This is a genomic window from Virgibacillus chiguensis, from assembly GCF_900129865.1.
Classification (GTDB): Bacteria; Bacillota; Bacilli; order Bacillales; family Amphibacillaceae; genus Virgibacillus; species Virgibacillus chiguensis.
In genome coordinates, this window is sequence record NZ_FQXD01000001.1 from 403,701 (window position 1) to 461,371 (window position 57,671).

Consider the following 57,671-nt stretch of genomic DNA (forward strand, 5'->3'; position numbering starts at 1 on the left):
TGGTAAAAATAGTTCTGCTCCTGTCACTACTGCTGACATTGCTTTTTCAGGGACATCGATCTCTTCCATAATGGTTAATTCACTTGTGTTACAAAAACGTTCTAAATAGTGACGCTCTTCTTCTAATTCCTTCACAATAGATTCACTCTCCGCTTGGATGAGTAGTTTAACTTGTTTTGACATTGGTGTATCTACTTCTGCACGAATATTACGGACAGCTTTGATAATCGCCACTAGTCGCTTCATTTCATTTGCTGCCTGTTCATCATGGAATGCATCTCTTGGCTCCGGCCAAGCGGCAACTGTGATAGAATCTCCTTGATGTGGTAACTGTTGCCAAATTTCTTCTGTAATAAACGGCATAAATGGATGCAACATACGCATCGTTTGATCTAAAACATAAACGAGCACAGAACGTGTTGTTTGTTTTTGAGTTTCGTTATCTCCATATAATGGTATTTTTGCCATTTCAATATACCAATCACATAGTTCATCCCAAATAAAGTTGTATAATTGACGACCAGCTTCGCCAAATTCATATTTATTGTTATTTCTAGTTACATGTTCAATTGTTTCATTTAAACGGGTTAATATCCATTTATCTGCCAAAGATTTTTCGCCTGTTAAATCAATATCTTCATACGAAAAATCGGCTAAATTCATTAAAGAAAAACGAGAAGCATTCCACACCTTATTCGCAAAGTTCCATGTTGCTTCTACCTTTTCCCAATGAAAGCGTAAATCTTGACCAGGGGTAGAGCCAGTCAATAGGAAATAGCGTAATGAATCTGCACCATATTTATCAATGACATCCATTGGGTCGACACCGTTGCCTAACGATTTACTCATTTTTCTTCCTTCAGCATCTCGAATCAATCCGTGGATCAAAACATCATCAAACGGCTTTTGATTCGTAAAATGCTTCGATTGAAAAATCATTCGTGAAACCCAGAAGAAAATAATATCATAACCTGTTACGAGAACCCCAGTTGGAAAATATCGCTTGTAATCTTCTGCTTCTACATCCGGCCACCCCATGGTTGAAAAAGGCCATAAAGCAGATGAAAACCAAGTGTCTAATACATCTTCATCTTGTTCCCAATTTTCTATATCGTCGGGAGCTTCCTTGCCGACATAAATTTCTTTTGTTTCTTTATGATGCCAAGCTGGTATGCGGTGCCCCCACCATAGTTGGCGAGAAATACACCAATCACGAATATTTTCCATCCAATTTAAATAGGTTCTTTCAAAACGCTGTGGAACAAAATTAACTTTGTCACTTCCTGCTTGTAGCTCGATTGCAGCATCTGCTAATGGTTTCATTTTTACAAACCATTGCGTAGATAAGTATGGCTCTACGACAGCGCCACTTCGTTCGGAGTGACCAACTTGGTGTACATGGTCTTCAATCTTAAATAGTACACCTTGTTCTTTCAAATCATGAACAATTTGTTTTCTGCACACAAATCGGTCCATTCCTTCATAAATACCAGCATTTTCGTTCATCGTTCCATCTTCATGCATAACTAATACTCGTTCTAAATCATGTCTATTCCCAACTTCGAAATCGTTTGGATCGTGAGCAGGCGTAATTTTCACTGCACCAGAACCAAATTCCATATCTACATACTCATCTGCAACAATTGGTATTTCCCGACCGACGATGGGCAAAATAGCTTTTTTGCCAATTAAATGGCTATATCGGTCATCATCAGGGTGAACAGCAATCGCAGTATCACCTAACATTGTCTCTGGACGTGTGGTAGCAATTTCGATTTTCTCATCACTATCTTTTAACGGATAGCGCATATGATAAAATTTGCCCTGCACTTCTTCATAAATCACTTCAATATCGGATAAAGCCGTTTTTGTATCTGGATCCCAGTTTATAATATATTCTCCACGATAAATTAAACCTTGTTCGTATAACTTTACAAATACTTCTCTAACTGCGTCTGACAAACCTTCATCAAGCGTAAACCGTTCACGTGAATAGTCTAAACTAAGTCCTAACTTTTCCCATTGTGAACGAATAAACGCAGCGTACTCTTCCTTCCATTCCCAAGCCTTTTCGAGAAATTTTTCTCTACCTAGCTCATAACGATTCGTACCTTGTTCTTTTAGCTTTTCTTCCACTTTTGCTTGTGTAGCAATCCCAGCATGATCCATACCAGGGAGCCATAATACATCATATCCTTGCATACGTTTCATTCTAGAAATGGTGTCTTGCATTGTCGTATCCCAAGCGTGTCCCAAATGCAATCGTCCTGTAACATTTGGTGGGGGAATAACAATAGAATAGGGTTCTTTCTCCATATCGTTCTTTGCTTTAAAATAGTTTCCTTCTAGCCAAAATTGATAGCGACCTTTTTCTACTTCCTGCGGATTGTATTTAGCAGAAAGTGAAGGTTTTGATTCTTGTTCGTGCATAACATGCTCCTCCTTACAATATCTTTTTTAGCAAGCTGTAGTTTCACTTATACGTTTTTGACACTTACTAAAGTGTATAAAAAAACCCTTTTGTCCTATAAAAGGACGAAAAGGGTTTGCTCTCCGTGGTACCACCTTTATTTGTATACTTCTAGTGTAGTAAAGAAACAAAGTATACACACTTCATTTGTTGATAACGGTACATAGACCGGCTTCCTTCTACTTAAAAAAGGCAGCATCTTAACCTTATTTGTTCAAAGGAGCTGTTCCTGGGCGACATTCCAGCATAATTTTTCAAGGAAACTTTCAGCCAATGATTTCCATCTCTACATGATAATTATCCTGTACTCTTCCCATTCTTTACATTTTCATTGTTTACATGCATATTATTAGAATAGCTTTATTTTATATATAATTCCTCTTTACGTCAACTGTTTCCTCACTAAAATGAAAATAGACGTTCTTTTCCGGCTCTGGAACGTTTACGTTATTGTAAGCGTTTGTGGATACTTATCTAATTGCTGGCGCTATTATCTATTCTTAAATACTAACCCGTTACATAGTAAGGTTTGCACCAAAAAGATCATTTTATACATATAGTATAGTAACATACAAATTTCTGATGTAAAGGAGAGAGTCTCATTGGCAAGATATTACCGTTACCGACTACCACCATGGGCCAGAAATTGTATTATCGTAATTGAAAGATGTACACTGCCTATATTAATTTTTCAATTGATTCGTACTTTATTTTTCCCAACCACCTTTGATGTATTTCTTCTTGGTATTATCGTTGGCATTTTTATAGCTTTTTATTTGGAATGGATTTAATCTGTTTCATCCAAATCATCTAGGTCGTCCAGATCATCTAGATCGATCGTATCAAACGTTTTTTCCACATGTGCAGAAAGGTGCAACCCAAACAGTATACGTCGAAATGTATGCTGTAAATGAATTATTTGTTTCATCATGGATGTGTTTGCTTGTTTATGATTTTTGACACAACTTAGATAAGCTTGTGGGTCTAATAATTGAATGACTAACAAATAAAGTTCTTTCTTGGTCAGTTCGTTCTCATTCATATACTTGTCAAATCCGCGCAGTAGCATATTAGTCGGAGTATCATAATGCTTTGTTTCTTCTTGAAAAAAAGCAACTAAATCAAAAATGGGATAGTCAAACCCTGCATTCTCCCAATTTATAAAATAGAGCTGACCTTGATCAACTAAAGTATGTGAAGTTTTGATGTTCTTATGGCACAAACTATAATACCAAGTCTCTTCCTGTTCTTCCAACAGCTGATCAATTCTTCGTATCGTTTCATTCAGACTATAATTAACATCTTTAAATTGCGTACAAACAAGTAACTCAAATGGGGACATAAAGCGATGTTGTTCGTACTCCTCTACAAATGTAAGTAATTGTTGCTGTAAGGTCAAGCAATGCTGTTTATACTGTTGAAAAGCTTGCTTAAACTGCTGGACTTCAACCAAATGTCGCCGTTTTGTTTTCATGTGAATCAATCCAAAACTTTGAAAGATTTTATCAATCGTGGATTGATCTAATTCTGTTTCTCGGCTTTCTTTCCAAGGTGTCACATAATAAATAAGTTCTCCTTTTTTTTCATATAACTTTCCTAGCTTCGTTAAGTAAACTGGTAAAATAGGAAAAAGATATTCTTCATATGCCAATTTATAAACTTGTTCCCACATAACGATTGTTTCTTCCGTTAGCCGGCTATGTTTCAACGCATATTGCTGGTTGTAGTCTTGCACCATGTAGAGCCGCTCTGTTTGTTTTTCTATGTAAAAAGGTCGAATAGAATAAGCATGCAACACTTCTTGTAAGGTATCCATTTTCTTCACCACCCTAGTTTCAAAGCAAACAAAAATTAGGCTCACGCCTTTACACTCTTATTATTTAGTGGGGTTTTCTTTCATAACCTGCTGGTTGTTCAGCAGCCCAAGAATACGATTTTAAAGGGTTTTTTACAAAAAAGGGAATAAGGTGGTGTATCTCCCACTTAGACTTGTTCCGCTCACATCTTCCAATCTTGAAGTAGAAGTCTTACAGCACCTTTATCCGCGATAAATTAAAGAATTCGATTATATCTGGCCTTAGAAAAACTTGGCTTGTCGCCAAATCTTATGACGAAAGCCTTTGTTTTTCTTATATTATAAACCAAAAAATCTCATACTTTGCTATAGCGTAAAATAATTTTATACCTTTGTTAATGAAAAATGAGATGCCACTACTAGCTTTTAAGGAAGCTGCAGGCAACCTTACCTCTATAATGGAGAGAGCATCATTTGTTTTTCTTTTCTGGAATATACAGTAATTGTCCTTGCGTAACATCGTAATCATCATCCAATTGATTCTGTTTAATTAATAGTAATGCAGAAACTTGATATCTTTCCGCAATAGAATCGATCGTATCATCTTCCTGTACGATACATAACCTCATGCTAGTATAATTATTTTCAGCTTTATTACTAAAAATATCTGCTAAGTAGCTGACATCCTGGACTTCATCTTGGATGTGTCGATCACCACTCGTCTGATTAATTTCCGGCGAGACAGATAACGCTTCATGGTCATTCTCATCGCCATTTTGCTTCACCTTCATCTCATTAATATTGTTAGGTTCTTCCGTAACTTCAGCTTCTGTAGCTTTTTTCCCTTGGTCATCGACGTTTAGATTATTTTGTTCTTTATTCGTTTCTACTTCTCTTTCTTGTTCATCATCTGTTACACTGCTTTTTGTTTCAGTGACTCGTTCTTCGCTTTCTGGATTTGTTTCATGAGTAGAGTCATAATCTACTTGTTCGTATTGTTCTGTCTCCTCATCTTCACCCAATTCTTCTTCATGAACATCACTAGTATCCTCTTGTTCAGAATCAAAAAATTCCTTTAGCGTTTTCGTCTCTTTATACTTCCATCTTCCTACTTCATCAGTTTGCTCACCTTTCTTATCTAGGTGCTCTGTTATTTTCTCTGGATATTCATCAGATAGTATTGTTTCTTCTTGCTCCATTTCCTTTAACCTGCTTTTTTCATCTGAACTATCTTGCTCTGGTACCGTTAGAAATGGTAAAGATGGGTTCATCTCCTCATCTTCTGTTTTATAATCTTGCTCTGATTGTTTCATTTCAAACTGAAAATAATCAGCTTCTTGCTCTCCTCGATTAGACTTATCTTCTTCTGGGGATGCATAGTTCAACTGTTCTTGCGATTCTTTTTCTCGTGCATCACTTATTTCTTGTTGTTGAATGCCATGAATTTCAATTGTTGAATAAAGTCGGAATAAGGTTGGATTGGGGATTTCATAATCAAATGTCTGAATATACACGCTTATATCGTTTAAGTTTGCAATGCGGTTTGCAGGTACAGAAATTTCTACTGGGAAGTGATGAGAAAATATAGATACTCCTTCTTCATCTTGCTCCACGGCTTCAACATAGCGTTTAGAGCCCATCACATCTTCTTCTAAATCATCTTGAAAAACGGTGTGTCTGCTTTTTTCATACTCTCCTTTTAATTCAATAACTCCTCTGATTGAAATATAGTCGTGAAATGAATGAATAGAGATGTCTGGCTCCAATGAAACCCCTCTCATTTCATTTACTTCCTGTCCTTTTTCAAAATAGAGTGTTTCATTCAATTCAAACTGAAATACGGACGCTTCATTTGTCACGGCTCTCCTCCTCTCCACCATATAGTTCATATATGATGATATGCCTTATATTCAACTATATGAATATTTTCATTAGGATATTACAAACGGTAAAGTTGATTTCCATGAAGTTAAAAACAGCTTCTTTACTACGACTTTACCAAAAATGAACCTATTTGCTTTAGCTAATGAAGGAAATCCGAAGACTAAGTTAGGAAAAAGCGAACTACTTTTTTCAAAGAGGTTGAGCAGTTGATCCAGTAGAAAGTTTTGCAACGTTAAATAACTTAGTAAGTTTATCCACAGCTGCAAAATTTTATATTCCTAGACAACAGAAAAAGACCTCACTAGCGGCATGTATACCAAAAATTACATGCTATTAGTAAAGGTCTTTAAATAAATTCTATTCTCTGGCATAGGTTGATTAAACTAAATACACACTATGAAGGCGCAACTTAGTAATAAGCTTCGTTACTCTATGGAAGCAAAAGCTGTGTCAATTGCTTTTACCGTATGTTCAATATCTTCATCTGTATGCGCAGTAGATAAAAACAGGCCTTCAAATTGTGATGGTGGAAGGAACACGCCATTTTCAATCATAGAGCGATAATATTGAGAAAAATAATCAAGATTAGCAGATTGAGCAGTTTCAAAGTTAATTACTTTTTCATTAGTAAAAAAGACGCCAACCATTGAACCCGCTCGATTAATATGCAATGGTATATGATGCTTATTGGAAGCCGCTGTAAACCCTTCTATCAATCGGTCTACTTTTTTATTTATCGCTTCATAAGATGACTCATCTAACGCTTTTAATGTCTCAAGCCCCGCGGTCATCGCTAACGGATTACCAGATAATGTACCAGCTTGATAGATAGATCCAGTTGGAGCAACTTTCTCAATAATCTCCCGTTTGCCTCCATATGCACCAACTGGTAATCCACCTCCGATTACCTTCCCGAGACATGTCATATCGGGTGTCACTCCAAAATGACCTTGCGCACATTGGTAACCTACCCGAAAGCCAGTCATTACTTCATCAAAAATAAGCACGGTGCCGTTTTGCTCCGTAATTTCTCTTAATCCTTGTAAAAAACCTTCTATTGGTGGGACCACTCCCATATTGCCGCTAACAGGTTCTACAATAACTGCAGCAATATCATCACCATATGTCTCAAAAGCATATCGCACACTTTCTAAGTCATTATATGGGACCGTGATCGTATTTTGAGCAATCGTTTTAGGAACACCTGGACTATCAGGAAGTCCAAGTGTAGCCACACCTGACCCTGCTTTAATTAACAGTGAATCACCATGACCATGGTAATTCCCTTCAAATTTTAGTATTTTATCTCTTCCTGTGTAGCCTCTTGCTACACGCAACGCGCTCATTGTTGCTTCCGTACCTGAATTTACCATCCTAACCATTTCTATGGATGGAACGCGGTCAATAACTAGCTGTGCAAGCTCATTTTCTAATACTGTCGGCGCTCCAAAGCTGGTACCTTTTTCCGCTGTTTCCTTTAATTTTGTTACGACCCGTTCATCAGCATGTCCTAAAATGAGTGGACCCCAGCTTAAAACGTAATCAATGTATTCATGACCATCAATATCTCTTATCTTAGCTCCCTTACCAGATTCCATAAAAATTGGTGACATACCTACTGATTTAAATGCACGAACAGGTGAATTAACACCGCCAGGCATTAAATCAACTGCTTCTTCATAAGCAGCTTTGGATTTATTAAAATTCATAACCAGATATCCTCCTATCTATTTTTTTCTGCTAACCATTTTGCAACATCTTTTGCAAAATAAGTTATAATTAGATCTGCTCCAGCTCGTTTCATAGATAATAGTTTTTCCATAACCAGCGCCTGTTCATCAATCCAGCCATTTTGCGCTGCAGCTTTCACCATCGCATATTCGCCGCTTACATTATAGGCAACAATCGGCAAATCAAAGTTATTCTTCATTTCTCTCACAATATCTAAGTAGCTTAAAGCTGGTTTTACAATTAAAAAGTCAGCACCTTCATGAACGTCTGATTTCGCCTCACGAAGCGCTTCTAATCGATTCGCGGGATCCATCTGGTATGTTTTTCGATCTCCAAATTGTGGTGTACTATCTGCCGCATCTCGGAATGGACCATAAAAAGAAGAAGCGTATTTAACCGCGTAAGACATAATAGGAATCTGTGTAAAACCAGCTTGATCTAACGCTTGACGAATAACTGCTACAAACCCATCCATCATGTTTGACGGTGCAATAATGTCAGCCCCTGCTTTTGCTTGGGATACTGCTGTTTTAGCAAGTAACTCTAATGACGCATCATTATCTACATCATGGTCATGAATGACTCCACAATGTCCATGAGACGTATATTCACACAAACAAGTATCTGCAATTACGAGCATTGATGGTACTTTTGTTTTAATTTTTCGTGTAGCTTGTTGGACGATCCCTTCATCAATAAAAGCGCCCGTCCCTTGTTCATCTTTTTCATTTGGCACCCCAAACAAAATAACAGCTTGAATACCAAGTTCTTCTAGTTCATCTATTTCTTCCGTAAGTAAATCCAGCGATAACTGGTATACTCCTGGCATAGAAGGAACCTCTTTTCTCATCTTTTCACCTTCAACAATAAACATGGGATAGACAAGATCGGTTTTATGCAAATGTGTTTCTCTTACTAAGTCTCTCATACCAGCCGTACGTCTTAATCTACGGTGTCTATCAAAAGTCGGTATGTTCGTCATTTTTTTCATCCTTTCTTTTCATCACATCTTGCTTTATACAATCAATCATACCATTAATTGTAAAATCTTTTGCTGTTAAAACTTTAGTAAATCCTAATTCCTTCGCCCGTTGTTCTGTCGTCGTACCAATACATACACATGGTGCGACGTTTCTCACCCCTATTAAATCGACAAATGCCTCCACTGTAGACGGGCTTGTAAATGTAATATAATGAATCTGAGTATTCGTTATCGCACATTGCAACAACGGTTTTACTTTGACATTCTTATGGGTTTCATACACTTCAAGCATTGTAAAAGTTTTATTGCTTTGTTTAAAGCGTTCCGGCAAAACATGTCGAGAGAGATTTCCTCTTACTAACAAAAAATGATCGTCGGTAGGATATTGGCTTAAAAACTCCTCTGCCATCGTCTCAGCATCAAAAGAGCTTGGGACAAAATCAGCAGAGCGACCTGTTATTTCTTTTAACTTATGATCCGTTTTATTTCCCACAACAGCAATTTTAGTTTGCACCACATTCTCTAAAGCGACAGCGTCGTGCTTTACGAACTGAAAAAAGCAGCTTACCCCATTTCCACTTGTGAAAAATATCCAATTACAATTCGACAATTGTTGTGCGAAATCCCCATTTATTGGGCGTTTACAAGTAATATTAATAAGTGGGACTTGTACTGGTTCTCCGCCTAAATCAGTAATTTTTTTCGCAAAGTCTGTTGCTTTTTCTTGCTCGCGAGTGACTAAGATTCGCTTCCCATCTAACGGTAAGCTCATTACTCATTTAACTCCTCTTTTACCTTTTCAATAATTTCCTTAGCACCGCGATTTTGTAATAACGTAGCTGCTTTCCTGCCAACTGCTTCTGGATCACTACCTTGTACCACTTCCTTTAAGACTGTTTTCCCATCAGGTGTGCCTACAAAAGCTGTCAGTACAATGGATTCTCCTTGTAAATATGCATAGCCTCCGATTGGTACTTGACAGCCGCCTTCCAACAAATGCAAAAAGGTTCGTTCCGCAGTAACCGTTCGAGCGGTATCTTCATCATGAATGGTTGCTAACAGTTTTTTCAATTCATCATCTTCCGACCGGCATTCAATAGCTAAAGCGCCTTGCCCAACTGCAGGAACACAAACATCAGGCTCTAAATACTCCGTAATTAATGTTTCACTTAAACCTACACGTTTTAAACCAGAAACAGCCAACACGATCGCATCATAATCTTCTTCCTTTAATTTTCTTATCCTTGTTTCAATATTACCACGTATCCACTTTATCGTGACATCTGGTCTGACGGCTTGTATTTGCGCAGCTCTTCGTAAACTGCTCGTTCCAACAATAGCGCCTTTAGGCAGATCTTTTAAACGTATATTTCCTTTAGAAAGAAACGCATCTCGATGGTCTTCACGCTCTGGAATAGTCGTTATAATCAACCCTTCTGGCATAGCAGAAGGCATATCTTTCATACTATGTACAGCTAAATCAATTTCTTTATTATACATAGCCTCCTCAATCTCTTTAATAAACAGACCCTTTCCACCTACTTTTGATAAAGTAACATCTAAAATACGATCCCCCTTTGTAACGATTTTCTTTACTTCAAAATCATTTTCAACCCCAGCTTGTTTTAATTGTTTAATTACCCAATTTGTTTGTGTTAATGCAAGATTACTTTTTCGTGAACCAACAACTAATTTACGCAAGTTTAATCTCTCCCTATGTTTAAAAATGAAATTTCGATAACGTACTGAATAACAAGAAATTGACTAGCAACAATAGAAAAGCAACTGTATTATACATTGCAATCGTTCTCCCTTTATACTTTTTCCATAAACGGATGACTAAGTAAATGACGTAAATAGCCAATACAAAGAAAGAACCAATTGTCTTTAAATCTACCCAGTAAAATAGAGCATCAGATACATAAGCCCACACAATTCCTAGTATAATAGCGATTAATAATAAAGGAACACCAATGGTTACTGTTTTAAATGCATAACTATCCAATTGGTTCAAGTCGGCAAACCGCCACATCCACTTAAAACCTTTTTTTTGCTTCAATAATTTGTACTGAATTAAATACATAATGGATAATAAAAAGGATAGTGTGAAAAATCCATAGGAAGTAATGGCAATCGTTATATGTGCAATAACTATTTCATGGACAAATTGGACGGCATGCTCCTGCCAATTTTTTTGCGCGTCCGTCAACAAAAAAAGCAATAGAATGAAGAAACTAAATACATTTGTAAAAAAAACAATAAAATGAACAGGAAATAGTTTATTCGCTAGTAATGATATCGTCACAAGAATCCACGAATAAAAAAACAGACTATCATTTAAGGTTACAACCGGAAAACTTTTTTCAAAGATTATTACATAGAATAAAAAAAAGGTTTGAATGATCCAAACCAAACTAAGCAACCAGAAGGCTATTCGATTTACCCTCCGGTTGTCTTGAACAAAATCGATAAAGTATCCGAACAGGCTTAATCCATAAATGATTAATATAAATTCATAAAGCCATTTTAATTCTACCATATGAGTATTCCTTTCATTATATGGTCGGCATCTTATTTAAAAGTGGGAAGGATACTTGTTTATTTTTCATTGCTTTATTTGTTTCATTTTTTTTTGCCTGCTTATCAAGCTCTGCTTGTACTTCTGCCTCGATACCGAATATGTCAATAAACAATTGAAGTGATTCCTTTGATCGGTCACCTACCGCCATTTCTTTTGCTTGTGTAATTGGCTCTTTTAGCAACTGATTGACGATACTTTTCGTATGTTTGTTAATGATCTTTTTCTCTCTTTCTGTGAGATCAGGCATTTTTCTTTCAATACTTTTCACTGTTTCCATTTGTATGGAAAGTGCTTTCTGCCGTAAAGCTGAAATAATTGGTACAACACCTAATGTCTTTAACCATTCTTTAAATGCCACAATTTCACTTTCAAACATCAGCTCAATTTGCTCTGCTGCTTCTTTTCTTGCTTCTAAATTTTCATCCACAATATGTTGCAGATCATCGATATCATACAAGAAAGTATTTTCTAATTCACTTACAAAAGGGTCAATGTCCCGTGGAACTGCAATGTCTACTAAAAATAAAGGGTTCCCCTTGCGCTCTTTTTGCACTGCTTCCACCAATTCTTTTGATAAGATGATCGATGTAGAACCGGTAGAAGTAATCAGAATATCAGCTTCTTGTAATACGATAGGTAACCTGTCGATTGTTTCAGCGCGTGCTGCAAACTTTTTAGCCAACGCATCTGCTTTTTCTCTTGTGCGATTTACCACTGTAATGTCGTTCGTTCCGGAACCTTGTAAATTTTTAACAGCAAGTTCTCCCATTTTTCCCGCACCTAGTATAACAACACGTTTTTTCTTTAAGTCACCAAAAATTTTCTTTGCTAGCTCAACAGCTGCATAACTAACAGAAACTGCTTGTTTACCAATTGCCGTATCTTTCTGTACACGCTTACCAAACGTAATAGCCTGTTTGAATAATTCATTCAACACAGTACCAGTTGTACCCATTTTTTGTGCAGTTAAAAACGCTTGCTTCACTTGACCCAAGATTTGCGTTTCCCCTAATACCATAGAATCCAATCCTGTAATTACACGAAATAAATGCTCCATCGCCCCGTCATTTTCAACAATTTGTAAAAATGAAGAAAAACTAGCTTTCTCTTCATCAAACCAATCAGCTAAAAACTGCTTTATATAGTATCGCCCTGTATGCAATTGGTCTACTACTGCAAAAATTTCTGTACGATTACAAGTGGTAACAATAACATTTTCTAAAATACTTTTTTGCCCATTCAAAGCGACCATGGCCTCGTGAACATGATCTTCCGAAAAGGCAAGCTTTTCCCTAATTTCTACAGGGGCTGTTTTATAATTAAAACCCACCTTTAAAATATGCACAACCATCTACCCCCAAATAAAATGAAACTTCCATAACTGTTCTAAAATTAGGTGTTATCCGTATAGTTTGAACTGATTTTAATAATCAAGCATAACAGGATAAAGGACCAATTCATTTACTAATTAATAATAAATATAAAATAACATTATTTCTAAACACTATTATAACATGTATATTCCGTTACAATTTAATAAAATGTGAACATAATCTGAAACATTATGATAGCATATAACGTATAAGCATTAGTGCATAACACGTCTGTACTTTATCACAACAAAAGTAAAGAAGCAAGCATTCGAACTACATATCATGAGGTGATTACTTGAAAAAACAAAACACGCTTACCGCGTATCTTCTTATCGGTATAGGTTTGTTTTTTTTACTTAAACAATTAAATATTCCTATCTTGAACAACTTTTATTCATGGCAAACAATAATCATTATAATTGGACTTGTTTTGTTAATTCATAGTTATATTACAAAAAATTACCAGAATTTGTTTAGCGGTACTATTTTGTTAGGATTAGGCATTCATTTTTACGGTCTAGCTTACTATTCTTTTTGGATTGATCATTGGGCTATGTATGTACTTATTGTAGGCGTCGCATTTATAGTTCGTTTTTTACAAACGAAAGAAGGCTTGATACCAGGAATATTGTTGACAGCTTTTTCTTTGGTCATGATGTTTTCAGTACAACTTCCTAGCTGGTTTAATTGGATCTATACAATTGTAGATGTAATGGAACGTTTTTGGCCTGTTTTGTTAATTATTTTTGGCTTGTTTTTATTAACGAAACGGAAATAAACATAGATAAATGATGAAATGGAAGGGCGCTCGTATAAAAAGAGCCCCCTTTACATCATTTATGGAAAATTACACCTCCATATATTGGCGGATCATGGACCATGCTTCTTCTTTTCCTTCACCCGTTTCAGCAGAAAAAGGTAATACCAGATCTCCTGCCTCCACTTGAAAAGCTTTTTCCGTTCGTTTTACATGCTGTGATCGTTTGTTTTTAGACACTTTATCCAATTTAGTCGCTATGATTAAAACCGGAAGTTCATAATACTTTAAAAAATCATACATCTGTAAATCATCAACAGTGGGCTCATGTCGGATATCCGTAATTAAAAGCACCGCTTTTAACGAATGGCGCTTCTCAAAGTACTCTTCCATCATTTTGCCCCATTTTTGCCTTTCTTTTTTTGACACTTTTGCATAACCATAACCAGGGACATCAACAAAATAAAAGGCATCGTTGATAAGATAAAAATTTAGCGTTTGTGTTTTTCCTGGTTTTGATGACGTTCGTGCTAAATTCTTGCGGTTAATTAACGTATTAATAAACGAAGACTTTCCTACATTTGATCGTCCTGCTAAAGCTATTTCTGGTAACTGATCGTTTGGATATTGTTTTTCACTGACAGCACTTATTACAATTTCAGCTTTTGTTACTTTCATTTTGCTCCCCCACTAACGCATGTTGTAATACTTGATCCAGATGACGAACAGCGATAAATGTGATATCTTTTCTTACACTTTCAGGAATAGATTCAATATCTTTTTTATTGTCTTCTGGAATAATAACGGTAGAAATACCAGCACGATGTGCGCTTAGCGTTTTTTCCTTTAGACCACCAATCGGAAGTACCCGACCTCTTAAGGTTATTTCTCCAGTCATTGCTACCTCTTTCTTTACGGGACGACCTGTCAATGAAGAAACTAAAGCTGTAGCCATCGTTATTCCTGCGGAGGGCCCGTCCTTTGGAGTGGCTCCCTCAGGAACATGAATATGAATATCACAATTCTCATGAAAAGATGGATCTATATTCAGTTCAGTTGCTCGAGAACGAATATAGCTAAAAGCTGCTTGTGCTGACTCTTGCATGACATCACCGAGTTTCCCTGTAAGGGTCAATTTCCCCTTTCCAGGATAGTGGGAAACCTCAATAGATAATGTATCGCCTCCAACAGCTGTGTATGCTAGCCCAGTGGCAGTACCTACCTGATTCTCTTTTTCTACTAAGCCATAACGGTATAACGGTTTTCCTAGCATTTCCTCTAAACTATTTTCAGTTACGATGACACGTTTCTTTTTTTGAGAGACAACAAGCTTAGCTGCTTTTCGGCACAAGGAAGCTAATTGTCTTTCAAGATTACGAACACCCGCTTCTCTTGTATACATTCGAATTAATTTTCGAAGAGCCTCATCTCGTAATTGCAATTGTCCTTTTGTTAAACCATTTTCTTTCAATTGTTTAGGCAGTAAATGACGCCTTGCAATATGCTGCTTTTCAATTTCTGTATATCCAGCAATAGAAATAATCTCCATTCGATCGAGCAAAGGTGCTGGGATGTTGTTTATGTAATTTGCAGTAGCGACGAACAGCACATTGGATAAATCGTACGTTTCTTCAATAAAATGATCACTAAATTGCGCGTTTTGTTCTGGATCAAGAACTTCTAATAAAGCGGAAGATGGGTCTCCGCGAAAGTCATGAGCCATTTTATCAATTTCATCTAATAAAAATACCGGGTTGTTCGTCTTTGCTTTTTTCATTCCTTGAATAATTCTTCCTGGCATAGCCCCAATATAAGTACGCCTGTGGCCTCGAATTTCGGCTTCATCACGGATCCCCCCTAAGGAAATACGGATGAAATTTCGGTTTACAGCATGAGCGATCGACTTCGCTAAAGATGTTTTCCCCACTCCAGGTGGACCCGCCAAGCATAAAATAGGTCCTTTAATAGATGAAGTGAGTTTTTGTACAGCTAAATATTCTAAAATTCGCTCTTTTACCTTCTCCAGACCGTAATGTTCCCTATTTAAAATATTTTCTGCCAAGTCCACATCAATCCGATCTTCCGTCTTCTCATTCCAAGGTAACGCTAACAACCATTCTATGTAATTTCTAATTACTGAACTTTCCGCAGAGCTTTGAGGGATTTTTTCATAACGGTCTAATTCTTTAAGCGCTGCTGTTTGAATTCGCTCAGGCATGGTGGAGGTATGGATTTTTTCCCGCAACTCATCTACCTCACCTATTTTCCCGTCTTTTTCTCCCAACTCTTTTTGAATTGCCTTTAATTGTTCACGTAAATAATATTCTTTTTGTGTTTTTTCCATGGATGTTTTGACACGTTGACCGATTTTCTTTTCCAGGTCAAGCACCTTTTGTTCGTTAGATATGTATTGGATTAACATCTGTAGCCGTGTTTTAATCTCTTGTGTTTCCAATAATGCTTGCTTTTCCTTTATTTTCAAAGACAAATGAGAGGTAATTATATCTGCTAATCGCCCGGGTTCATCTATGTCAGCAACCGTCTCAAATGTTTCATGTGTGATTTTTTGCGAGAGTGTCGTATACTTCTCAAATTGGGTCAATAGTGAACGCATAAGCGCTTCTTGTTCATGCTGATCCGTTTCTATATCAGATATCTTTTGTACTTCTACAATAAATTCTTGCTCTTGTTCAACGTATCTTATTACTTCTGCTCGGTATACACCTTCAACTAAAACCCGCATCGTTCCATTCGGGAGTTTAATCATTTGCTTAACCATAGAAACCGTCCCAATAGAGTAGATGTCCTTTGGTTCCGGTTCTTTTAAACGAATTTTCTTTTGTGCTGCTAAAAATATGTATTCATTATCCATCATCGCTTTTTCAATAGCTGCAATAGATTTTTCTCTTCCTACATCCAAATGTAAAACCACGGACGGGAAAACAAGCAATCCTCTTAATGGTAGGAGGGGAATTTGTTTTTTATCATTTGTCATCATATGTACCTCCATATATAGGTAGTGATGTATTTATACATTCTTAAATTCTATAGAAAAGTGGGTGGTTTGTAAATAATTTATAAAAAGCACTTCTAATCCATAGATGTTTTTTTCCGTACAGATTCTTAAAGTGTAAAGAAATGATCTGGTTCGAAAGCATTTGAATAGCCTGGGGAAGAAATTAAGTGCTGTTTTCTTTTTCACAATTGGAAAAGGAAGATTTTATGGCGGTTATATGTTTTAAAAAGCTTTACCTACGCAAGCTACAGTTTTTCTAAGGCTATAGATCTACAATATGATACATTTTGTATAAAGAAACACCTTCAAATGCTTTTGTGGCTTGCGCTCTTCGGTGAGCCATGATGGTTTCCTATAGTATAAAAAAAGAGACTGACTAGTTGTATAATAAACGTCCAAAAAAGTCAGCCTCTTTTACATATTGCTAAGTTCAACACTAGCAAGGAAGTCTGTCAAGGTGCGTAAGTTTATTCGTATCACTACTTTTACTTACCAAACAACCAAAATCATGAAATCCTAGGTTTTGGTGCCCCTTTAAGCACTTTCTTTAGGAAGTTTTTTAGCTCCTTCTGTTACTGTCCCATCTCGGTATACAAGTTTTGGAACACCCTCTTCTTCTACAGTTCTTTTCGTAATAATACACTTCTCAATATCATCTCTAGATGGGAGTTCAAACATAACATCAAGTGTTATACCCTCAATAATGGAGCGTAACCCCCTAGCTCCCGTCTTACGTTCAATTGCCTTAGCAGCAATTTCTCTTAAAGCTTCCTCTTCAAATTCTAATTCAATATTATCCAACTCAAATAATTTTTCATATTGTTTCACTAAAGCGTTTTTCGGCTTCGTTAAAATCTCAACGAGCGCTTCTTCATCTAATGGCGTTAAACTACCTATAACTGGAATTCTACCAATAAACTCTGGAATAAGCCCATAACGTAATAAGTCTTCTGGTAAAACCTTTTCTAACAGCTCACCCATGTCTAAATCTTGCTGCTTTTCATTGGCTCCAAACCCAATTACTTTTTTACCAAGACGGCGTTTAATAACCTGATCAATTCCATCGAATGCCCCACCAACGATAAACAAAATATTCGTTGTATCAATCTGAATAAATTCCTGATGAGGGTGTTTTCTGCCACCTTGAGGAGGAACGCTAGCTACCGTTCCTTCTAATATTTTAAGTAAAGCCTGCTGCACGCCTTCTCCAGAGACATCTCGTGTAATAGAAGGATTTTCTGACTTACGAGCTACTTTGTCTATTTCATCAATGTAAATAATGCCTTTTTCTGCTTTTTCTACATCGTAATCGGCTGCTTGAATGAGCTTCAGTAATATGTTCTCTACATCCTCGCCAACATAGCCAGCTTCAGTAAGTGACGTTGCATCAGCCATTGCGAAAGGTACATTAATTATTCGCGCTAAAGTTTGCGCTAACAATGTTTTCCCGCTACCAGTCGGACCAATCATAGCTATGTTACTTTTGGCTAGCTCTACATCGTCAGAAGAAGATTTCGGTGTATTGATCCGCTTATAATGGTTATATACAGCAACAGATAAGTTCTTTTTTGCCTTATCTTGACCAATAACATAATCATCCAATATATCACATATTTCACGTGGCTTCGGAATTTCTTTTAATTCTGTTTCCTCTTCCGTTCCGAGCTCTTCTTCCACTATTTCCGTACACAATTCAATACATTCATCACATATATAAACGCCCGGTCCAGCCACTAATTTCCGAACTTGATCTTGGCCTTTACCACAGAACGAACATTTTAATTGTCCTTTTTCTTCATTGAATTTAAACACTTATTATTCACCCCTAAAAGTTAAATCTCTTTCCTTGCAAATGGCTCTTTAGGTTTCAACTTATAGCCATCATATCAGATCAAAATTAAAATACAAAATGATATACTTTTTTTCGCCGCTATTTTCAGCATAATTACTAACACCGCCACATTTGGTTCGATACACTACTTGTTAGCATTCCCATCATTCACGCTTTTCATAATATTGTTTTCAAGTTAACTCCCTTTTAAGAAAGCTTTATATTTAAGTATATTATGCAACACTCTTTGTATTACTTTATAAGAGAATCATTAGAAAGTCGAATGAAAAGGACAGTGTAACTACAATTTTTTTCATGCTACTTCCATTGGCTGTATGATCTTTTATCAGGGAACACAATTCTTTCGCTCGTAACTGATATAAGGTGCTGTAACAATTCCACTTCAAGCATTGGAAGTTATGAACTTACCAAGCCCTTAATCCCTTTTTTCGTTTTCATGCCCTTGGGCAACTAAACAATTCGCCTCGGGTAAAAGGGCCCATCACGGATTGAAGTTTCACTTTATACGGAAAAAACAAGGTGTGATAGAATCACACCTTGTTTTGCATCATTCCCTGTTTTCTAAATAACTATACGTAAATAAGTTATACAGCTTTACTTTGTTCTACAAGGAAGTCAATTGCTTTACGCTTTTTCAAATCGCTCTTTAATGCTTCTGCATTACCACCGAGCATTTGTCTAATCTGTTCTTTTTCAGCACCGTACATTTCTGCCATTTTATCAAGTTCTGCTTCGACATCTTCATCCGTTGCTTCCAATTCCTCTGTTTCAGCAATAGCGTCTAACGTAAGATTTGTTTTCACACGCTTCTTAGCATCTTCTCGCATTTGCTCTTTTAAAGCATCCTTATCTTGTCCAGAGAATTGGGAGTACATTTCTAGCGTCATACCTTGCATTTGCAGGCGCTGTTCAAATTCTTGTACCATTTGGTCTAGTTCTGATTCTACCATTGCATCAGGAATAGCGATTTCACTATTTTCGCTAGCTTTTTCAATCAATGTCTCCCGCTTTTTGTTATCAGCTTCTTCTGTTCTTTTTTCTAAAAGTTGTTCTTTTTTCTTAGCCTTTAACTCTTCAAGCGTATCAACTTCATCGTCCAAATCTTTCGCAAACTCATCGTCAAGTTGTGGCAACTCTTTATATTTCACTTCATGAATCGTTACTTTAAAGGTAGCTTCTTTTCCTGCAAGCTCCTCTGCATGGTAATCTTCAGGGAAAGTTACCGCAACTTCCACTTCTTCTTCAGGTTTTTTACCAATAAGCTGCTCTTCAAATCCCGGAATAAATTGACCAGAGCCGATTTCTAAAGAATGGTTTTCAGCTTTCCCACCATCAAATGGTTCTCCATCAACGAAACCTTCAAAATCGATAACAACTGTATCACCATTTTCTACTTCACCATCTTCTTTAACAACTAATTCAGCATGGTGCTCACGTTGATGCTCCAAGTCATGCATAACATCTTCATCAGTTACCTCTACTTCTTCATCTTCTACTTCGAGACCTTTATATTCACCAAGTTTAACCTCTGGCTTTACAGTAACCTTAGCAGTGAATACTAAAGGTTCGCCTTTACCGATGGATTCTATATCAATATCTGGTTGATCTACTGGTTCAATTTCAGCTTCAGCTACAGCTTGCATATATGCACTAGGCAATACAATGTCAACAGCGTCTTGGTAAAGTGCTTCTACACCAAAACGCTTTTCAAATAAACCACGTGGAATTTTACCTTTACGAAAACCTGGAATTTGTACATCCTTTTTGACTTTATTAAATGCTTGATCTAATGCTTTGTCAAACTCTTCAGCACTCACTTCAAATGTAAGTACACCTTCATTTCCTTCTTGTTTTTCCCATTTTACTGACATATAATTCCCTCCAAAATCTATTGTGTCCTTCATTTTTCAAACATTCATTTATTGTTTAAAAGACCGAGATTTACAACCATTTCATTATAACATAATTGCTTTCCCTTTCAAGCATTTCGATATATTTCTAGTTATCCTCAATGATACTAGAATACAAGGCTTCGCAACGTTCAATATCTTCTATGTACTCATTCAAATCTAATTGCTTCCCTTGCTCATCCAACTTTATGTTTAAATAATTTGCACCAATTGCTTTTAAGGCTAGCGCGATATGTTCCGCTTCCTCTTTAACAGGGAGCATCGGGTATTTGACATACATGTAATGATATAACAATTTCACTAACAAATCATATAAAGTTGGGTTTTTTTGTTCAAGCTCATTTATAATCGAATTGATTCGTTTCACTGAAGCATGGTTCCAAATGGCTTCTATCTCTAAAGGGTGTACTTGTATGCTTCTCCCCCATTTTTTTATATGGACAAGCTGATTATAATCTATTTCTTGTAACCAAATTAACATAGCTGTTTTTACAACAGGGTGTATGTCTTCTTTTACTAATAAATGTAACATTTTACGATTAGGTTCGCTTTTCATTGCACGTAATTTTTCGATGATTAACCATTGTTTTTGATAATCACGTGTAGTAATAGCGTCCTCCCATTCTTCCATAAACACAGATTGGCGATCTACTAACATGTCTACTTTTAATTTACGACTCATTTCGTATAACTGATGAAATTGTTCTTTTAACACTTCTGGTACTTGATGGAATTTAAACTCTTCTTCCACCTGCTCCATTAACATCTCATATTGATTTGTTTGAAACAAAATGGTTAAATAAATATGTAGGTAATGGTAATAGTGTTCATCCTGTCGCTGTAACACATCTTCACAAATATCCTGAGCTTCCTTATGCCGACCTAATTCAATTAGACAGATTAGCTTTCCGCTTACAATTTCAAAACTATTGACTTGATAGTTTAATAATTCATCGAGCTTTTCTAATGCCTCTGCAAATCTTTTTTCTTTTAAGGCAAGTAAGCTCTCCTCCTCTAAAGCCGTTCTCCATTTTGGGAACAATATAATATTTTCGCGTTGCTTCATTCTCTCCCTCCTTCCTGCTAATTTTGTTCAAAAAGGAGGTTCAAATCCATACCATAGAGTGTAGTAATTTGGTTTATCAACCAGCTTCTTGAACTTTACTTTAACTATAACATACTAAACATTCTTTCCCGGAGCAATGAATTTTGAAACCTTTTTCTTATCATTTCTGTATAATTTATTATAAAAATAACTTTATTTATTACTATATACGTAGAGGTGAAAATCATGCAAGAACCATTACATCGGATTTACCAAATTATCAAACTTGGAGAAAATCTAAAAACAGAGTTACGTCACAGTTGGCTATCCAACGGAAGAAGAGAAAGCGTCGCAGAGCATACATGGAGAATGTCACTAATGGCCGTATTATTACAACCTTATTTAAATAAGAAAGTAGACATGGAAAAATTATTAAAAATGATTATCATTCACGATCTAGTAGAAGCTGAAGCGAAAGATATTCCTGTTTTTGAAATCATGGGCAATGAAGAAGTGAAGCAGCAAAAACAAATGAATGAATTAAAAGCAATAACAAATATAAAAAATACTTTACCAGAGGAAGTCGGCGGAAGTCTATACAATATGTGGGTGGAATTTGAAGCCAAGCAAACATATGAAGCAAAAGTCGCAAACGCTTTGGATAAACTCGAGGTGCAAATTCAACATAATGAAGCCGATATTAGTACTTGGAAGCCGATAGAATATGAGTTATGTTTGCAACTTGGCGACCATACAGATTTTAGTGCTATTTTAAATCAATTAAAGAATATAGTTGAACAGGAAGCGAAAGAAAAAATCGAGCAATCTGAAAAGCAGACAGTGACTGATTGAGTCCGTACTATAAATAGCAAGGAAGGAAGGACGCTACCCCTATGTATCCATTTTCGAGCACAGGTTTTTATGGGGCATACATATTCATGAAACTTTCAATGGAACAATTAACTGAGATTGCTCAAGTAGTTCAAAGTTAAGAAATTGAAATAGAAGGATTTCCTCAAATGACGAGGAGTGGAATGAAATGACGAATAAATGAAAAAGCCACATTGAGATCTTAATAAATGAAGTAAGTGGTTCACACTTTTAAAAAATATATAAAAAAAGCAATCAACTCTGCAAACTAAAAACGGACAAGCCGAACATGGCTAATTCCTTTTTTCTAAATGTATTCGCCAAAGGAAAAGCGTTTGGAATTCAACCTATGAAGAATAATTTTCCAAACGCCGGCGGATTAAAAATTACGAAGTGATAAAGACACACAACGGTGAAAATATTTTTTCTGAATATAATAACTTTAAGAGAATACATAAAAACCATTGACTTTCCCAGAATAAATTTATATAATGAATCTTGTCGTTAAAAACATCATATTATTAAAAACTCTATTTGCGGGTGTAGTTTAATGGTAAAACCTCAGCCTTCCAAGCTGATGACGAGGGTTCGATTCCCTTCACCCGCTCCATACATATCTTGTCCCAGTAGCTCAGCTGGATAGAGCAACAGCCTTCTAAGCTGTGGGTCGCAGGTTCGAATCCTGCCTGGGACGTATTTAAAAACCCTTATGAACATTACGTTTTTGAGGGTTTTTTGTTTGCGCTATAGGTAATTCACGTTTTTTTAATGTCTTTGTCCTATCACATGTAGTGTAAAAAGACTCACCACAACACGCGGTGAGTCTTTTTACACTTTACAGCTATAATGTTGCTACATAACGCAATGCTTCTAATTCAGCTCCGTCTACCGAATAAAAACGCACGGTTATCTCTTCTTTAACTTGCCATTCCATGATCGCATAGGTCTTCTCTTTGCGAACACGTGGCAAGCGTATACTACCAGGATTAAGTAGCAGTTGGTTTCCTTTTTGTTCCACGCCAGCAATATGTGTATGACCAAAACAAATCACTTGTGCTCCAAGTTCTTCTGCACGATAAGCCACATGTAATAAATTACTCTTTACTTGATGCAGATGACCATGAACAATGAGAAATTTCACTCCACTAACTTGGATTGTTTGTTCCTCTGGATAGCGCGTATCAATATCACAATTTCCCATTACAGAATAAAATCCAGCCATTTCCTTGTCGTCCATACCTAATTCCGAATCTCCACAGTGAATCAGAGCATCTACACGGTGTCGTTGTTTAATTATTTCCAGCTCTTTCGTTAATCCGTGACTATCACTCACAATCAGCACTTTTGTCATAAGAACCATCCTATCTATCTAAAAGTATATCTTGTTTGTTTAAACTGGCTTCTAGTTCTTTCAAAGCATTTCGTCTGTGACTAATGGCATTTTTTTCTTCTGGGGATAACTGAGCCATTGTTTGTTGAAAGCCTTTTGGAATAAAAATAGGATCATATCCAAAACCGTTCTTTCCAATTGGTGAATGAGCAATTCTGCCGTGACAATATCCAATATAATATGTAGTAGCTGAACCAGGTACAGCAACCGCAAGTACACAGATAAAATGTGCTGTTCTTTTCGTTTCCGGTACGTTATGTAATTCGGTGAGCACCTTATCGATGTTGGCCTGATCACTTTTATCCTCTCCAGCATATCGCGCGGAGTACACCCCAGGTTTCCCATCTAATGCATCAATCATTAAGCCAGAATCATCAGCGATGACAGGGAGCGATAACATAGAAGCGATTTGTTCTGCTTTTAATGCTGCATTTTCTTTAAATGTTGACCCTGTTTCTTCAACATCTGGTATACCGTCTAATTCATTTAAGGATATAGCGTCAAGCTCATATGCAGCAAATAGTTCTTTAAACTCTTTCGCTTTCCCTTTATTCTTTGTAGCAATAATTATTTTTTTCATTTTGTTATTCTTCTCCTTGCGCACTTGTAGCCTTAACAATCTTTTCAGCAATGGAACCTAATGCTTCCCGCTGCTTTTCAAATAGTGTTAACAACCCTTCTTCAGCAAGCTGGAGCATCGTTTGCAATTGTTTACTTGAAAAAGTCGCTTCTTCCCCTGTACCTTGTATTTCAACAAACTCACCTGAACCTGTCATTACGATATTCATATCAACATGTGCACTGGAATCTTCTTGATAATTCAAATCTAGAATTTCGTTTCCATCTGGTAATACGCCAACCGAAGTTGCTGCCAACAAATCTGTAACTGGCATTTTAGAAATAACTTTATTTTTCACTAACTTATTAAATGCTAATGCAACAGCAACAAACGCACCTGTAATCGAAGCTGTCCGCGTGCCGCCGTCAGCTTGAATGACATCACAATCTACCCAAACCGTTCGTTCGCCTATGTTATCTAAATCGACGACGGATCGAAGGGATCGTCCAATTAATCGTTGAATTTCCATCGTTCTTCCACTTACTTTACCTTTAGAAGATTCACGTATATTTCTTTGCTCAGTAGCGCGAGGGAGCATTGCATATTCCGCTGTAATCCATCCCTTTCCTTGCCCACGCATAAATGGAGGAACTCTGTCTTCAATACTTGCATTACATATTACTTTTGTATTTCCTATCTGAATCAGCACAGAGCCTTCCGGATGCTGAAGAAAATCCGTAATAATTGTGATAGGTCGTAAACTACTTTCATTACGCTGATCGCTTCTCATGTAAAACTCCTCCTTATTTCAACACTAGCTTAACATATTTTCAAGCAAAAGGACTATTTAAATACATGGCAATTTCAATTACTATTCCTATCTCCCTTGTTATAAGAAACGCAATAACCATTTTTTACCAAATCTTAAGCGAAAGACTTTTAAGCACATAAAAACGATAAAAAAACTTAACTTATCGCCTCGTTTTTATGGAGGAATCTGCCGTTTTTCTTATACTATAAACCAAAAAACATAGCACAAATAAAAAGAGGCTAAATAGGCAGCCTCTCCCTCTACAGTTCTTCTGCTTCTGTAAATTGCTGTATAGTAACAGGTTCCGTATATGCTTTACCTTCTTCATTTACTATCTGTTCTATATTATCTATACTAACTTGCACGGATTCAATCCCTTCTACTCCCGTCATTGTCCGAACAATGCTTTCCATGACTTGATCAGATATGACTGCCTTATCTTCCTCTTTTAAAACTTCCTGATTAAATTGCAAATGCAATGTCCCTCCCTTTATTGAAGGAGGTTTTGTTAGAGTCGTTTTCGGATTAAACACTTGCATCACATTCTGCTCCACTCCTGGCCCATCTATTAATGCATTTACAATGGCCATCAACTCGTCATCCTCTTTCTCTTGATCTACATATTGGGTGACAGGAATATAATAAGCATTATCATTATGTTCGGCAGGGTAGAACATCGTTACGGTTTTACTATCCACGAGATCACTTGCACCGGTATCACTAATATTTATACCATCAGCGCGTGAAAAGCCATTTCCTATCGGCGTACCATCAACAGGCATTTCCGTTATGGCGTTACCTTCCATCTGCAACTGCACCTGTTCCACATTGTCAAATTGCGTTAAAGAATACGTAACAGCTTCTAGTATTTTTCGTTCATTTTCGGCTTCATAATTAGCAAACTCTTTTGATAGATTAACAATGATCGTACCGTCTTCTTGAAGATTAACCCCTAAAACTTCCGTGCCTGCAGGTATGACTCCCTGAAATCCATTTGGCAACACTTGAGATACCGGACCATCTTTTACTAAATATTCCATTACTTGCTTGGCAACAGTATGCGATTCTGTCGTTGGCATTTCTATCGTTTGTGAAGCTACCATGCCATTAGCATCTAATAAATATAAGTCACGCGCAACGGTACTCGCTTGCGTCTCATCATCCGTTTCTCCTTCACCACCTTGCGTTTCCCCTTGATTATCAACGGGTTCTGCATTTTGTGGGGGATCCATTTCCTCATTTAAAGACTGTTCTCCTTGAAAACACCCACTTAAAATGATGGAAAGTATCATTACCCACGCGATAAGCATGACGCGTTTTTGCATTTTTTCCCCTCCTACCATAGTTTGTACTAAGATATATACGAGCATAGGAAGCGAAATAGACCAAGCTATATAAAAAAATGCAAGATTCTTATTTAGAATCTTGCATTTGATGTAACACAGCTTTTTCTATGGTTATCATTTGTAAATTTTGTTCTTTAAAAATTCGCTTAGAGATTTGCATGAACATATTTAAATCACCAGTCGTATAAAATTGATGGATGGGAGTTATTCCATTATGATTTAACAAATGTTGCATTTCTAATATAGTACTCGTTTCTCTGGCTGTTTCTTCACTAGAAGATATTAATGTTACATCTTCCCCCACTACTGATTGGATAGTGGATTTAAGGAGAGGATAATGGGTACATCCTAAAATAAGTGTATCCATTTGTGTTTGCTCCACCATCGGTCGCAATGCTTCTTCAACAACTTGTATTGCTTTTGAGCCTTCCATAACTCCTTGCTCTACCATGGGGACAAACATAGGACAAGCATTTGCATAGATGTCCAATTCACCTTTAATACTTTTAAGTGCATTCGTATAAGCTTCACTTCTGATAGTTCCGTCAGTTCCAATGACGCCTATACTATTATTTTTTGTAAATTTAATTGCCGCTCTAGCACCTGGTTGAATAACTCCTATAACAGGTATGGCTAAATGTTTCTTTAAAGAATCTAATGTAAAAGCTGTCGCAGTATTGCACGCAACGACTAACATTTTAATATCTCTAGCTAACAAAAAGTCAACCATTTCCCATGTGAATTGCTGCACTTCTTCTTTTGATCTTGGTCCATAAGGACAGCGCGCTGTATCACCAACGTAAATTAATTTCTCTTTAGGGAGCTGTCGCATTAATTCATAAGCTACTGTCAACCCACCAACTCCTGAGTCAATAACGCCTATCGCTTGTTTCACTATATCGCCTCATCTTAAACTTTATTTCTGTTCTTTTTCTTTCATTTGCTCATGCAAATATGCAAGCAATTTATGCAATTGATCGATTTGATCTTCTGAGAATTCCTCCAAAACTTGGCCTAAATATTCTTGCCGTTTTTCTACAACCTCATGAATAATCGTTTTTCCTCTCTCCAATACATGGATACGTACTACTCTTCGATCTTTAGCATCACGAACTCTTTCAACAAGCCCGCTCTTTTCCATCCTATCCACTAAATCAGTAGTAGTACTAAAGGCTAGACTAATACGATTAGACAGTTCCCCAATTGTTAAATCTCCTTCTTCCAAAAGCCATTGTAAAGCAATAAACTGTGGAGAGGTGATTGGATAATTGTGCAGGATTTTTCGACCATTTTTCTTAATGATTCCAGATATATAACGCATTCGCTTCTCAATCCGGTTTATCGTTTCTTCAGTTTCATACGATTTCAACGACCGTTACCTCCTACTCCCCTATGTATCATATCTATTTTACATAATGAAACGCCTTTACGTAAAGCAATCATCTTTGACAAGTATAATTTTATTATCCTATGTGTACATCCACATTTTGCTTCAAATAAAGAAACACATTTTGTTTCACGTTGTAACCGCATAAAAACTATCATTAAAAAATCGCTTGAAAAAAAATGGTTAAAAGATGCATGAGCTAAAATTTTATTTTTGTTAAGACAACCTTAAAGACACACCCCAGTTACAAAAAAACAACACCGACATCCATTGACGATTCACTTTATATAAAGAACTTTTTTCATTATACAATTAAAATGGAAAGCTTGCATCCGCTATTTCTTTTACTATCTAGCAGACATTGCGGTGTTAGTGAAGCTTTCTATCTAATATCTTTTCGTTTCCCCTGTTCAGACCATTCATGTATTTACCTCCATTAGATGTTTGATTATAGCCCTATCCTACACCTAGATGTATTACTTGAATGTAAGCTTCCTTACAATGCAGCATCTTTTTTTATCCAAAGTTGTTGGCGCTCATTTTTAAAAATACTTAGTAAGTTCATCCACAGCTGCTAAATTTTATAAATTCCTAGACCAAAAGTAAAAAAACCTGTCATATGGCTCTTTTACATACGACAGGTTCATTCATCATACTTGTTTCCTCACCGCATAAATTGCATAATTAAAATAGCAATTGCTGTAACTAAAAGCCCGAGGTTTCCTGGGCAAATAGAAAAAAGCGATTTTCTATTCTGCTTTTCATAAGGAACGGAGCAACTATTGTATGTCCATTTTTGTTTGCATAATTTTTTTAACATATTTAGCTTTTTAAGGCTTCTTGAACTTTATCTGGATCAAAGCCAATGATCCACTTTCCGTTCATTTTCGTTTGCGGTACACCCATTTGTCCAGTTGTTTCCACTAAACGTTGCCCTGCCTCACGATCTGTTTGTACATTTATCGTCTTATAAGGAACATTATTTTCCTTTAAATAATTTGTCATCATTGTACAATATGGACATGTTGATGTAACATATACTTCTGCTGTAGCTTTCATTATAAAATTCTCCTTTCATTCATTTTAATTATCTTCATTTTATACCCCCACATGTATATAGTCAACAAAGTTGCTTCGGGTTGTTTTTCTATATTACATAAAATTTTTGTTCCAAAAAATTTACTTTCCCGTCATTTTTATTTAACAAATAATCTGTAAACTAATTTATGAAAGGCGGAAAAATACAATACGATGTTACATTCATAAAACTATACGCATTGGGACAATACATACATCACATTGTATTTAAAAAATCCAACGATTAAAAGTTCAAGTTCAATGTGGTAAGTTACTGATTTTAAATATTGGTCTACCTTGAGCTTGAGTCTGCACGCTAACTTAAAGGGGGAATGATGATGACAAGTAAGCCATTTAAAGACGAAAATAACATGAATAAAAGAATGGATCGCCGAACTTTTTTAACACAATCTTCCAAGGTTACCGGAACAGTTGTCGGATTAACTTTATTAGGATCATTTGGTGCCATTCCTGTTAGCGCTGTATCAAAATCACCTGTGAAACACGCAAAAGGAAGAAAAGCTGATTTAGTTTTTCCAGTCATTAGCGATGTTCATATCAAATATAATGATGAAGCTAATATGAACAAATTTACAACTACTTTAAATCAACTGAACCAAGTAGTTCCTCAACAGGATGCGTTAGTCGCGATTGGCGACCTTACAGAGTATGGTTACGAAACGGAATATGATATATTCATGGAGGTTTATGAAAAAAATAAGAATCCAGATGCAACCCCCATGTTTGCAATTGGAAATCACGATTATTGGAATGGTTTATCCCCAATAGATTCACAAAAACGTTTTTGTCAAAAAACCGGGATGAAATCTCATTACTATCATCAAATAATTAAAGGCTACCATTTTATCATCCTTGGGACTGAAGACGGAAAGACAGAAGGAACATTTTCCACTAATCAAATAAAATGGCTAGAGAACAAATTACTGATTGCAAGTAATGACGACTGGAAAAAACCTATATTTGTTTTCCATCATCAACCTATTAAAGAAACAGTCTATGGAAGTGAATGGGGGTTTTCTGAAAATAGAGACCTTTTTTATAATACATTAAAGAAATTCCCACAAGTCATTACATTTTCTGGTCATACCCATTACCCGCTAGACGATCCGAAAATTATTCATCAGAAAGATTTTACAACCATCGGTACTTCTACAGGTGCTTATGCATGGCTTGAAGGCGGAAGAATACAAGGTGCAGTTCCTGATGGTGCAAACATGATAAACCAAGCTCTTATTGTTGAAGTGTACAGTAACAAATTGATCATTAAACGCCGTGACATCCATAATAATGATTGGTCTGGCGAAGATTTTGAAATTAATTACCCGATAAACAAACGAAATTTCAAGTACACGGAAAACCGTGACAAAAAACCACCTTACTTCACTAAGGATGCAATGGTTTCTATCCTAAATGAAGCAACCACAGCTTCTAGTTTAACCATATTGCTAACACAAGCTGAAGATGACCTTTTAGTACATGATTACAAACTAAAATTAAAAAATATACAAACTGGAAAAATCGAAAAAGAATACCTAGCTTTTTCAGAATTTTATAAAGACCCAATGCCAAATCCTCTTCGTTTAAGTATTGATCGCTTACAAGCAAATACTACTTACGACATAGAAATTCACGCTTTAGATGCATTTGGAAATAAAAGCAAAAAAGCTTTAAAACTAATTGGAAGAACACAAAATAATTAACCGTCTTTTTCTCACTATAGAAAAGTATAAAAGTTTACAGGTCAATAATATTAGAATAACTATGTCTTCCACCGCAATATTTTCTAAAATTTCAAATAGATAAAAGAAGGACTTATATGTTACAAAGTGCTGGCATCCCTGGATTGATATGTATACTAATTATTGCATTAATTGTAGTCGGATCATCCAAATCACCTGAATTAGGTAAAGTTGTTGGTATAACGTTAAAAGAATTTAAAAAGTCAACAAGGGAATTAGTTTCTGAAGATGAAGCAAAAGAAGATAAAAATGATTAACTGTCCATTTAGCACGTTGTCTGAACCCCTTTCAATCTTTATGACAAGGGGTTTTTTAATCCAGTATTTTTTTTATTTCTCCAAGATTTTCCCACGAATCACTTGATTGAATTAACGAAATATTACTATTTAAGTTACATTTCCAATTCTCATTGACTAGTTTGTGAAAGCTTACTATAATCAATACCATTGTATTGTTAAATACCTTAATTCATCCTTGTCAATTCAAACACATTTTGCAGTTCGGGAGGTTATTATATGAAAGCTATTATAAAGGATATTCTCCTTATTACTATTGGTTCATTTCTCATCGCAGCCTCTGTTGAATTTTTTGTTATTCCTAATAAACTTGGCGATGGTAGTACTATTGGAATGTCTTTAATTTTATATTATTTATTTGAAGTTCCTGCTAGTATTAGTTCTTTAATCATAAATCTAATTTTCATTGCAATTGCCTATAAGTTTTTAATGAAAAAGACAATCGTTTATACTGTCATTGGTGCATTTATGACATCTGTAGGACTAAGTGTTATGAATCTCATACCTTTTGCAGTTGACGACATGATTTTAGGAGTAATTTTCGGAGCACTATTAATGGGGGCAGGTTTAGCACTAATTTTCATTGCTGATGCATCAAACGGGGGCACAACTCTACTCGCATATTTATTGAATTATACGAAGGGGTATAATTTTTCCAAAAGCCTCTTTTATATGGATAGTTTGATCATTGTAGGCTCCATTGTAGCAATTGGAGTGTATCATACATTGTATAGTTTTATTTTTGTCTATTTATGTACAAAAATAGCTAACCAATTTATTGAAGGTTTTCATAACAAAAAAGCAATGACAATCATGTCGGAACAATATGAGGAAATCTCAAAGCGTATTACGCACAAATTCGGCAACGCCGCTACCATCTTTTATGGATATGGTTACTATGTTAATGAAGATAAGCGAATTATCTATATTGTAATCAAAAAAAATGAATTGTTAAAAATAAAAAAAGAAGTGCAATTATTAGATCCTCAATCTTTTATTGTCATTCATGAAGTAAAAGAGGTTGTTGGCGGGAAATTTGGTTTTGTTTAGAAGCCTTGGTTTATATATACTACAGTTAGCATAAAATAATAGAACTACAATTATTTACTTGAGGTAGAGAATTTTTCACAAATAGATGGTAATTAGCACCATTACCCCATGACGATATGCTATAGATAAAAACAAACACTTGCTTTTCTTTCGGGTAAAACGAAAAAGCAAGTGTTTGCCCTTACGTGGGTAAAATGATGTAGGGTAAAAACAAGATCTTCTACTCTTTATCTAACCAATCCATACATCGATCTGCTAACGCTTGAATTTCATTTAATAATAAGCTAGCATGGTAGCCATCACAAACTGCATGATGAACTTGTACAGATAAAGGAATAAAAACAGATTCTGCTTCTTTAAAATACTTCCCCCATGTAATGATAGGCAATAAAAATTCGCCTTCGTTATTAATATTTAAATTAAATCCTGTAAAACTTGTCCATGGAATAATAGATATTGGATGAATATTCGTAGGTGGATTTCCCTTTGCTTGCAAAGTAAGATGATCACCATAGTCTACACTATCTTGCATAAAACGGTTGTAAAACTCCACGAATATATTAGAAAAGTTCGTCCAAACATTAGAGAATAGTTCTTCTTCCTTATGAAAAATGCTGTAACTTGGATGAAGCACCTCCCAATAACCAAGTTCCCCTTTATCATTATAAGACATTCTAAATTCAGAATGTTGATTTACAACTTTTGATCCCATATATACTAATGCTGGGTAAAGCTTCATTTTTCTTTCTCTCGTCTGCTTTAGCAATTCTGTAATATTTATATTCGCAGTCATACTAAAAGTACAACGCAATTGAGAAAAATGGTTAAAATATGCTTCTCTTTTCCATTCCTTTCGATTAACTATATGAAACATTAACTTACCTCCAGTATAGATGCACCTATTTAAAATGATATTACTTCATTATATATTTAAGATCACTTTCATCCACAATTGCTATTTTAGCAAAGACTAGGCATTTCATGCATTCTTTTTCATTTACGTGTAAATAAAATGTATGTATCATTGTGTAAAACACCGTTAGGATAAGCCTAATATTCTATGCTTTCCTATAGTACAAAATATATAACAAGAAAAAGAAAAACCCTTGTATACTTCGCAGTACCAAGGGAACAAACCTTTACATACAGTCGAATGTTCCAATCATTGAATTTCATTCTCTTCAACAACTGGTAGTTGCCTGTAAGAAATTGTTATCGCTACATTTTCATTTCGAAAAACGCAATTTACTATAGGAGCTCTTCCTATTTTAATGTACTATAAAACAAAGGTAAATCGATTTGTCCAGTTAACTTTCAATTCTTAGAACCTTATATTACGGAAAATGAATCTGATTTATTCATTCTCATTTAACACCTTGATACCTCTAATTATATTTAAAATGAAGTAGTAGATATTGATGATGACAGCTAACATACCAACAGCAATTAATACACCACCATTCACAGTATCACTCAAATTGCTAAAACCTAACATTATAGTAACAATAATTAAACCTACAACAGTTATAAACGGTACTAAGTGCATCCCTAAAGCACTTTTCGCATGTTTCTTAACGTTCGTTTCAGCTACGAAATAGACAATAATTGGAAAAAGAAACGGCGCGAAAAATACACTGAAGTAACAGAGGGACGATAAAATATTATTTGGTTGCAAGTTTTTCACTCCTTCTTTATCTTGTTGGTTGTAATTATGTTACCACATAAATTATTAGTGTATTCTTACGGTTTCGAAAGCATAAGCTTACTTTTTTGTAAGGAAACAGAAACAAAAATAGAACTACCTCTCATTATATAGAGATAGTTCTATGGTATAAGTATAGTCTTAATGCACTATAGATTTATTTCTTTCATTAAGGCTTTTTGATTTATAGTAAAAGACAATTTTTTCTAAGCATTAAAGGCTTCTAACATCCAAATATGTTTTTCTAAAGATGCTTTTATCCCAATAAATAAGTCGCTTGTTGGTTGATCTTCTGTTTCTTCTGCAACTTCAATAATTTCATTCGACTCATTTACAATTTGTTGAAAATCAAGTATCAACTGGGCAACCATTTCATGATCAGATTCATTTCCAGTTGCTTCCTTAATTGTAGCTGTTTCGAGATAGGCTTTTAATGATGATAGTGGTTTCCCTTTAATGGTTAACACGCGTTCTGCGATTTCATCAATGTAACTTGCTGCTTCATCATAATACTCTTCAAACTTTTCATGTAATGTAAAGAAATTAACCCCGTTTACATACCAATGATAATGGTGTAACTTTGTGTAAAGAACATTCCAGTTGGCTAATTGTTTGTTTAATGCGTCTACTAATTGTTGATTCATTTAATATCTCTCCTTCTGTCTTTGTTCAATTTGTATTATACACTTTTTCATTATTTTTATCAAATAATATTATCATTTAATAACTATTATAATTTAATGGCAGTATATTCTTTTTTACAGTTTTCCCAACGAAGTCTTGTTCTATTACTATCCTTTTTCTGGATATTTTTTCTGCGCACCTACCCATTGCTCCCCGTTTTCCCAGATCTCTTTTTTCCAAATGGGAACAACTTGTTTAATGCGTTCAATAGCATATTCATTTGCTTCATACGCAGCTTTTCGATGCGGTGAAGAAACAGCAATTAAAACAGCAATATCTGAAATGTGTAACTCCCCAATTCGGTGAACAATTGTTACTCTGATATCGGGCCATTTCTCTTCCATTTCTGCTCCAACTTCTGCTAATTTTTTTTCTGCCATAGGAACATAAGCTTGATATGATAAATAAAGGGTTCGAACACCATGTGTCCATTCTCTAACATTCCCTGTGAATACTGTAACTGCTCCAGCATGGGGGTGAAGCACATAATCCATGTAAGGTTTAACTTCAATAGGTTCTGATACAATAGCAAACGGCTTTAACATGATGCTCTTCCTCCACACCATTCCCATAACCACTTATCTAATGCAGACACGTTCTCTCGTGATCTAATTCGGGGGAAAGAAATAGATTTATTTTCTACACCTACCACTAATACGATATTATTCAATCGGTTTAATTCATCCCATTCTACTTCATTTCTCACTAACACAACTTTTGATCCAGCCTCTTCTTTAAACCCTTCTATAAGTAATATATCGGGTTGATCCATGGAAGCTAGTTTTTTTAAGCGTTCAAAACTCGGAGTTTCATTTAACATTATTTGTACCGTACCACCGCCAGACACAATGGACAAATCAGCACCACTTCGAAAAAATTGCATGGAGTCAGTATTTTCATCTGGCATTTTCAAACTTCCATGCTTCCCATGATGGCCATGTTGTTTTATAACCGAAACAGAAAATCCTTTCGTTTTTAGAAATTGTACCCAGCGAGAAACTAAGGTAGTTTTTCCGCTATTTTTAAAACCTACTATATGCAAAATTTTCATAAACGCCACACAGCCTCCCCTTGTTCCATGCCTAAAAGCAAAATACCGACCCGCATTCCTTTTTCATATCCACTAGAACCACTAGGCAAAACAATCAAACAATTTCCGCGTGCTATGGAAGATACTGCATTCGATTTATTGAAACCGGCTGGCTTAGCTACTACACCTTGTTCCGTCATCTCCCACACTCCACGAATAAATCGAGTAAATGGATTTTTCTTGATAAAGTCCTCTCCTAATTGAGCTTCTATAGAGGGCAAATACGGCTCGTTACTACCCATCATTGTTAAAATAGCTGGTCTAGTAAACAATTCAAACCCTGTAAAACAAGCAGAAGGGTTTCCCGATAAACCAAACAAAAGCTTATCTCCTTTAGTTGCAACAGTTGTAACACTTCCAGGACGCATCATTACTTTATCAAACAACACTTCTGCGCCTAATCGATCGTAAATCGCCGGTAAATAATCATAATCACCAACAGATACCCCACCAGTTGTAATAAGTATATCTGTTTCTTGTAAAGCTTGTGCCATTACTTCGGTACATTTTTGTAAATTATCTGACATAACACCATAATAATGACATTCAATTCCTAATCTATTTAGTTGTGCTTGAACCATTGGCCCGTTAGAGTTTCGTATTTTTCCAAGCTGTAATTGCTCTGTTACATCCAACAATTCTGTTCCCGTTGCAAGCAATCCTACAACTGGCTTTGTAGATACATCCACTTCTGCATAGCCAAAGGTCGCAAGCAAGGCAATTGTACCTGGGTGAATTTTCGTACCAGACTTTATAAGCACTTCCCCTCTTTCAGCATCTTCTCCTTTAAACGAGACGTGATCGCCAGCTTGAAGTGGCTCTTGTAATTTAAATCCGTCTATCATCTTCGTCGTCTTTTCTAACATAACAATAGCATCTGCTTGTTCTGGTAAGATGGCGCCCGTCATAATTCGATATGCTTCGTGCTTACCAACGGGTACATTTGGCACTGTCCCAGCTCCAATTTCTCCGATAACTCGAAAAGAAATGGGATGGTGAACTGACGCACCTTTCGTATCTTTTGATCGGATAGCATACCCGTCATATGCAGAACGATTAAAAGGTGGCACAGCATGACTCGCAACAATGGGTTCCCTTAGAATTCGACCATTCGCTTTACTTAAGTTTGTTTTTTCTATTGGTAACGGTTTAATTTGATCCATTACATACTGTATTGCTTGTGAAACGGGTATTGGGCTTCTTCTCTCTATCACTAGTCCTCCCCCTCTTTCCTACGCATTTTCAACCAAATAACTGATGATACAACTTCCGACCTTTAGATATTTCTTTTAACCCATGAATAAATAACCTACCATTTTCAAATAAAATACAACGATAGGATGCAATGTAGAATTCAATAAAAAAGTCCGTGATGCGATACTCGATACCTAGCCTTTTCACTACTTGCTCACCATCGGATATAGTAAGCTTTCGTTTTTCATTAGGAATAACTTGTACCGTATCTCTACCACATAAAACTGCAAAATTCGTTTGTTGCTGTTTTTCCAATGCTGGATAGGTAGCTTGTGAAGAGCATGTTAAACAATCATCTTTTTTCAATCGAGATATTCCCGCCTCCACAAAGGTATTATCCCACAGATCAAAATGAAATAATTGGCTTCGCAGTTTCTCTTTATTTCCAGTCAACCATTTTAAAGCTTCTGCACTTTGATTCGCGGCTACCATACTTACGACTGGAGCAATGATTCCTGTAGTATCACATGTTTGTGTTACAGTTGGTAGTATAGGAAGTAAACACCGAAAACAAGCTGTCGTTTGCGGTACAAATGGAAACATTACCCCAGTACTTCCCACACAAGCACCATATATCCAAGGTATTCCGTGCTTCCAAGCAGCATCATTCATTAAAAGACGTGTTTCAAAATTATCTGTTGCATCCATAATAATATCTGCGTCTGAAATGAGTTGTTCTAATAAAGGTCCATCTACGTGATCAAGAACAGTTAAAATGGTTGCGTCTTCTCTAACTTTTTGCAAGCTCTTTTTAGCAGCAACTACCTTCGGAACGCCCTCTCGAGCATCCCGTTCTGTAAACAATTGCTGTCGTTGCAAGTTTGACATTTCTACGTAATCACGATCAGCTATTGTCAGCGTTCCCACACCAGCACGTATTAACGTCTCTGCTATATGTGTACCTAATGCCCCACACCCAATTATAACAACATGCGCAGATGCTAACATGGCTTGCCCGTGTTCTCCAATTGGTGAAAACAAAATCTGCCGTGCATATCTTTCTTTCATTGTACCCCTCCTCACTAGATCAGCTAGCAAGACAAACCATCCATTCATACAACACCTTTGTTTTTTATCATATGCCCTTTCTTGACCTTTTTACAACGAAGCAAAGCACAAAAGCGCAAGCCCCGGTTAGCAACGTAGCGACTGGAACGAATCAACGAAAGTTTTAGGAATCACGCTCCTGCAACAGGAGTATGTCGGCACCCTCCAGCAAGCCCGTCTTTAGTCGGCCTTCCTATTTAGAAAGAACCAATGATGACTTAGCTTAAGGCAATGAAGCGTGACGTGGCTATTCAGTTATTTCCTTGTCCACTAGTATCTCTCTTTATACTTTAAACCAAAAAAATCTTATATTTTCCTATAGTGTAAAAGTAAGCAAATAAATTGCTATCTACTTTTTCGTGTGATACTTTTGCATAACATGGTGCAAAAATATGTACAATTAAAAGTGGTTTAACATGTATGACACTTAAAACAACAACGATGATAACGCCATTTAGTTATACTCATATTCTACGTGAAGAATAAAATAGTTAGCAAGGTATTTTATTCTTTATACAGTGGGAGGTATGTTATGCGTAAATTAAATTATTACTCTCCGTCATCTCAAGAAAAGCTAACCGTGTTACAAAAGTATGCAAACATAGAAAAGGATCTAGAAAAAAATGAAACCCTTTTCATTTCTGGTGATATCGTTCATTCTTTTTACATTGTTCTACTTGGTAAAATTATGCTTCATAAACCAACAGCAGATGGACGAGAATTTACAATTCGAATATGTAAACAAGGGGATATAATTGGAGAGCCTCATTTTTTAACCACCCCTACCAAACACTTACTACATGCAACAGCCGTAGAAAGAAGTAAAATTTTCACTATATCTATAGAAAAATTACCTGAACTTTTTTCAAATGAGAGCAAATTCATGCTATACCTACTTCAAAATGTATCCAAAAATGCCATTCGTGACCAAATGAAATTACGTGATTTAGTAATGTATGGAAAAAAAGGGGCGCTTTATGCCACGTTAATTCGTCTCGCGAACAGTTATGGGCAGACCAAAGAAACTGGCATCCTAATTAATACGTCGCTTACGAATCAAGACTTAGCCAACTTTTGTGGCACTTCACGAGAAAGTATTAATCGATTATTAAGTGATTTGCGCAAAAATAACATTATTTCTATTGAAAATAGTAGGATACTCATTCATCAGTTAGCATACTTAAAAGAAACCATCCATTGTGAAGAATGCCCCATTGATATTTGCACAATTCATTAATATGGAATACCTTTTTTATTACTTCACACTTCTATAAGTATTCTATTGTAGCTATAAAGAACGCACCTAAATTCATCCCGGAAACAGGGAACATGTTTCCGGGATATATCCCACTAATCCGTCAAGGCATATATTACTTTTGTGACCATTCTGCCGATAGAAAAATTAAAAACATAAGGTTTATAAGATAAACTGTAGTTTTTGCCATAGGAACTCAGTATTAATCTACGTTGTTGTAACATTATTCTTTTTCCTTCTTCTCCGAATCGTCATCTCCCATTAAATCGTTGGTTGCATTTTTAAATTCCTTTAAGGTGCTTCCAGCAGCTTTTCCTAATTCAGGTAGTTTTGAAGGTCCAAATATAATTAACGCAATAACTAATATTAAAATCAACCCTGGGATACCAATACTTGAAAACATACAAATCACTCCTTTTAAATTTCTTACTTTAAATGAACATTTTCATTAAAGCTGTGCAACAGAAATTATTTATGCGCTATACCCTTGATCTCTTCCATATAAAAGGGAATAAACATGTTGAAAAATGAATCCGAGAACTTATGTTGATGTTGCTTACATATAACACCCAAACAAGGCGCTAAATATTTATCATACATTTCCTTACGTGCGTCCGCTAATTCGATAACAAGTTCATGATCCCCTTTATCAAGTGCAACTGCTTCTTCCCTTAATGTAGCTGTAATAAAGGCGGTTAAACTACCAATATGATCAGGGAAAGCTTCACGCTCTAATGGATAATAAAACCCCAGCTTCTCATATGCTCCAATTAAACAAAGTAAATCTTGTTTCGTATCCAATTCTGCTGTTTCTGATTTTTCACGGTAACTGGACATATATGGAGGAACAAAATATATACCAGGAATAGAAAAATAATTATCATGCCAGATTTTTGTTTCTTTTCGGTCATAACAAGCATGAAATGGAAATTCATTTACAAGACGCTCCGGCAACTGATTCATTGTCTGTTCATAATGATCCCAATCACCATACCAAATATGGGTAAATATTTGCGCTAGAATGAGTTTCCCGTAAGTTTCTTCTTGTGCTGTTAGCAATACTGCCACCCCCCTCATCATGAAATTAGGTTTTTTTCACAATGTCTACATACATATCTAACTGAGCCGGAGAACCACCTACTTCATCAAACAGAGCACCATGAGTAAAATTGGGGTCAACTTCCGTTAATTTATTTACGACAAAGCCCTCAGCACGACCTCCTGGAAAACCCGATTCTTCATGCATGACGGTATTAAACCTAAATGGTGTATGATTATACGTTGGTAAGTTTGCTTCTCTTTTCTGATCAATCGTTTGCGGTGTGGCACCATATCCAGTTTGCCCCATATTATATGCTGCACCAATAACGCCTGGAGCAATACCGCCTGTAACATAAACCGTCCCCTCTAGCGATACATTCCCATTCTTAATCACTACGGCGTCTCCTGATTTAATGTTCCGTTTTTTTGCATCAACTGGATTTATCCAAATGTAATTATCTGAACGAATTTCTCGCAACCAAGCACTGCTAATATTTCGATACGTACCCATATTTCTTGCTTTCCAATTAATAAATTGTAATGGTTGCTTCACATCTACATCTTTTTGATCATATGCTTGAATATTTCTATACATCGGCATTCCTTCAAAATACTTACCATCAAACGAATTTTTACCAGCTGCGACTCCCTCATCATAAAAATGTACTTGGCCACCAAAACTATACTTCAAATGACTACCATCATATTCACTACCAGCCTCTTCAAATCGACCACCACGATTCAAAACGTACACTACCTTTGCCCACTCTTCTGGCTTCACTGCTCGCTGCCACTTTTTCAAGTCAAAAAACTTCCCTAAAGCTTTGTTTCTCGCATTTTCAAAAATGGTCATTTCTCTTTTCACTGCATCAGGCACAGGTTTCCCATCATAGGCAATGTTTGCAACTCTCTTCAAATAATAATCCTCTTCACTATGCAGTGAGCTGCCATCAGGAAATGCTTCATCCCCATAACCAGGCAACTCCATCCGTTTAGCTAGTTCAATGACACTATTTTCAAATGAACGGACATCCGGGAAAACACGAGTTACGGGTTGATAAACGCTTGCCAGCTTCGTCGTTATATTTGGATAAATAGCTTCTCTACCCCATCGCTCTAAATAAACCGTATCTGGTAAAATAAAATCAGCATATTTGGATGTGTCACCAATTTGTACATCGGAGGCTACATATAAAGGTAAAATCTCTGGATCTTTTAATGCCTGCTCTTGAATTTGCCCATTAGGCGCCGATAATACGGGTGACATACGATGCGTGACTAACGCCTTCAATGAATATGGGTACTGATCTAATGCGCTTGGTAATACATCTCCAACCGTTTGTGGGCTAAAAGGAAACCAAGGACGTTTTGCCGGATAGCCATCTTTTTCAAATAAGGTAGAATCTTCGTATTTGAATTGATTTCTTGCAATTCTCACACCCCATGGCGCACGTCCATTTGGGACAGTTAATAAGTCATATTTCCCTTCAAATTCCTTAAAAAATGCTCCAGTAGTAATGTTTCCACCTTTCCAATCATAAGAGCCAATCAAATGATTTAAAATCGCAATTAAACGTTGATTGTAATACCCATTTTCATGCATCGCCGGCCCTCTGTAAGTCATAACTGCTGAACGCTTACCGTATGATGTAAACGAACGAGCAAGTTTAACCATTTGTTCTTTTGGAATTGTAGTAATGGATACATATTCCTCTAATGTTTTTTCCATTACTCTTTCTTTATACAGTTGAAAAGCTGATTTAACCTTTATACCATTAATGGTAGTATCCACTTCCAATTTGCCAGATTTAGCTTCAATATGTGAAACTGGCTCTCCATTCTCCATTACAACAAACTGTTCTTCTGTTCCTATGTTAATATCACTGGCACGTAATTTAGGACGCTTTGGATCAGACATGTTTACCAAATGTGTGGCATCACTCCAAGTCGGTTCTTCATCCCTCGCGGCAGTTTCTTTATTTGGATTTGTTAAATAGTCCTCATCATACCATTGTCGTTCAATAATAATTCGACCGAGTGCTAATGCTAATGCGGCGTCTGTACCTGGTTTAATCGGAAGCCACATTTGCGCTTTTTCAGCTGTTTTACTAAATCGCGGATCAACAACAGCCATTTGCATTCCATTCTCAATGGCATTCGTTAGCTTAGGAGCAAGCCAAGTCGGTCCTTTATTTGCAACCATCGGATTTGTCCCCCATACTAACAGAAACAAGGAATGATCCACATCGGCATACTGTCGTTTTTTTGCCTTTTCTCCTGCATACGATCGTGTATTTCCTACTACCGAGCTTATACCACAGATTCCCCCATGATGATAATAGTTATTACTTCCTAGACTACGCAAGATAAAACGCTCCATAAAATCACGTCGATCACCAATCATAAAAGCTATTTGGTTTACTTTTGGCCCAAAATCAGGATGTTCCGTATCAATTAACACGTCTTTATATTTTTGATCAAAATCATTAAAGGTCATTTCTTCTTGTTTTACTTTTTCCCAATCTTGCATCACTTCTTCTTGTGGAGCATGTACAGCTAATTCCTTTAATCCTGGCGTACTTAAAGTTTTACTGCCATTTACAATTTCGTCATATGCTTCTTCCCAAGAAACCGTTTGCCACTTCCCACTACCACGAGCCCCTACTCGTCGTAATGGTTGTTTCACTCGATAGGAATCGTAAACCGTTTGCATACCAGCTTGCCCTTTTAAACAAATACGACCACCACGAGCTCCACGACCCCCTTTTTTAACATCACCTGTCCCTTTAATCGCATCATCTACAGACGTCTGATAAGCAATAGCTCCATAGGGTACCATATTTAGAGGACTGTATTGGTTTCCAGCTATTTTTCGAATCATGGAAGTGTAAGGTCCCGCTTGATTTCCTTCTGTTATATAAGCTTTAATTGTACAAAATGTATTACACTGTTCACATGTTGTAAAAATAACATTTTCAGCACCATAATCCTGGTAATCTGTACCGTACCCATGCCCCTCATTTAACCAAACGCCATTCACTACTTGTTTCACTGGTCCAATGAAAGAAGGACCAATTACAGCAACTGCACCAAATGCCCCCATTGCTTTTAAAAATTTCCGTCGATCCATACGCTTATCTTCCATTTTGATCCCCCATTTCACTTACATCATCTGCTTGGTCAAGCGGAAGTAATCGATCAGCAATCGTAAAAATAAGCAATCCCATGGCTACAATTCCAACACTTACAAGCCATTCATTATAGGTTGGATAATAGTCACCTGCTGGCATTCCCTCCATAATCGGAACTATTTGCGATGGGACAACAATATTGAAACGAACACCAATGATTCCAATTACGACAAGTATAGCAGCGATAAGTAGCGCATTTATATTTTTAGCTGTCTTTTTATAATAAACGAGAAATATAGGAACAACAGAGCCAAGAAACACTTGTATCCCCCAAAACGACCAGCTATAGGAACTTCGCATCATCGTTTGTAATGATAATAAATGAGAATCTGCTAAACTGTATAGAGCTACTAAATAATCATAGAATTGAAGTAATAAATCAATAAACAAGAAAGCGATCATTACTTTTGCTAGCCCAATTACCATGCCTTGATCAATAGGCTGTTTCAATGCTTTACTCCTAATGATATATATGGCAAGTAGTAGCGCTGTTCCTGAAACCATTGCAGACACAACAAAGATAATTGGAAAAATACCGCTGTTCCAAGATGACCGAGCACTAACAACTGCAAATATAGCTCCAGTCCCTCCGTGTACACCTAAAATAGCTAAAGGGATGCCGATTGTACCTAATATTTTCATCCATCTGTGATCACGCTTTTTCGTATAGTCATTAATAGTGCTATTTTTAAACGTTAAGAGCCGAGCTATTTTTCCTTTTAAACTATTATAAGAGGCTAAACGAACAAAATCTGCTCGCATAGCAACATATAATTCTACCGTTAGTAACGTAATATAAATGACATAAAATCGCATCTCCCAGGCAAGGATACTCGTTACATTCCAGTGAATCAAGGCACTAAACGCACGCTCTGGCCTTCCTAAATCCATTAATACAAAAGTTAATGCTACAATCATACAAACAATAGCGGTAAATAAAGCCATCTTTCCTACTTTTTCATAACGCTCCATTCCAAAAACAAAAATCATTGTTGAGAGCAAAAACGAACCTGCACTTAAACCCACAAAAAAAATATAGAATGCAATCCAAGCTCCCCATGGAGTTATAGAAGAAAGATTTGTCGTCGTTAAACCAAGCCATAATCGTTCAACAATAAAATAAGCTCCTATAGCAAATAATACACATAAAATTCCGACCCACCATTTAAACCATATTGATTGCGCTTTCTTTGATTTATAATGGGATTGCTTCGCTTCATTTGCAACCGTTGACATTTTAATCCCTCCTTACTTTAGATAAATTACATTTGGACCTGCTCCCAAATCGCTCTTTAAACGAAAAGCTCTTGGATTATTAGCAAGTTTTGCTACTGTGCTATTTGGATCATTTAAGTCTCCGAAAAAACGCGCATCTCCAATACATGTTTCTACACATGCAGGCTCTTCGCCTCTTTCTAAACGATGCAAACAAAAATTACATTTCCGTACAGTGCCAATTGGCGTCTTCTTTGGTTCCCGTTTGCCACGTTCAATTCCGTATTCTGGGCTAGTTACATCATTAAATCCTAACATCTCATCTTCATAACTTTCACCAAAATCATATGACCGTGCACCGTACGGACAAGCAACAATACAATACCTGCAGCCAATGCAACGGTCATTATCAATTGTTACAATTCCGTTATCCAATTTAAACGTTGCTCGAACTGGACAAACCTGAACACATGGAGGATTATCACAATGCATACAAGGCATTGGTAAGTTTACTTTCGATAAATGCGGAAATTCTCCGACTTCTCTTTCTAAAACAACATTATACGAAATTCCAGGAGGGGTTCTATTCTCTGCCTTACATGCAACCGTACAAGAATCACAACCAACACATTTCTGAAGGTCAATAACCATGCCCCATTTTACACCTTTATTCCCCTTTGTATGAGGTGCTTCTTGCGCAACATGTTCGCCAAACTCTTTCATCAAAGAAGCATGATATTTTTTATGAAACGATTGAATACCCAACTGACCTGCAACGACTTTTCTAGCATCGTCTGCCATATTTAACCCAAGTTTCGTATTATAAGGAGAATTCGCTAATTCTTCGCTGGCATCTGACAACCGTTCATCCACAATTTGATTAAAGTCATCTTCCAGCAGTTGTTTTAAAAACATCTCTCCCACCCCTTTCACTTGTCTTTCTTCGATTGTAAAGCACTTGTAGGTAATGGTGGTGTAACATTTATCACACTTTTTCCAATTGTGATAAATCCGTCAAATTAAAGTAAATTTATGGTGTATCCAAATCAACTGTAGAAAAAATTATGGTTGTGCAAATGTGGCAACATGCAAAGTACGCCATAAAAGCTTAGAATAGATTACTTTGGAAAACAAATGAAGAGCGAAACCTGTAAGCCATGCTTTATTTTCAAATGACATGTTAACATCATAATTTTGAAATGGTATGGCCTTGCTCACGCTCATCTGCATATTGTTAACTATTCGTCCTATCTTAGGATAGTTTCGTCTCTATACGATTGAAAAGGAAGGAACAAAAAACGAATTATTTGTTTTACATATTTGGAAATAATTAGCAAGATGGTTACAAACATGAACATAATCGGTATACTTAGGATATGCTGGAAGTGATATATCAGGTGGAAAAATGATTTCAATTTGAGTTAGACCTATAGTGCGCAGAACACTACCACTGATTCCAATAATGACACGTACAATTAAACCAATGTATAACACATTAAAAACAAGTAAAGCTAACACGGCGAAAAAGCGGTAGAAGAAGATCATTTAAAGAACTTCCTTTACAATTCGTATTGCACTCGAGCTTTTAGCAATCGTATACTGTTCAGTATAATACAATGTATTAATTTCACAGTTTTCCCCCAAAACAACATGCTCGCCACGAACTGTATTAGCTTGTGTGTGTGTTAGTTGAATATACTTTCCAGTGATCGACTCACTTACAAGCCGACTAGAAAATGAAAAGCCTTTTTTTATAAGCAGTTTTTCTACATTCATTTTCCCAATATGACACGTACATTTCATAATGATCTCTCCATGCTCTGCTTCTAAATGATCCACTCTAATTTTGCCACGAACAAATATATCTTTCGTTTGTATATGTTTTGCGCTTAACGTTCCTGTAACAATTAACTCCTCAAGCTTTGCTCGATTTATTGTTAAATGACCACCACTTTTTATTTTTTTCATTTGCACAACATCATCAATAATACAGCTGCCTACTATAGTTGCTTCTTGCGCTTTTATAGCTTCACAAAAGCGGTGATGACCTTGTGCAGTAATAGTACGTGCAAAAATTGGTTCTAATTGTTTACTTTGACCAATGAAACGAATGTTTTGATTCACCAATTCATTCAACTCCTATATAATTTAATAAATAAACTATATAACATGTAAACTAATATTACAATAAAAAAAAGAGCCCTTTAAGAGCTCTTGGATACTATTTTATTCATTAATTGATTTACTTCATGTAGAATCGTCGCCAGTTCTTTCAGTTGATGAGGGGGATACTTTGCAAAGGTTTTTTGCACATATCTATCCCCTTCAGATGTTAGCTGCATCCTAACGACACGCCGATCCGTCGTATCCCGTACGCGCGTAATTAACCCCGTCTTTTCCAACTTGTCGCACATGGATGTTACTGCTCCGGGCGTGACGCCAGCAAATGATGCAATTTCCGCTGCTTTTAATCCCCCACTCGTTTTTAATTTAATCAGCAAAATAATTTGTGACGGTGGCAATTCTCCATTAGATGCTAACACATCCATAAACTGCTTCGATTTATATTGAATGTCTACAATCTCATGCATGATTGTTTCTATATCGCTCATTCGATCACTGCCTATTAGTTAATTTAATAGCTAAATTATATTATATGTAAACATAAAAAGCCAATAACAAAAAACTTATAATCTAGTGATTAGTTAATAACAACAGTTCTTTTCCATTTTATTAAGTACCTGTTTATAACAGGGACGCCAGTTCTATCTATGATTTGGTTTTTCCAAAAGGCTATGGAGCCAAGCAATGCCTTCTTGCACAAATTGTTTAGAAGGGGTGAAATGAGGTGTATGCTCTAATATGAAATAGATGCCATTCATACCGGCGAGCTCTTTTATAACATGCTGGACTTTAAGGTATTTTTGACCTTCCTCCTGTGTCGGATGGATGGGCAGCCAAAAATACTTTTTGTCTTTACATGCAACATGATGGAGATGTACTACTTTAATATGTTCCTTCCATTTAGAGATATAAGATAGCGCTTTTCCTTTTGCTCCCAGTAAATAATCCCCAATATCGATGCATAGCTTTATGTCGTACTTGGACCATCTTTCAACGGAAAAATGATGGAGCAATTCGATATTTGCAGGAGAACGATTAAACCCTAGCTTTGGTTCACAAACAATCAGGATATCATACTTCAATTGTAAATGTTGTAACCGCCTTAAACCGCTTTCCATTTTTACCATCATTTGTTCTTCAACCTTAGATTTAAAATAAGGAAAATGAACCAATACATATTTTGCTCCTAACTTAGACATCCAATTTATTTCCTCTTCAAACTGTGACCAAGCAACTTCCGGCTCTATGTTAACATACTGCAAAAGATCATACTTGCTTCCAGTTCGATATAACGGAGAATGTAAGCCAAAGCTGAACCCGTGTCTATCCTTTAAAGACTTAAATTTTTCAAAAGCTGTTTGGTCAGAAAATTCTCCTATCTCTATATGATCAACGAAGTCATATGTAAACAATTCATTTAACTTCGAAGAATTTGTGAGTATCGTACTACCAGAAATTCCGTAGTGATACATCTAAAAACCCCCTTTTTTATTGCTTATCTATTATTCAGAATCATAAAATAAAAGACTGTTCTGCAATGGATTAATCATTTTAAACTTCTCATAATCAATTAAAGGCAATAACCAAAACAGGAAGGTTATTGCCTTTATGAAACGATTTATGCAATCATTTTCTTCTCTTTACGTACTAGTGCCATGATTCCAGCAACTAAATAAACAACTCCTCCAAAAATCCCAAAAAACATCGTCAGAAAGGTTCCCCCTATTGCAGTAATAAGCAAGATAACACCTGCTATCTTTGGTTTTTTATTTCCGACAAGCAAGAAGATGGAAATCAACCCCAAAATAACACTAACGATAGAAACAATTAACATGGTTGTAGCAGCAGACTCAAATGTCTGGGATAGATCTTCTGCACTTACCTCATTAGTTCCTTCTTCTTGTAACACTTCTTCAAACAGCTGTTGTATTTCGCCGCTATCTGCTGACAAATACATTGCAGATCCAAAAATTAAAATTCCAAAAAGTAAAATTCCGATAACCGTAAAAACTATTTCTCCTGTTCGTTTCATAGTGAAGCCTCCAATAATTTTTTGTGAAAAACAAATACAGTCATATAGACATATGTATAGGAATCCATATAACCAACAATTTGTAGTTTAAAAAGCTATCTACATGCCCGGTTGATAGCAAAGCAATTAATCATCCCCCCTTTATGATAGTGAATATCGATTTAATTCTTATACGAATAGGCGATGTATTTAGTTTCAAAAAACCAAAAAAATTTTACTTTATGTTGCTAGATTTATTTAACATATTTCTATAGCTTTAACGCCAGATAAATGTAACAACTTTTTTGTTGCAAATCGTTTTAGTATTGCTTTTTATTCATGATTACAACAGAGAAACTATAGCCAAGGGTAAGCCAAATAATAACGACGACGGGAAGCATCATGAGCGTTTGATTCAACATCTTCTCTGTAAGGACAACACCTAATTCATTTAGTTTGCCCATCATAAAAATGATCAGTGCTCCAGGAATAACATAGCCTAGAATTAAAAACATCCGCGCTTTTTCAGCCCCAAATTTCAAGAGTAATAAGATAGATTTCGTTCCAAATATTAAAGCTACAGAGGCACTTAAAATTATCATTTGTCCCATTTCTTTTATAACCATTTTACTAGACAATAATTCATAATATTTTATTACTTCACAAATGTGACCAAAATATAACGCAAGGAAAAGGAAGTAATCGGTTTCTTGTTTATTTATTACTGGAAAGTGGTCATATTTTTAATTGTCCTACAACCCCATTAAATCCCTTATCATTATAACTTGGAAAGACACATTTTATTACAATCTATGACTTATAAATATAATAATTGACTGATTTTTCAAATAAATAAACATAAAACTTATCTCTAATCCATAGGATATAAGTCAACACAAAAAAATGGAGCAACTGTTATAAGCAGAAACTCCACTTTTATCCATTATGCTTATTTTAAGTGCATATCAATAACCATTCTACCTTGAATCGTTCCATCTTCCATTTCTTGAAAAATATCATTAACTTCTTCTAACTTACGAGGTTGAACAACTGGTACTACTTTTCCTTCTGCTCCGAACATAAATGCCTCTTCTAAATCTTTTCGAGTTCCGACCAACGAGCCGATAATTTCAATGCCGTCTAGCACACTCTTGATAATGTCTAAATCCATTTTCTCAGGAGGCAAGCCAACATTAACGACTTTGGAGGTTGGACGTACAGCATTAACGGCTTGATTAAATGCCGCTTTCGATACAGCTGTCACAACTGCTGCATGAGCTCCACCGATTTCATTTTGAATCACTTCGTCAACATTAGCAACGTTTTTCACGTTGTATGTTACGTCAGCGCCAACCTCTTTTGCCAGCTGTAATTTATCGTCATTAATATCAACAGCGATAACTTTCGCATTAAAAACCCGTTTTGCGTATTGGATAGCGAGGTTTCCAAGCCCTCCAGCTCCAAAGATAACGATCCATTCACCAGGGCTTACATTAGATACTTTTATTGCTTTATAAGTAGTTACACCTGCACATGTTATACTTGTCGCTTGCTGTGGATCTAGACCTTCTGGTACCTTCACTGCATAATCGGCTGCAACAATACATTGTTCAGCCATGGCTCCATCAACACTGTAACCAGCATTTTTTACATCCCGACAGAATGTTTCTCGACCAGTCACACAATATTCACAAGAGCCACACCCTTCAAAAAACCACGCTACACTGACACGATCTCCTACGTTTAAAGATGTTACATCATCTGCAATTTCTTTTACGATACCTACACCTTCATGCCCTAAAACACGTCCAGGAACTTCCCCGAAATCACCTTTAGCAACATGTAAATCAGTATGGCACACACCACAATATTCAATGTCTACAAGCGCTTCACCAGTTTCTAACGGACGCAACGTAACATCTTTCACATCAACAAGCTTGGTTTTTTCAGAACTTACAACTGCTGCTTTCATATTTAACCCCTCCATCACACTAATATGATAACCTTTTCACAAAGATTAGGATTCTATTATATGATGGTGTTTCCTTAATTTCAAGTTTTACCCAAAAACATTTTAGTTTATTAAATATTTATTCATTAATGTTCCCATCTATAAGCGAATATGCTGTTGTGTCCGTCAATTGTTTCTTGTTCTGCTAATTCCATTGTAAGATAGTTTAAAGAGAACGAACCTAACCATAAGATGGTTTTCCTTTACCTAATTTTTCAAGTGAAACATGTGCATGGATGAAATACTAATACGAACGAATAAAATTAGTCTATTTAACTTTTACATTAAATATAAACGTTGTTTCTTTGCTTGCACTTCATAAATACAGACACCCATTTCTGCTGGAACAGTAATTTTGTTGTCTTTTATAGTACCTTCATTTGTTTCCGTCTTCAGTCCATTCAAAAACGGTTAAAGAAGGATTTTCTTCTATGAGGATTTCTACAGTACTTTTTTATCAACCGCAAGCGTTTTAAACTCTTATGCAAACTCCATTACCGAAGCGGTGTCTACAGATCGAATCTTTGGATTTTCTTCACAAACATAATGACCCGTGATCATTTCATATGTATGTAATTCCACGATAACTTCACCAGATCTCGGAACTTGTTTTCAGCTTCTGAAAGTAAAGGGATGCCACCAAACAATATCACATACCATAGCACCCCAATGGCAACAACATACTTCTTCAAATAAATCATTCCTTAAAGCCGGAACATACCAATAACATTCATAATATTATACCGGTTCCCAAATACATAGCAAACAAAGGCTGAGACTATTGGTAAAGTGTTTAAAAGATAATTTAGCACATGGTATTTATTACTTATCAAAAATCAACCGTAAATATTCTAAATTTTGATACAAATAATAATTGGTGATAACTGAAAATCCTTGTGCATCGTGTTCGGTTACCAAAATAATAGATTCATCGTTCAATTCAATAGTTGCGAATTTATTTTTATAGTATACATTTGCTTCTTGTAATATCAACCACATATTATTTTCCATTGCCAAATGAAACCACTGGGAAAATACATTTTCTAATGTTTCCTGATTGGTGATAGTAACCGTAAAAGCCGGTATCTCCGCCCGATAAATCTTCAATCCACACATCGTAAGAACCCTTTTCCCTGATGGTTGATAATAAATATCTAATGTATCCTGATGGGATAATACCGACTCGACTTCGTCTTCATACCCTTCAAAATGAACATAAAATGGAAATGTAAAACATGTAATTGCCATCTTTTGCATGAGCAACTTAGTATCCTCCACATAATCTTCATTATCACCACACACATAAAACTGCTCATAATCCCCTTTGACTTTTAGCCAGTCTTGGTCTTTTTCTACATCATGCGTAATATGTACACCCATCAACTTCTTGCCTCCTAGTCGTTTAAATGCCATTGAACAACAAATAAACATTCTCTCACACATTTTTTAATAACATCTGAATCATTGTTCACACTATTTACGATTGACTTAAGTAAACGTTTCGTATTTAAATTAGAAGTCCAATACTAAATCCTGTGAAATTATTGAAAAAATGTTCATTTATATCAGAAAATGTGTTTTTTGGACAACAGTTACACCTCATCGATCAATAGACAGCATTCATGTGCATATTTCACACATAGTTAAAGCTGATTATTCATGAAACTTCCAGAAACGGTTCAAATAATTCTAGTGGACTCCATCAATTTTTTTGTATAACCGTTTCTATTTTCATTTTGCCATTCTCCTACTTTAAAATAATCAACTACTCTTCCATCTCTAATTACTAATACTTCATCGCAAAACTTTAAAACATGTGAAATGTCATGAGAAACAAAAATAATTGATATTTGCTTTTCATTTCCAAAACGTTCTAATAACTTTAATATTTGTATTTGTGTTACCATATCAAGGCTTGTAATTGGTTCATCACAGATAAGAATTTCTGGATTAGCTAATAGCGATCGAGCAATACATATTCGTTGTGCCTGTCCACCACTTATGGAATCACTATACCTTCTTAAAATACTAGGATGTAAGTTTACGTCTTCTATAATATTTAAAATTCTTTGTTTTCGTTCTTCCTTGCTAAAAGTAGTGAAATTAAGCAAGGGCTCTTCTAAGGCCTGCTGCATAGTCTGTCTTGGATTTAAGGAAGAAAGAGGGTCTTGAAAAATCATTTGTAATTCCCTGCTTATCCACTTGCGGTCTTTAAGCGTCGCTTTAATAAGTTTATTTTGTATGGTCACTTTGCCATTTTTATATGATTGAAAGCCAGCTAAAGTTCTTATAAGTGTACTTTTTCCACCACCAGATTCTCCTACAATTCCTAATTTCTGACCTTTTTGGAGTTTCAATGATACATTATCAAGTACTTTTTTTTCAGGATAGTGAAATACGACTGAAAGATTATTTACTTCTAATAGCATAAGACTCCTCCCTCATCATTATATTCCAGGCATCAGGCATCATATTCCATAGTTTTTTTGTATAATATTGTTGTGGGTTATTCTTAATAGTGGAAAGTGGAGCAACTTCTATAATTTCTCCATTCTTCATCACTGCCACAGTATCCGCAATCTGGTTTACCAAACGTAAATCATGTGTAATTAACAAAATGGACATTTTATATTTTTCTTGAAACTTTATTAGCTGACGAATTACTATTTGCTGATTTATTGTATCTAAACCAGTTGTTGGCTCATCAGCAATTAACAAACGAGGCTTACGCAACAGTGACATGCCAATCATAATTCGTTGATTCATGCCTCCACTTAACTGCCAAGGATAGGCAGAAGCAATAACTTCAGGATTAGAGAAGTTCATTTCTAATAATTGTTGATGCACTTCTTCCCTTGCTTCCTTCCGTTTTATAACTTTTTCATTTTTCAAAATACCCAACATTTGGTTGCCAATTGTTAACATAGGATGTAAAGCCAGTGAAGGTTGTTGATAAATGAATCCTATTTTCTTCCCTCTAATTTTACGCCATTCTTTTTCAGTTAACTCTATTAAATTATTGGAATCATTATCTAATAAGATTGTTCCATGAACATCCATTTTTCTTTCTAATAAACCCATGATGGCACGAGAAGTAATCGTCTTACCGCAGCCAGTTTCTCCAACTAAACAAAAAAATTCATTTCTACAAATATGGAAGGAGAGATTATTTACAATTAATTGATCATCTAATCTAATTGAGAGGTGGTCAACGTCAAGTATTGCTTCATCCATTTCACTGTACCCTCCTTCCCATAAAGTAAAATAACATAACAAAAATTGTAATAAATACAGAAGGAATTAATGCGACCCATGGTGCAATTTGGATATAACTTTTTCCATCAAGTATCATACCACCCCAATCAGGTATTGGAGGCTGAGCTCCTAAACCAAGAAAAGAAAGGCTAGATATCATCAAGATAATAGTCCCCATATCTAAAAATATTAGTTCTCGAACAATTGGTAATGCATTTGGAAAAATATGTTTTCTAATTAACTTAACTCCAAAAGTACCACTCAACTGAGCAGATAGAATAAAAGGTTGATTTCGTATTATCATGGAGGTATTACGTACAATCCTTGCATAATGAACCCACCAAGATACTAGAATGGCAAATAATGTACTAACCATTCCAGGACCAAGAAGACCAGCAAAAATAATAGCTACAAGGAAACTTGGTATGGAACTAAATGAATCCATAATAGCAGTCGTCAATAAGTCTACCTTTCTTCCAATAGTGCTTATAAGCCCAATAACTACACCTAAAAGGGAAGATAGTAATAAAACTATCGCAGGAAAGAGTAGCGTATACGATGCTCCAAAAACAATTCTAGTCAATACGTCTCTTCCTAAATGGTCGGTTCCAAACCAATGTTCTGAACTTGGTGGGGTTAATTCCTCCTGTGTATTCACCTCGTATGGATCATATGGAGTAAACAAAATGCCCATAATAATTGTAAAAACAAGAAATCCCAAACAAATTATTGGAAAAAAACATGCTATTCTTCTCACCATTTTATTTGCCCATCCTTCTGAGTTTGACGTGGATCTATATAACGTAAAAGTAAATCAATTAAAAAATATATAAGCATTAAAAATAGTGCCATTATTAATGTAAAACCAATAACAACGGGATAATCTCTAGCTGTTACTGCATGAATAATATAACTACCTAATCCCGGCCAAGCATATATAGTTTCTATCACAATGATTGTTCCCCATAGACTTCCAAAATGGGAAGCTATTACTGTTAAAAAGCTATGGATACATGGTAAAAAAAGGAATTTAGTATATAATACACGCTTCTTTAATCCCATTGCTCGCGCTGCTTCAAAATATAGGTTTTTTATTACTTCTGTAATAATTTGACGAAATAACTGAACAAAAGATGCACAAAGAGGTAGACTGGCAGTAATAACAGGTAAAATATAATGTAGCCATGTACCATCACCATAGACAGGAGTAACTTTCCAATGTATAGAAAAAAATAAAACCAACAGTAGTCCTATCAAATAGTTTGGTAATGATGATAAAAAAATGGAGATATTACCAATCCATTTTTCACGCATTGTTCCTTTATAAATACAAGCATAAAAAGAAATAATGACGCTAAGTATAATTGAAATAGCCAAAGATAGTATTACTAATATTAAAGTGTCACTAACACGTGAGAGTAATTCATCTAACACTGGAAGGTTCGATTGGTAAGAAACACCAAAATCGAACCTTATCATTCTCTTTGACCAATTTACATATTGATTATATAAAGATGTATCATGACCAAGTTCTGTTTTTATATCAACAACCTCTTCGCCACCTATCTCTCCTCCTCTATTTAACAATATAACCATTTCAGGCGTGCCAGGAGTTACACGAACAAGAAAAAATATAAATATGCTAAGAAAAAATAAAGTTAAGATGATGTTTAAAAGCCTTTTTAAAGTAAAGCGCCACATTCCTTATTCTTCCTTTTCTAAATTATTCCAAATAACTGGATTATCAACAATTGGTCCCCAGGTAAAACCTTTCACATCTGATTGATGGACAAAAATGTTATCGGGATAGAATAGAGGCACAGTCACTGCGTTATTATGCATATAAGAGAATATTTTATCATAAGCCTCCTGCCTTTCCTCGTTCGTTATAGCTTTCCCAGCAGTTGTAATATACTCCGATAGATGTTCATCTGTATAAGCTATACCTTTTCCATCACCATTAATTGCAAAGAGCGAATTAAGAAATCCTTGAGGATTGAGACCATCTGCATAGGTTCTATATAGCAATAAATCATAATCTTGCTTTTCCCATAAACTATGATAATAAGATGTAGATTCCATATTATTCAGTTCAACTTCAATGCCTACTTCATGCAGATTATTTTGAATTATTTCTGAAATTTCCTTCCATTCCGGAAATTCTTCGGTTTGAAACACAAGATTCAGCTTTAATTCTTTACCTTTTGCACCATACCCAGCCTCTTCTAACAATTTTTTTGCTTTATTTAAGTTATAAGCATAACCTGGGCTGTTTTCTTTTGTTACAAAAGGTACTGTCTTAGCAAACAAGCCTGTAGCTGGTGAACCGTTATCGTCCAAGACTTGATTTGCTAGATTTTCTTTGTTAATAGCATAGTTTAATGCTTGGCGAACCTTTACATCTTGCAAGCTCTTTTTTTGATTATTAATTGCTAGAAAATAGCTCGTTGTCCCACGCTCGGATTCAACTTTATATTTATCATTATTCCTAAACATCTTTAAATCTTGATATGATATTTTCCCCATCTCTCCTCCTGCTATTTGAATACTACCTTCTTGCAAGGCTAAAGAGCGGGTTTGCGCATTTGGAATAACTTTCCAAACCATCTTTTTATCATTCAATTTACCTTTCCAATAATATTGATTTGGGGTAAGTACGGTTTCATTGTCTTTTTCATAAGAAACTATTCTCCAAGGACCTGTACCAATTGCTTCTTTAAATTCACCATTAGGATCACCTGCAGGTTTTACAGAATTCGGGCTCATAATCCGGAATGGGCGAGCTGTTGTTAATTCATTTAAAATTAAAGCATTTGGTTCCGAGAAAAACATTTTCACCGTATAGTTATCTATCTTTTTGACCTTTTTCAAAGCCTCTGCTGTTTTTAACCAAGCATGCTCTTTTTTATTCTTCCATCTATGAATAGAAAACAAAAGAGCGTCAGCATTGAAATCAGATCCATCAGAAAACTTGACATCTTTACGCAAATGAAAAACATATTCTTTTCCATCCTTTGATATTTCCCAAGATTCCGCTAATCCTGGTTTTATATTTCCATTTTCACCATATTTCACCAATGGATCGTATACCGCAGTATATAATTGCATTGATCCTTCGTAAGAAGTTGCATCCAACTTATTCGCGCCACTATCTGACGTTACTGCAACTTGAATCGTGTTGTTCTGTTCTGTTGTGGGATCCTGACTTCCTTCGTTGCACCCTGTTACTATAATAAATATAAGAACAGATAATATAGAAATAATTGTTTTTTTGGACATTTTATACCCCTTCTCAATTTTTAATCGCAAATCGTAATGATTACGATTAATATAATAAAGGGAAACAGGTAATTCGTCAATAAATTTTATAAGGAGAATTTAAATGACCAACAATATTAGGTACCAAAAATACTGGAACAAAAGCGCTGAGATATATGATCAGATTATACAATACGGCAAAAATTTCAACATCTGATTTATACAGAAGCTGAACAAGTTGCCTATAATTCCACACCACTTTTTTCTATTACAGCTATTAAATGAAAGTATCCTTCTACAATGTATTGAGTTTTGTATTAGCATACATCTGTAAAGTATGATTTTTAAAAATCTATAAAATAAGTCAAATAGCAACATAAATTATATAATCCGTTAAAGAAAATCTACTGCTTTTTTACTATTACCATACAAAATGTGCGCTTTATGACAATTTATTTCGATAGCACATATTTGAAATAACCAATTACAGAAAGGGTAGCTTATATTACAAAATCGGTATACAAAAAAAGAAATTTTAATAAACAATAGAGAGAAAAGGAGAAGTGTATGAATACGTACTAACAGCTGATT

54 protein-coding genes, 2 tRNA genes and 1 other annotated feature (1 of these 57 only partly in view) are annotated in these 57,671 nt (G+C 35.8%); of the genes, 9 read left to right on the forward strand and 47 right to left on the reverse strand.

The annotated features are described in order from the left end of the window. On the reverse strand, positions 1-2,430 hold the 5' portion of the coding sequence (locus BUB45_RS02080; protein WP_073004677.1) for a valine--tRNA ligase. The gene continues 219 nt to the left of window position 1, outside the view; only the first 2,430 of its 2,649 coding nucleotides appear in the window; the start codon lies at positions 2,428-2,430; its stop codon lies off the left edge, out of view. A 98-nt stretch (positions 2,431-2,528) separates the two neighbouring features. Further along, positions 2,529-2,800: a binding site (T-box leader), on the reverse strand. Between the two features lie 272 nt (positions 2,801-3,072). On the opposite strand from BUB45_RS02080, the gene BUB45_RS02085 reads away from it, so the two are divergent. Further along, entirely contained in the window at positions 3,073-3,261 is a 189-nt protein-coding gene (locus tag BUB45_RS02085) for a hypothetical protein (RefSeq protein ID WP_073004679.1), read from the forward strand. Here the strand turns inward: BUB45_RS02085 and BUB45_RS02090 are convergent. The 8 genes from BUB45_RS02090 to hemA form a co-directional block, all read right to left on the reverse strand. Beyond that, on the reverse strand, positions 3,258-4,286 hold the full coding sequence (locus tag BUB45_RS02090; RefSeq protein WP_073004681.1) for a phosphotransferase: 1,029 nt from the start codon (positions 4,284-4,286) through the stop codon (positions 3,258-3,260). The genes BUB45_RS02085 and BUB45_RS02090 overlap by 4 nt on opposite strands. Before the next feature lie 449 nt (positions 4,287-4,735). Continuing rightward, positions 4,736-6,124 carry a LysM peptidoglycan-binding domain-containing protein gene (locus BUB45_RS02095; protein WP_073004683.1) on the reverse strand — a complete coding sequence of 463 codons (1,389 nt, stop codon included), beginning with the start codon at positions 6,122-6,124 and terminating at the stop codon, positions 4,736-4,738. Positions 6,125-6,574: 450 nt separating this feature from the next. Beyond that, on the reverse strand, positions 6,575-7,858 hold the full coding sequence (gene hemL / locus BUB45_RS02100) for a glutamate-1-semialdehyde 2,1-aminomutase (protein WP_073004685.1): 1,284 nt from the start codon (positions 7,856-7,858) through the stop codon (positions 6,575-6,577). A 14-nt stretch (positions 7,859-7,872) separates the two neighbouring features. Further along, positions 7,873-8,862, reverse strand: a complete 990-nt coding sequence (gene hemB, locus BUB45_RS02105) for a porphobilinogen synthase (RefSeq protein ID WP_073004687.1) — start codon at positions 8,860-8,862, stop codon at positions 7,873-7,875. Next, positions 8,840-9,634 carry a uroporphyrinogen-III synthase gene (locus BUB45_RS02110; RefSeq protein WP_073004689.1) on the reverse strand — a complete coding sequence of 265 codons (795 nt, stop codon included), beginning with the start codon at positions 9,632-9,634 and terminating at the stop codon, positions 8,840-8,842. Before BUB45_RS02110 ends, hemB begins: the two co-directional genes overlap by 23 nt. Further along, positions 9,634-10,563, reverse strand: a complete 930-nt coding sequence (gene hemC / locus BUB45_RS02115; RefSeq protein WP_073004691.1) for a hydroxymethylbilane synthase — start codon at positions 10,561-10,563, stop codon at positions 9,634-9,636. The genes BUB45_RS02110 and hemC overlap by 1 nt, the downstream gene beginning before the upstream one ends. 19 nt (positions 10,564-10,582) lie before the next feature. Further along, positions 10,583-11,401: a cytochrome c biogenesis protein CcsA gene (gene ccsA, locus BUB45_RS02120; protein ID WP_073004693.1), complete on the reverse strand. Its 819-nt coding sequence runs from the start codon at positions 11,399-11,401 to the stop codon at positions 10,583-10,585. A 16-nt stretch (positions 11,402-11,417) separates the two neighbouring features. Continuing rightward, positions 11,418-12,788, reverse strand: a complete 1,371-nt coding sequence (gene hemA / locus BUB45_RS02125; protein WP_073004862.1) for a glutamyl-tRNA reductase — start codon at positions 12,786-12,788, stop codon at positions 11,418-11,420. Positions 12,789-13,111: 323 nt separating this feature from the next. On the opposite strand from hemA, the gene BUB45_RS02130 reads away from it, so the two are divergent. Then, the gene (locus BUB45_RS02130; protein WP_073004695.1) at positions 13,112-13,594 is read left to right on the forward strand and encodes a LiaI-LiaF-like domain-containing protein; all 483 of its coding nucleotides are present in this window, start codon (positions 13,112-13,114) and stop codon (positions 13,592-13,594) included. A gap of 69 nt (positions 13,595-13,663) precedes the next feature. Here BUB45_RS02130 and yihA read toward each other — a convergent pair whose 3' ends face one another. The 5 genes from yihA to BUB45_RS02155 all read right to left on the reverse strand — a co-directional run bounded on the left by yihA (position 13,664) and on the right by BUB45_RS02155 (position 21,417). Further along, positions 13,664-14,251 carry a ribosome biogenesis GTP-binding protein YihA/YsxC gene (yihA, locus tag BUB45_RS02135; protein WP_073004697.1) on the reverse strand — a complete coding sequence of 196 codons (588 nt, stop codon included), beginning with the start codon at positions 14,249-14,251 and terminating at the stop codon, positions 13,664-13,666. Then, complete coding sequence (lon, locus tag BUB45_RS02140) at positions 14,232-16,568, reverse strand: endopeptidase La (RefSeq protein ID WP_073004698.1); 2,337 nt, start codon at positions 16,566-16,568, stop codon at positions 14,232-14,234. Before lon ends, yihA begins: the two co-directional genes overlap by 20 nt. 555 nt (positions 16,569-17,123) lie before the next feature. Then, positions 17,124-18,401: an ATP-dependent protease ATP-binding subunit ClpX gene (clpX, locus tag BUB45_RS02145; protein WP_073004700.1), complete on the reverse strand. Its 1,278-nt coding sequence runs from the start codon at positions 18,399-18,401 to the stop codon at positions 17,124-17,126. 624 nt (positions 18,402-19,025) lie between these two features. Next, positions 19,026-20,312, reverse strand: coding sequence for a trigger factor (gene tig / locus BUB45_RS02150; protein ID WP_073004702.1), 1,287 nt, complete (start codon positions 20,310-20,312; stop codon positions 19,026-19,028). A 127-nt stretch (positions 20,313-20,439) separates the two neighbouring features. After that, positions 20,440-21,417 carry a tetratricopeptide repeat protein gene (locus tag BUB45_RS02155; RefSeq protein ID WP_073004704.1) on the reverse strand — a complete coding sequence of 326 codons (978 nt, stop codon included), beginning with the start codon at positions 21,415-21,417 and terminating at the stop codon, positions 20,440-20,442. A 225-nt stretch (positions 21,418-21,642) separates the two neighbouring features. Here BUB45_RS02155 and BUB45_RS02160 point away from each other — a divergent pair, with 225 nt between their 5' ends. From BUB45_RS02160 to BUB45_RS02170, 3 genes are all read left to right on the forward strand, one after another. After that, on the forward strand, positions 21,643-22,248 hold the full coding sequence (locus BUB45_RS02160) for an HD domain-containing protein (protein WP_073004706.1): 606 nt from the start codon (positions 21,643-21,645) through the stop codon (positions 22,246-22,248). A gap of 554 nt (positions 22,249-22,802) precedes the next feature. Further along, positions 22,803-22,876 (forward strand) — tRNA-Gly (locus tag BUB45_RS02165). A gap of 10 nt (positions 22,877-22,886) precedes the next feature. After that, positions 22,887-22,960, forward strand: a tRNA-Arg gene (locus BUB45_RS02170). 147 nt (positions 22,961-23,107) lie between these two features. On the opposite strand, the gene BUB45_RS02175 is transcribed toward BUB45_RS02170, so the two are convergent. The 7 genes from BUB45_RS02175 to BUB45_RS02205 form a co-directional block, all read right to left on the reverse strand. Next, the gene (locus tag BUB45_RS02175; protein ID WP_073004708.1) at positions 23,108-23,617 is read right to left on the reverse strand and encodes a metallophosphoesterase family protein; all 510 of its coding nucleotides are present in this window, start codon (positions 23,615-23,617) and stop codon (positions 23,108-23,110) included. Positions 23,618-23,627: 10 nt separating this feature from the next. Beyond that, positions 23,628-24,236, reverse strand: coding sequence for an XTP/dITP diphosphatase (locus BUB45_RS02180; protein WP_073004710.1), 609 nt, complete (start codon positions 24,234-24,236; stop codon positions 23,628-23,630). A 4-nt stretch (positions 24,237-24,240) separates the two neighbouring features. Next, positions 24,241-25,005 carry a ribonuclease PH gene (gene rph, locus BUB45_RS02185; protein WP_073004712.1) on the reverse strand — a complete coding sequence of 255 codons (765 nt, stop codon included), beginning with the start codon at positions 25,003-25,005 and terminating at the stop codon, positions 24,241-24,243. A 281-nt stretch (positions 25,006-25,286) separates the two neighbouring features. Beyond that, complete coding sequence (locus BUB45_RS02190; RefSeq protein ID WP_073004714.1) at positions 25,287-26,351, reverse strand: GerMN domain-containing protein; 1,065 nt, start codon at positions 26,349-26,351, stop codon at positions 25,287-25,289. Positions 26,352-26,439: 88 nt separating this feature from the next. After that, positions 26,440-27,267: a glutamate racemase gene (gene racE / locus BUB45_RS02195; RefSeq protein ID WP_073004716.1), complete on the reverse strand. Its 828-nt coding sequence runs from the start codon at positions 27,265-27,267 to the stop codon at positions 26,440-26,442. A gap of 21 nt (positions 27,268-27,288) precedes the next feature. Further along, entirely contained in the window at positions 27,289-27,693 is a 405-nt protein-coding gene (locus BUB45_RS02200) for a MarR family winged helix-turn-helix transcriptional regulator (RefSeq protein WP_139300080.1), read from the reverse strand. Between the two features lie 888 nt (positions 27,694-28,581). Then, a complete protein-coding gene (locus tag BUB45_RS02205) occupies positions 28,582-28,818 on the reverse strand; it encodes a glutaredoxin family protein (RefSeq protein WP_073004720.1) in 237 nt (78 codons plus the stop codon). A 356-nt stretch (positions 28,819-29,174) separates the two neighbouring features. On the opposite strand from BUB45_RS02205, the gene BUB45_RS02210 reads away from it, so the two are divergent. The 3 genes from BUB45_RS02210 to BUB45_RS02220 all read left to right on the forward strand — a co-directional run bounded on the left by BUB45_RS02210 (position 29,175) and on the right by BUB45_RS02220 (position 31,942). Then, positions 29,175-30,557 (forward strand): metallophosphoesterase family protein, encoded by a 1,383-nt coding sequence (locus tag BUB45_RS02210; RefSeq protein ID WP_244527639.1) that lies wholly within the window; start codon positions 29,175-29,177, stop codon positions 30,555-30,557. Between the two features lie 116 nt (positions 30,558-30,673). Next, positions 30,674-30,853, forward strand: a complete 180-nt coding sequence (locus tag BUB45_RS02215) for a twin-arginine translocase TatA/TatE family subunit (RefSeq protein WP_073004723.1) — start codon at positions 30,674-30,676, stop codon at positions 30,851-30,853. A gap of 258 nt (positions 30,854-31,111) precedes the next feature. Beyond that, positions 31,112-31,942: a YitT family protein gene (locus tag BUB45_RS02220; RefSeq protein ID WP_073004725.1), complete on the forward strand. Its 831-nt coding sequence runs from the start codon at positions 31,112-31,114 to the stop codon at positions 31,940-31,942. A 220-nt stretch (positions 31,943-32,162) separates the two neighbouring features. Here the strand turns inward: BUB45_RS02220 and catA are convergent, their stop codons facing one another. The 7 genes from catA to BUB45_RS02255 all read right to left on the reverse strand — a co-directional run bounded on the left by catA (position 32,163) and on the right by BUB45_RS02255 (position 37,680). After that, a complete protein-coding gene (gene catA / locus BUB45_RS02225) occupies positions 32,163-32,816 on the reverse strand; it encodes a type A chloramphenicol O-acetyltransferase (protein ID WP_073004727.1) in 654 nt (217 codons plus the stop codon). Positions 32,817-33,296: 480 nt separating this feature from the next. Then, positions 33,297-33,617 carry a magnetosome magnetite crystal formation protein family gene (locus tag BUB45_RS02230; RefSeq protein ID WP_073004729.1) on the reverse strand — a complete coding sequence of 107 codons (321 nt, stop codon included), beginning with the start codon at positions 33,615-33,617 and terminating at the stop codon, positions 33,297-33,299. 233 nt (positions 33,618-33,850) lie between these two features. Continuing rightward, complete coding sequence (locus BUB45_RS02235) at positions 33,851-34,288, reverse strand: Dps family protein (RefSeq protein WP_073004731.1); 438 nt, start codon at positions 34,286-34,288, stop codon at positions 33,851-33,853. Between the two features lie 147 nt (positions 34,289-34,435). Continuing rightward, on the reverse strand, positions 34,436-34,873 hold the full coding sequence (locus BUB45_RS02240) for a molybdenum cofactor biosynthesis protein MoaE (protein ID WP_073004733.1): 438 nt from the start codon (positions 34,871-34,873) through the stop codon (positions 34,436-34,438). Next, a complete protein-coding gene (gene mobB, locus BUB45_RS02245) occupies positions 34,867-35,379 on the reverse strand; it encodes a molybdopterin-guanine dinucleotide biosynthesis protein B (protein WP_073004735.1) in 513 nt (170 codons plus the stop codon). Before mobB ends, BUB45_RS02240 begins: the two co-directional genes overlap by 7 nt. Then, positions 35,376-36,632, reverse strand: coding sequence for a molybdopterin molybdotransferase MoeA (locus tag BUB45_RS02250; RefSeq protein ID WP_073004746.1), 1,257 nt, complete (start codon positions 36,630-36,632; stop codon positions 35,376-35,378). Before BUB45_RS02250 ends, mobB begins: the two co-directional genes overlap by 4 nt. A gap of 28 nt (positions 36,633-36,660) precedes the next feature. Then, positions 36,661-37,680: a ThiF family adenylyltransferase gene (locus BUB45_RS02255; protein ID WP_073004748.1), complete on the reverse strand. Its 1,020-nt coding sequence runs from the start codon at positions 37,678-37,680 to the stop codon at positions 36,661-36,663. Between the two features lie 571 nt (positions 37,681-38,251). Here BUB45_RS02255 and BUB45_RS02260 point away from each other — a divergent pair. Beyond that, positions 38,252-38,956: a Crp/Fnr family transcriptional regulator gene (locus BUB45_RS02260; protein ID WP_073004750.1), complete on the forward strand. Its 705-nt coding sequence runs from the start codon at positions 38,252-38,254 to the stop codon at positions 38,954-38,956. Positions 38,957-39,197: 241 nt separating this feature from the next. On the opposite strand, the gene BUB45_RS02265 is transcribed toward BUB45_RS02260, so the two are convergent. The 19 genes from BUB45_RS02265 to BUB45_RS02350 form a co-directional block, all read right to left on the reverse strand. After that, complete coding sequence (locus BUB45_RS02265; RefSeq protein ID WP_073004751.1) at positions 39,198-39,377, reverse strand: twin-arginine translocase TatA/TatE family subunit; 180 nt, start codon at positions 39,375-39,377, stop codon at positions 39,198-39,200. A 65-nt stretch (positions 39,378-39,442) separates the two neighbouring features. Beyond that, positions 39,443-40,033, reverse strand: a complete 591-nt coding sequence (locus BUB45_RS02270) for a molecular chaperone TorD family protein (protein ID WP_073004753.1) — start codon at positions 40,031-40,033, stop codon at positions 39,443-39,445. A 25-nt stretch (positions 40,034-40,058) separates the two neighbouring features. Beyond that, a complete protein-coding gene (locus tag BUB45_RS02275) occupies positions 40,059-43,160 on the reverse strand; it encodes a molybdopterin-dependent oxidoreductase (protein ID WP_073004755.1) in 3,102 nt (1,033 codons plus the stop codon). Continuing rightward, entirely contained in the window at positions 43,150-44,442 is a 1,293-nt protein-coding gene (gene nrfD / locus BUB45_RS02280; RefSeq protein ID WP_084723508.1) for an NrfD/PsrC family molybdoenzyme membrane anchor subunit, read from the reverse strand. Before nrfD ends, BUB45_RS02275 begins: the two co-directional genes overlap by 11 nt. 12 nt (positions 44,443-44,454) lie before the next feature. Beyond that, positions 44,455-45,336 (reverse strand): sulfate reduction electron transfer complex DsrMKJOP subunit DsrO, encoded by an 882-nt coding sequence (dsrO, locus tag BUB45_RS02285; protein WP_073004757.1) that lies wholly within the window; start codon positions 45,334-45,336, stop codon positions 44,455-44,457. 354 nt (positions 45,337-45,690) lie between these two features. Then, positions 45,691-45,966, reverse strand: a complete 276-nt coding sequence (locus tag BUB45_RS02290; RefSeq protein ID WP_073004759.1) for a hypothetical protein — start codon at positions 45,964-45,966, stop codon at positions 45,691-45,693. After that, positions 45,967-46,548: a hypothetical protein gene (locus BUB45_RS02295; RefSeq protein ID WP_073004760.1), complete on the reverse strand. Its 582-nt coding sequence runs from the start codon at positions 46,546-46,548 to the stop codon at positions 45,967-45,969. A gap of 77 nt (positions 46,549-46,625) precedes the next feature. After that, positions 46,626-47,033 (reverse strand): MarR family winged helix-turn-helix transcriptional regulator, encoded by a 408-nt coding sequence (locus BUB45_RS02300; protein ID WP_073004762.1) that lies wholly within the window; start codon positions 47,031-47,033, stop codon positions 46,626-46,628. A gap of 153 nt (positions 47,034-47,186) precedes the next feature. Beyond that, entirely contained in the window at positions 47,187-48,017 is an 831-nt protein-coding gene (locus BUB45_RS02305; RefSeq protein ID WP_073004764.1) for a sugar phosphate isomerase/epimerase family protein, read from the reverse strand. Between the two features lie 146 nt (positions 48,018-48,163). Beyond that, a complete protein-coding gene (locus tag BUB45_RS02310) occupies positions 48,164-48,577 on the reverse strand; it encodes a DUF4064 domain-containing protein (RefSeq protein WP_073004765.1) in 414 nt (137 codons plus the stop codon). 299 nt (positions 48,578-48,876) lie between these two features. Next, positions 48,877-49,278: an ABC-2 transporter permease gene (locus BUB45_RS02315; RefSeq protein WP_084723509.1), complete on the reverse strand. Its 402-nt coding sequence runs from the start codon at positions 49,276-49,278 to the stop codon at positions 48,877-48,879. 227 nt (positions 49,279-49,505) lie between these two features. Next, positions 49,506-50,528 (reverse strand): alcohol dehydrogenase AdhP, encoded by a 1,023-nt coding sequence (gene adhP / locus BUB45_RS02320; RefSeq protein ID WP_073004769.1) that lies wholly within the window; start codon positions 50,526-50,528, stop codon positions 49,506-49,508. A gap of 318 nt (positions 50,529-50,846) precedes the next feature. Next, positions 50,847-50,972 carry a hypothetical protein gene (locus BUB45_RS20580; protein WP_280157289.1) on the reverse strand — a complete coding sequence of 42 codons (126 nt, stop codon included), beginning with the start codon at positions 50,970-50,972 and terminating at the stop codon, positions 50,847-50,849. 417 nt (positions 50,973-51,389) lie between these two features. Further along, positions 51,390-51,950, reverse strand: coding sequence for a hypothetical protein (locus BUB45_RS02325; RefSeq protein ID WP_139300075.1), 561 nt, complete (start codon positions 51,948-51,950; stop codon positions 51,390-51,392). A gap of 296 nt (positions 51,951-52,246) precedes the next feature. Continuing rightward, entirely contained in the window at positions 52,247-52,996 is a 750-nt protein-coding gene (locus BUB45_RS02330; RefSeq protein ID WP_073004772.1) for an ABC transporter ATP-binding protein, read from the reverse strand. Next, on the reverse strand, positions 52,977-53,801 hold the full coding sequence (locus BUB45_RS02335; RefSeq protein ID WP_073004774.1) for an ABC transporter ATP-binding protein: 825 nt from the start codon (positions 53,799-53,801) through the stop codon (positions 52,977-52,979). The genes BUB45_RS02330 and BUB45_RS02335 overlap by 20 nt, the downstream gene beginning before the upstream one ends. 1 nt (position 53,802) lies before the next feature. Then, entirely contained in the window at positions 53,803-54,582 is a 780-nt protein-coding gene (locus BUB45_RS02340; RefSeq protein ID WP_073004776.1) for an ABC transporter permease, read from the reverse strand. Further along, positions 54,576-55,523, reverse strand: a complete 948-nt coding sequence (locus BUB45_RS02345) for an ABC transporter permease (RefSeq protein ID WP_073004778.1) — start codon at positions 55,521-55,523, stop codon at positions 54,576-54,578. The genes BUB45_RS02340 and BUB45_RS02345 overlap by 7 nt, the downstream gene beginning before the upstream one ends. A gap of 3 nt (positions 55,524-55,526) precedes the next feature. Beyond that, positions 55,527-57,101, reverse strand: a complete 1,575-nt coding sequence (locus BUB45_RS02350) for an ABC transporter substrate-binding protein (protein ID WP_073004779.1) — start codon at positions 57,099-57,101, stop codon at positions 55,527-55,529. Between the last annotated feature and the right edge of the window lie 570 nt (positions 57,102-57,671).

What these genes read in the sequence shown, in the direction of transcription:
- catA (WP_073004727.1), bottom strand. Translation starts at nt 32,816, where the DNA reads ATGTTTCATATAGTTAATCGAAAGGAATGGAAAAGAGAAGCATATTTT.
- BUB45_RS02200 (WP_139300080.1), bottom strand. Translation starts at nt 27,693, where the DNA reads ATGCGTTATATATCTGGAATCATTAAGAAAAATGGTCGAAAAATCCTG.
- BUB45_RS02330 (WP_073004772.1), bottom strand. Translation starts at nt 52,996, where the DNA reads ATGCTATTAGAAGTAAATAATCTTTCAGTCGTATTTCACTATCCTGAA.
- BUB45_RS02340 (WP_073004776.1), bottom strand. Translation starts at nt 54,582, where the DNA reads ATGGTGAGAAGAATAGCATGTTTTTTTCCAATAATTTGTTTGGGATTT.
- BUB45_RS02190 (WP_073004714.1), bottom strand. Translation starts at nt 26,351, where the DNA reads ATGCAAAAACGCGTCATGCTTATCGCGTGGGTAATGATACTTTCCATC.
- tig (WP_073004702.1), bottom strand. Translation starts at nt 20,312, where the DNA reads ATGTCAGTAAAATGGGAAAAACAAGAAGGAAATGAAGGTGTACTTACA.
- hemB (WP_073004687.1), bottom strand. Translation starts at nt 8,862, where the DNA reads ATGACGAACATACCGACTTTTGATAGACACCGTAGATTAAGACGTACG.
- ccsA (WP_073004693.1), bottom strand. Translation starts at nt 11,401, where the DNA reads ATGGTAGAATTAAAATGGCTTTATGAATTTATATTAATCATTTATGGA.
- lon (WP_073004698.1), bottom strand. Translation starts at nt 16,568, where the DNA reads ATGACAAATGATAAAAAACAAATTCCCCTCCTACCATTAAGAGGATTG.
- BUB45_RS02175 (WP_073004708.1), bottom strand. Translation starts at nt 23,617, where the DNA reads ATGACAAAAGTGCTGATTGTGAGTGATAGTCACGGATTAACGAAAGAG.
- BUB45_RS02290 (WP_073004759.1), bottom strand. Translation starts at nt 45,966, where the DNA reads ATGATCTTCTTCTACCGCTTTTTCGCCGTGTTAGCTTTACTTGTTTTT.
- BUB45_RS02260 (WP_073004750.1), top strand. Translation starts at nt 38,252, where the DNA reads ATGCGTAAATTAAATTATTACTCTCCGTCATCTCAAGAAAAGCTAACC.
- BUB45_RS02335 (WP_073004774.1), bottom strand. Translation starts at nt 53,801, where the DNA reads ATGGATGAAGCAATACTTGACGTTGACCACCTCTCAATTAGATTAGAT.
- BUB45_RS02155 (WP_073004704.1), bottom strand. Translation starts at nt 21,417, where the DNA reads ATGAAGCAACGCGAAAATATTATATTGTTCCCAAAATGGAGAACGGCT.
- hemL (WP_073004685.1), bottom strand. Translation starts at nt 7,858, where the DNA reads ATGAATTTTAATAAATCCAAAGCTGCTTATGAAGAAGCAGTTGATTTA.
- BUB45_RS02180 (WP_073004710.1), bottom strand. Translation starts at nt 24,236, where the DNA reads ATGAAAAAAATAATTATTGCTACAAAGAATAAAGGGAAAGCGAAAGAG.
- BUB45_RS02220 (WP_073004725.1), top strand. Translation starts at nt 31,112, where the DNA reads ATGAAAGCTATTATAAAGGATATTCTCCTTATTACTATTGGTTCATTT.
- BUB45_RS02345 (WP_073004778.1), bottom strand. Translation starts at nt 55,523, where the DNA reads ATGTGGCGCTTTACTTTAAAAAGGCTTTTAAACATCATCTTAACTTTA.
- BUB45_RS02205 (WP_073004720.1), bottom strand. Translation starts at nt 28,818, where the DNA reads ATGAAAGCTACAGCAGAAGTATATGTTACATCAACATGTCCATATTGT.
- BUB45_RS02305 (WP_073004764.1), bottom strand. Translation starts at nt 48,017, where the DNA reads ATGTATCACTACGGAATTTCTGGTAGTACGATACTCACAAATTCTTCG.
- BUB45_RS02275 (WP_073004755.1), bottom strand. Translation starts at nt 43,160, where the DNA reads ATGGAAGATAAGCGTATGGATCGACGGAAATTTTTAAAAGCAATGGGG.
- BUB45_RS02110 (WP_073004689.1), bottom strand. Translation starts at nt 9,634, where the DNA reads ATGAGCTTACCGTTAGATGGGAAGCGAATCTTAGTCACTCGCGAGCAA.
- BUB45_RS02215 (WP_073004723.1), top strand. Translation starts at nt 30,674, where the DNA reads ATGTTACAAAGTGCTGGCATCCCTGGATTGATATGTATACTAATTATT.
- dsrO (WP_073004757.1), bottom strand. Translation starts at nt 45,336, where the DNA reads ATGTTTTTAAAACAACTGCTGGAAGATGACTTTAATCAAATTGTGGAT.
- BUB45_RS02350 (WP_073004779.1), bottom strand. Translation starts at nt 57,101, where the DNA reads ATGTCCAAAAAAACAATTATTTCTATATTATCTGTTCTTATATTTATT.
- BUB45_RS02265 (WP_073004751.1), bottom strand. Translation starts at nt 39,377, where the DNA reads ATGTTTTCAAGTATTGGTATCCCAGGGTTGATTTTAATATTAGTTATT.
- mobB (WP_073004735.1), bottom strand. Translation starts at nt 35,379, where the DNA reads ATGAAAATTTTGCATATAGTAGGTTTTAAAAATAGCGGAAAAACTACC.
- yihA (WP_073004697.1), bottom strand. Translation starts at nt 14,251, where the DNA reads ATGAAAGTAACAAAAGCTGAAATTGTAATAAGTGCTGTCAGTGAAAAA.
- BUB45_RS02310 (WP_073004765.1), bottom strand. Translation starts at nt 48,577, where the DNA reads ATGAAACGAACAGGAGAAATAGTTTTTACGGTTATCGGAATTTTACTT.
- BUB45_RS02160 (WP_073004706.1), top strand. Translation starts at nt 21,643, where the DNA reads ATGCAAGAACCATTACATCGGATTTACCAAATTATCAAACTTGGAGAA.
- BUB45_RS02240 (WP_073004733.1), bottom strand. Translation starts at nt 34,873, where the DNA reads ATGTTAAAGCCGTTTGCTATTGTATCAGAACCTATTGAAGTTAAACCT.
- rph (WP_073004712.1), bottom strand. Translation starts at nt 25,005, where the DNA reads ATGAGAAGCGATCAGCGTAATGAAAGTAGTTTACGACCTATCACAATT.
- nrfD (WP_084723508.1), bottom strand. Translation starts at nt 44,442, where the DNA reads ATGTCAACGGTTGCAAATGAAGCGAAGCAATCCCATTATAAATCAAAG.
- BUB45_RS02090 (WP_073004681.1), bottom strand. Translation starts at nt 4,286, where the DNA reads ATGGATACCTTACAAGAAGTGTTGCATGCTTATTCTATTCGACCTTTT.
- BUB45_RS02235 (WP_073004731.1), bottom strand. Translation starts at nt 34,288, where the DNA reads ATGAATCAACAATTAGTAGACGCATTAAACAAACAATTAGCCAACTGG.
- adhP (WP_073004769.1), bottom strand. Translation starts at nt 50,528, where the DNA reads ATGAAAGCAGCAGTTGTAAGTTCTGAAAAAACCAAGCTTGTTGATGTG.
- BUB45_RS02255 (WP_073004748.1), bottom strand. Translation starts at nt 37,680, where the DNA reads ATGAAAGAAAGATATGCACGGCAGATTTTGTTTTCACCAATTGGAGAA.
- BUB45_RS02300 (WP_073004762.1), bottom strand. Translation starts at nt 47,033, where the DNA reads ATGAGCGATATAGAAACAATCATGCATGAGATTGTAGACATTCAATAT.
- BUB45_RS02210 (WP_244527639.1), top strand. Translation starts at nt 29,175, where the DNA reads ATGACAAGTAAGCCATTTAAAGACGAAAATAACATGAATAAAAGAATG.